At 65.7% G+C, this 56642-nt stretch carries 52 protein-coding genes and 2 pseudogenes (1 of these 54 running past the window's edge); 28 read left to right on the forward strand and 26 right to left on the reverse strand.

From position 1 onward, the window contains the following. Positions 1 to 168: 168 nt before the first annotated feature. Positions 169 to 759 carry a hypothetical protein gene (locus IEY63_RS17095; RefSeq protein ID WP_189070208.1) on the forward strand — a complete coding sequence of 197 codons (591 nt, stop codon included), beginning with the start codon at positions 169 to 171 and terminating at the stop codon, positions 757 to 759. Positions 760 to 813: 54 nt separating this feature from the next. Here IEY63_RS17095 and dnaE read toward each other — a convergent pair whose 3' ends face one another. Then, positions 814 to 3975 (reverse strand): DNA polymerase III subunit alpha, encoded by a 3162-nt coding sequence (dnaE, locus tag IEY63_RS17100; RefSeq protein ID WP_189070209.1) that lies wholly within the window; start codon positions 3973 to 3975, stop codon positions 814 to 816. A 29-nt stretch (positions 3976 to 4004) separates the two neighbouring features. On the opposite strand from dnaE, the gene IEY63_RS17105 reads away from it, so the two are divergent. Then, complete coding sequence (locus tag IEY63_RS17105) at positions 4005 to 4232, forward strand: hypothetical protein (protein WP_189070210.1); 228 nt, start codon at positions 4005 to 4007, stop codon at positions 4230 to 4232. On the opposite strand, the gene IEY63_RS17110 is transcribed toward IEY63_RS17105, so the two are convergent. The 3 genes from IEY63_RS17110 to lexA form a co-directional block, all read right to left on the reverse strand. After that, a complete protein-coding gene (locus IEY63_RS17110) occupies positions 4223 to 4465 on the reverse strand; it encodes a DUF6504 family protein (protein WP_189070211.1) in 243 nt (80 codons plus the stop codon). The two genes, IEY63_RS17105 and IEY63_RS17110, sit on opposite strands and share 10 nt — an antisense overlap. After that, positions 4462 to 5634: a DNA polymerase Y subunit UmuC family protein gene (locus tag IEY63_RS17115; RefSeq protein WP_189070212.1), complete on the reverse strand. Its 1173-nt coding sequence runs from the start codon at positions 5632 to 5634 to the stop codon at positions 4462 to 4464. Before IEY63_RS17115 ends, IEY63_RS17110 begins: the two co-directional genes overlap by 4 nt. A gap of 86 nt (positions 5635 to 5720) precedes the next feature. Beyond that, positions 5721 to 6359: a transcriptional repressor LexA gene (gene lexA, locus IEY63_RS17120; protein ID WP_189070213.1), complete on the reverse strand. Its 639-nt coding sequence runs from the start codon at positions 6357 to 6359 to the stop codon at positions 5721 to 5723. Between the two features lie 674 nt (positions 6360 to 7033). Between lexA and IEY63_RS17125 the strand changes: the two genes are divergently transcribed. Genes IEY63_RS17125 through IEY63_RS22515 form a run of 3 tightly spaced genes read left to right on the forward strand, consistent with a single transcriptional unit; the run spans position 7034 to position 9636 of the window. Continuing rightward, the gene (locus tag IEY63_RS17125; RefSeq protein WP_189070214.1) at positions 7034 to 9157 is read left to right on the forward strand and encodes a hypothetical protein; all 2124 of its coding nucleotides are present in this window, start codon (positions 7034 to 7036) and stop codon (positions 9155 to 9157) included. A gap of 53 nt (positions 9158 to 9210) precedes the next feature. Next, a complete protein-coding gene (locus IEY63_RS17130; RefSeq protein ID WP_189070215.1) occupies positions 9211 to 9492 on the forward strand; it encodes a hypothetical protein in 282 nt (93 codons plus the stop codon). Between the two features lie 18 nt (positions 9493 to 9510). Further along, complete coding sequence (locus IEY63_RS22515) at positions 9511 to 9636, forward strand: hypothetical protein (RefSeq protein ID WP_268239674.1); 126 nt, start codon at positions 9511 to 9513, stop codon at positions 9634 to 9636. A 224-nt stretch (positions 9637 to 9860) separates the two neighbouring features. On the opposite strand, the gene rhaS is transcribed toward IEY63_RS22515, so the two are convergent. The 5 genes from rhaS to IEY63_RS17155 form a co-directional block, all read right to left on the reverse strand. Further along, entirely contained in the window at positions 9861 to 10856 is a 996-nt protein-coding gene (rhaS, locus tag IEY63_RS17135; protein ID WP_189070216.1) for a rhamnose ABC transporter substrate-binding protein, read from the reverse strand. Between the two features lie 66 nt (positions 10857 to 10922). Beyond that, positions 10923 to 11924 (reverse strand): ABC transporter permease, encoded by a 1002-nt coding sequence (locus tag IEY63_RS17140; RefSeq protein WP_189070217.1) that lies wholly within the window; start codon positions 11922 to 11924, stop codon positions 10923 to 10925. Next, entirely contained in the window at positions 11921 to 12946 is a 1026-nt protein-coding gene (locus tag IEY63_RS17145; protein WP_189070218.1) for an ABC transporter permease, read from the reverse strand. Before IEY63_RS17145 ends, IEY63_RS17140 begins: the two co-directional genes overlap by 4 nt. Next, the gene (locus IEY63_RS17150) at positions 12946 to 14460 is read right to left on the reverse strand and encodes a sugar ABC transporter ATP-binding protein (RefSeq protein ID WP_229784780.1); all 1515 of its coding nucleotides are present in this window, start codon (positions 14458 to 14460) and stop codon (positions 12946 to 12948) included. Before IEY63_RS17150 ends, IEY63_RS17145 begins: the two co-directional genes overlap by 1 nt. Further along, positions 14453 to 14794 (reverse strand): L-rhamnose mutarotase, encoded by a 342-nt coding sequence (locus tag IEY63_RS17155; RefSeq protein WP_229784781.1) that lies wholly within the window; start codon positions 14792 to 14794, stop codon positions 14453 to 14455. Before IEY63_RS17155 ends, IEY63_RS17150 begins: the two co-directional genes overlap by 8 nt. A 131-nt stretch (positions 14795 to 14925) precedes the next feature. On the opposite strand from IEY63_RS17155, the gene IEY63_RS17160 reads away from it, so the two are divergent. The 7 genes from IEY63_RS17160 (at position 14926) to IEY63_RS17190 (ending at position 23432) form a co-directional block, all read left to right on the forward strand. Beyond that, positions 14926 to 15705 (forward strand): DeoR/GlpR family DNA-binding transcription regulator, encoded by a 780-nt coding sequence (locus IEY63_RS17160; protein ID WP_229784782.1) that lies wholly within the window; start codon positions 14926 to 14928, stop codon positions 15703 to 15705. Next, a complete protein-coding gene (gene rhaI / locus IEY63_RS17165) occupies positions 15702 to 16889 on the forward strand; it encodes an L-rhamnose isomerase (protein ID WP_189070222.1) in 1188 nt (395 codons plus the stop codon). Before IEY63_RS17160 ends, rhaI begins: the two co-directional genes overlap by 4 nt. A gap of 73 nt (positions 16890 to 16962) precedes the next feature. Beyond that, positions 16963 to 19047, forward strand: coding sequence for a bifunctional aldolase/short-chain dehydrogenase (locus tag IEY63_RS17170; RefSeq protein WP_189070223.1), 2085 nt, complete (start codon positions 16963 to 16965; stop codon positions 19045 to 19047). Continuing rightward, on the forward strand, positions 19037 to 20512 hold the full coding sequence (locus IEY63_RS17175) for a rhamnulokinase (protein ID WP_189070224.1): 1476 nt from the start codon (positions 19037 to 19039) through the stop codon (positions 20510 to 20512). Before IEY63_RS17170 ends, IEY63_RS17175 begins: the two co-directional genes overlap by 11 nt. 72 nt (positions 20513 to 20584) lie before the next feature. Further along, complete coding sequence (locus IEY63_RS17180) at positions 20585 to 21328, forward strand: (Fe-S)-binding protein (protein WP_189070225.1); 744 nt, start codon at positions 20585 to 20587, stop codon at positions 21326 to 21328. Continuing rightward, entirely contained in the window at positions 21325 to 22809 is a 1485-nt protein-coding gene (locus IEY63_RS17185; protein ID WP_189070226.1) for a LutB/LldF family L-lactate oxidation iron-sulfur protein, read from the forward strand. Before IEY63_RS17180 ends, IEY63_RS17185 begins: the two co-directional genes overlap by 4 nt. Further along, positions 22806 to 23432 (forward strand): LutC/YkgG family protein, encoded by a 627-nt coding sequence (locus tag IEY63_RS17190; RefSeq protein WP_189070227.1) that lies wholly within the window; start codon positions 22806 to 22808, stop codon positions 23430 to 23432. Before IEY63_RS17185 ends, IEY63_RS17190 begins: the two co-directional genes overlap by 4 nt. A gap of 321 nt (positions 23433 to 23753) precedes the next feature. Here IEY63_RS17190 and IEY63_RS17195 read toward each other — a convergent pair whose 3' ends face one another. Next, positions 23754 to 24620, reverse strand: coding sequence for a helix-turn-helix domain-containing protein (locus IEY63_RS17195; RefSeq protein ID WP_189070228.1), 867 nt, complete (start codon positions 24618 to 24620; stop codon positions 23754 to 23756). A 440-nt stretch (positions 24621 to 25060) separates the two neighbouring features. Here IEY63_RS17195 and IEY63_RS17200 point away from each other — a divergent pair, with 440 nt between their 5' ends. The 4 genes from IEY63_RS17200 to IEY63_RS17215 all read left to right on the forward strand — a co-directional run bounded on the left by IEY63_RS17200 (position 25061) and on the right by IEY63_RS17215 (position 30463). After that, positions 25061 to 26311 carry an ABC transporter substrate-binding protein gene (locus tag IEY63_RS17200; RefSeq protein WP_229784783.1) on the forward strand — a complete coding sequence of 417 codons (1251 nt, stop codon included), beginning with the start codon at positions 25061 to 25063 and terminating at the stop codon, positions 26309 to 26311. Between the two features lie 105 nt (positions 26312 to 26416). Beyond that, complete coding sequence (locus IEY63_RS17205) at positions 26417 to 27334, forward strand: carbohydrate ABC transporter permease (RefSeq protein WP_189070230.1); 918 nt, start codon at positions 26417 to 26419, stop codon at positions 27332 to 27334. Beyond that, positions 27331 to 28161: a carbohydrate ABC transporter permease gene (locus tag IEY63_RS17210; RefSeq protein WP_189070231.1), complete on the forward strand. Its 831-nt coding sequence runs from the start codon at positions 27331 to 27333 to the stop codon at positions 28159 to 28161. The genes IEY63_RS17205 and IEY63_RS17210 overlap by 4 nt, the downstream gene beginning before the upstream one ends. Positions 28162 to 28204: 43 nt before the next feature. Further along, positions 28205 to 30463, forward strand: a complete 2259-nt coding sequence (locus tag IEY63_RS17215; protein ID WP_229784784.1) for an alpha-L-rhamnosidase — start codon at positions 28205 to 28207, stop codon at positions 30461 to 30463. A gap of 395 nt (positions 30464 to 30858) precedes the next feature. On the opposite strand, the pseudogene IEY63_RS17225 reads toward IEY63_RS17215, so the two are convergent. The 7 genes and pseudogenes from IEY63_RS17225 to IEY63_RS17255 all read right to left on the reverse strand — a co-directional run. Continuing rightward, a pseudogene (locus IEY63_RS17225) lies at positions 30859 to 31757 on the reverse strand (transposase); the annotation flags it as partial. A 117-nt stretch (positions 31758 to 31874) separates the two neighbouring features. Continuing rightward, positions 31875 to 32885 (reverse strand): transposase family protein, encoded by a 1011-nt coding sequence (locus IEY63_RS17230; RefSeq protein ID WP_189070234.1) that lies wholly within the window; start codon positions 32883 to 32885, stop codon positions 31875 to 31877. A 403-nt stretch (positions 32886 to 33288) separates the two neighbouring features. After that, entirely contained in the window at positions 33289 to 33852 is a 564-nt protein-coding gene (locus tag IEY63_RS17235; protein WP_189070235.1) for a hypothetical protein, read from the reverse strand. Between the two features lie 3 nt (positions 33853 to 33855). After that, the gene (locus IEY63_RS17240) at positions 33856 to 34251 is read right to left on the reverse strand and encodes a hypothetical protein (RefSeq protein ID WP_189070236.1); all 396 of its coding nucleotides are present in this window, start codon (positions 34249 to 34251) and stop codon (positions 33856 to 33858) included. A 60-nt stretch (positions 34252 to 34311) separates the two neighbouring features. After that, on the reverse strand, positions 34312 to 35718 hold the full coding sequence (locus IEY63_RS17245) for a YopA family protein (protein WP_189070237.1): 1407 nt from the start codon (positions 35716 to 35718) through the stop codon (positions 34312 to 34314). A gap of 22 nt (positions 35719 to 35740) precedes the next feature. Further along, positions 35741 to 36292 (reverse strand): hypothetical protein, encoded by a 552-nt coding sequence (locus tag IEY63_RS17250; protein WP_189070238.1) that lies wholly within the window; start codon positions 36290 to 36292, stop codon positions 35741 to 35743. Continuing rightward, positions 36292 to 36543, reverse strand: a complete 252-nt coding sequence (locus IEY63_RS17255; RefSeq protein ID WP_189070239.1) for a hypothetical protein — start codon at positions 36541 to 36543, stop codon at positions 36292 to 36294. The genes IEY63_RS17250 and IEY63_RS17255 overlap by 1 nt, the downstream gene beginning before the upstream one ends. 80 nt (positions 36544 to 36623) lie before the next feature. On the opposite strand from IEY63_RS17255, the gene IEY63_RS17260 reads away from it, so the two are divergent. Next, positions 36624 to 36917, forward strand: coding sequence for a PadR family transcriptional regulator (locus IEY63_RS17260; protein WP_188844764.1), 294 nt, complete (start codon positions 36624 to 36626; stop codon positions 36915 to 36917). Next, a complete protein-coding gene (locus tag IEY63_RS17265) occupies positions 36914 to 37510 on the forward strand; it encodes a hypothetical protein (protein ID WP_189070240.1) in 597 nt (198 codons plus the stop codon). Before IEY63_RS17260 ends, IEY63_RS17265 begins: the two co-directional genes overlap by 4 nt. 232 nt (positions 37511 to 37742) lie before the next feature. Here the strand turns inward: IEY63_RS17265 and IEY63_RS17270 are convergent, their stop codons facing one another. The 3 genes from IEY63_RS17270 to IEY63_RS17280 form a co-directional block, all read right to left on the reverse strand. Continuing rightward, positions 37743 to 37922, reverse strand: a complete 180-nt coding sequence (locus IEY63_RS17270; RefSeq protein WP_189070241.1) for a hypothetical protein — start codon at positions 37920 to 37922, stop codon at positions 37743 to 37745. A 168-nt stretch (positions 37923 to 38090) separates the two neighbouring features. Then, positions 38091 to 39287 carry an S-layer homology domain-containing protein gene (locus IEY63_RS17275; RefSeq protein WP_189070242.1) on the reverse strand — a complete coding sequence of 399 codons (1197 nt, stop codon included), beginning with the start codon at positions 39285 to 39287 and terminating at the stop codon, positions 38091 to 38093. A gap of 47 nt (positions 39288 to 39334) precedes the next feature. Then, positions 39335 to 40006, reverse strand: a complete 672-nt coding sequence (locus tag IEY63_RS17280) for a DsbA family protein (RefSeq protein ID WP_189070243.1) — start codon at positions 40004 to 40006, stop codon at positions 39335 to 39337. A gap of 121 nt (positions 40007 to 40127) precedes the next feature. Here IEY63_RS17280 and IEY63_RS17285 point away from each other — a divergent pair, with 121 nt between their 5' ends. The 7 genes from IEY63_RS17285 (at position 40128) to IEY63_RS17315 (ending at position 46276) form a co-directional block, all read left to right on the forward strand. Further along, entirely contained in the window at positions 40128 to 40919 is a 792-nt protein-coding gene (locus tag IEY63_RS17285) for a hypothetical protein (RefSeq protein WP_189070244.1), read from the forward strand. Between the two features lie 144 nt (positions 40920 to 41063). Beyond that, positions 41064 to 41723, forward strand: coding sequence for a hypothetical protein (locus tag IEY63_RS17290; RefSeq protein ID WP_189070245.1), 660 nt, complete (start codon positions 41064 to 41066; stop codon positions 41721 to 41723). A 115-nt stretch (positions 41724 to 41838) separates the two neighbouring features. Then, positions 41839 to 42615: a hypothetical protein gene (locus IEY63_RS17295; protein WP_189070246.1), complete on the forward strand. Its 777-nt coding sequence runs from the start codon at positions 41839 to 41841 to the stop codon at positions 42613 to 42615. 195 nt (positions 42616 to 42810) lie between these two features. Then, positions 42811 to 43653, forward strand: coding sequence for a hypothetical protein (locus IEY63_RS17300; protein ID WP_189070247.1), 843 nt, complete (start codon positions 42811 to 42813; stop codon positions 43651 to 43653). 312 nt (positions 43654 to 43965) lie between these two features. Beyond that, positions 43966 to 44631 (forward strand): hypothetical protein, encoded by a 666-nt coding sequence (locus IEY63_RS17305; RefSeq protein ID WP_189070248.1) that lies wholly within the window; start codon positions 43966 to 43968, stop codon positions 44629 to 44631. A gap of 78 nt (positions 44632 to 44709) precedes the next feature. After that, positions 44710 to 45543, forward strand: coding sequence for a hypothetical protein (locus IEY63_RS17310; RefSeq protein WP_189070249.1), 834 nt, complete (start codon positions 44710 to 44712; stop codon positions 45541 to 45543). Between the two features lie 268 nt (positions 45544 to 45811). Then, complete coding sequence (locus IEY63_RS17315) at positions 45812 to 46276, forward strand: hypothetical protein (RefSeq protein ID WP_189070250.1); 465 nt, start codon at positions 45812 to 45814, stop codon at positions 46274 to 46276. A gap of 77 nt (positions 46277 to 46353) precedes the next feature. Here the strand turns inward: IEY63_RS17315 and IEY63_RS17320 are convergent, their stop codons facing one another. After that, a complete protein-coding gene (locus IEY63_RS17320; protein WP_189070251.1) occupies positions 46354 to 46839 on the reverse strand; it encodes a hypothetical protein in 486 nt (161 codons plus the stop codon). Between the two features lie 112 nt (positions 46840 to 46951). Between IEY63_RS17320 and IEY63_RS17325 the strand changes: the two genes are divergently transcribed. Continuing rightward, entirely contained in the window at positions 46952 to 47227 is a 276-nt protein-coding gene (locus tag IEY63_RS17325) for a P-loop NTPase fold protein (RefSeq protein WP_189070252.1), read from the forward strand. A gap of 4 nt (positions 47228 to 47231) precedes the next feature. Here the strand turns inward: IEY63_RS17325 and IEY63_RS17330 are convergent, their stop codons facing one another. Continuing rightward, entirely contained in the window at positions 47232 to 48983 is a 1752-nt protein-coding gene (locus IEY63_RS17330) for an ATP-binding protein (protein WP_189070253.1), read from the reverse strand. 625 nt (positions 48984 to 49608) lie between these two features. Here IEY63_RS17330 and IEY63_RS17335 point away from each other — a divergent pair. Continuing rightward, positions 49609 to 50408: pseudogene (locus IEY63_RS17335) on the forward strand (IS5 family transposase). Between the two features lie 124 nt (positions 50409 to 50532). Here IEY63_RS17335 and IEY63_RS17340 read toward each other — a convergent pair. The 3 genes from IEY63_RS17340 to IEY63_RS17350 all read right to left on the reverse strand — a co-directional run bounded on the left by IEY63_RS17340 (position 50533) and on the right by IEY63_RS17350 (position 54629). Beyond that, positions 50533 to 51237, reverse strand: a complete 705-nt coding sequence (locus IEY63_RS17340; RefSeq protein ID WP_189070254.1) for a hypothetical protein — start codon at positions 51235 to 51237, stop codon at positions 50533 to 50535. A 1429-nt stretch (positions 51238 to 52666) separates the two neighbouring features. Beyond that, on the reverse strand, positions 52667 to 53494 hold the full coding sequence (locus tag IEY63_RS17345) for a ParB/RepB/Spo0J family partition protein (RefSeq protein WP_189070255.1): 828 nt from the start codon (positions 53492 to 53494) through the stop codon (positions 52667 to 52669). A gap of 118 nt (positions 53495 to 53612) precedes the next feature. Further along, complete coding sequence (locus IEY63_RS17350; protein ID WP_308425236.1) at positions 53613 to 54629, reverse strand: AAA family ATPase; 1017 nt, start codon at positions 54627 to 54629, stop codon at positions 53613 to 53615. A gap of 308 nt (positions 54630 to 54937) precedes the next feature. On the opposite strand from IEY63_RS17350, the gene IEY63_RS17355 reads away from it, so the two are divergent. Next, positions 54938 to 56194: a hypothetical protein gene (locus IEY63_RS17355; protein WP_189070256.1), complete on the forward strand. Its 1257-nt coding sequence runs from the start codon at positions 54938 to 54940 to the stop codon at positions 56192 to 56194. A gap of 404 nt (positions 56195 to 56598) precedes the next feature. Here IEY63_RS17355 and IEY63_RS17360 read toward each other — a convergent pair whose 3' ends face one another. Beyond that, on the reverse strand, positions 56599 to 56642 hold the 3' end of the coding sequence (locus tag IEY63_RS17360; protein WP_189070257.1) for a hypothetical protein. 715 nt of this gene lie beyond the right edge of the window; only the last 44 of its 759 coding nucleotides appear in the window; its start codon lies off the right edge, out of view; it ends in the stop codon at positions 56599 to 56601.

The raw sequence follows: 56642 nt of genomic DNA on the forward strand, positions 1-56642 counted from the left end.
ACCGATCATACGTTCAGGAATGTTGCGTCCAGCACAGCCTCAACCTGAAGATGTCCGGTACAGAGGGGGCGGAGCTACGAATTGTGCTGCTTGATTGATGATCGGACGTGCAGAGAGCAGATCACGCGCCTTTTATACGCTTTGAGGGATCAACGCGTGAGCTATAGGGTGTACGAGGATCATGAAGAAACGTGGAATAACGACTGGAAGCTCTATTTTCACGAGCTCAATGCCTTCCACGTTGACCTTTTGTTTAAGCATGGCCTGATTAAAGTGGTTTTTAAGAGCAATCACAACCGGATATTTTCCCACCCTTATCTCTATCCGGTCCTTATTACCCCGGAGGGAGGCAGGAATATGAATCCCGCTTCCTTTTCCCTCTTTAGGGATGAGGCCATCCGGTTATTAACGCTGCTTCGCCCGCATATTGCCTTTTCCTGTAGCTATTATAACCAATTCGGATACAATGCCGCCTTGAGCGATGTGATCACCCCATCAAAGTACTATGACACCCTCTTCGCCCAAAAAGATTGCTTTAAAGGCGAAGATGTCATGATCAAAGAGTTTTACGATTTTCAATACGTTGACGATTACGTTTGGATCTCAAGCCCACGGAGATTAGGAGACGAAGCGCCATACAATTTTCCTGACATTGATGGACGGAACGTCACCGATCACAGCTTGCAGGCCGTCCTTGACCAAGCACAAGCTCGGCATGAGCAGGCTTTTCGCACGACCATCCGACTTCCAGCGTTGTAGTTCTCACCCCGTTGCCCTCCCTTTCGTCTGCAGTGCCGCCAGGCGGGCCGCAGATCAATCGGCCGCCTGCGCTGCACCACCGGGCCGGAGGGGCAGTTCCGCGAGCCCTTCGACCCGGACCGTCACCGCGCGCCCCTGGCGCGTGACCTGTCCCCGGACGATCAACGCCCGGGCGTCGCGCAGCAGGGCGCGGTGCGCCTCCCAGAGGTCCGGGCTGATGATCGCCTGCACCCGTCCAGTCGGATCCTCGAGGACGTAGAACGCGAAGCCTTTCGCGGTGGGCGGCCGCTGTTTCGCCACGATCACGCCTGCGGCCCAGCAGGTGGCCCCGTGCCGCAGGTGAGCCAGGGTCTCACAGCCCAGATCACGCAGCCGAGCGCGGTGGGCGTCCAGCGGATGACGTCCAGTCGGCGTCGTCCCAGTGAGCTTTGTATCCAGCGCCGCCTGCACGTCGATGGGCAGCTCAGGCACATCGGGCAGGGCAGCCTCCGGCGCGAGCAGCGCCCGCGTCCCGGGCGGCCGGGCGTGGGCGACCGTCTGCAGCACGAAGTACGCCTCCCGCCGGTTCTTCTGCCGGTCAATCGCGTCGAACGCCCCTGCTTTCACGAGCACGTCAAGGGCGTCCCGCTTGATCTGCACGCGGTCGTAGAAGTCTTCGACGCCCTGGAATTTGCCATTCGTCAGGCGGTCCTGCACGATCTGCCGGGCGGTGTCCGCACTGATGCCCTCCACGGCCGTCAGGGGGACACGGACCGTGTGGACGGACTCGGCCCGGTACGACACACCTGAGCGATTCACGCACGCCCCAGCCAATCGAACCCCTCTGCGTGCGGCCTCAGCCGCGATGGTACTCGCGGGCCACATCCCCGGCGCTTCGGTGAGGAATGCCGCGAAGTAGGCGGCCGGGTAATGGCGGCGCATGTACGCACTCGCGTAACTGTGCTGCGCGAAGGCGTGGGCGTGACTTTCCGCGAACCCGTACCCCCGGAAGGCCGCGCACTGCTCGAACACCGCGTCCGCCTCCCAGGGAAAGGCACCGACCGTGGCGGCCGCTCCGTTCACAAACGTGGCCTTGAGCTGCGCGAGTTCCGCTTCGTCCTCCACCTTGCTGAGGCGACTCCGGAACCGGTCTGCATCTGGCCAGTCCATGCCCGCGTACTGCACCGCGATGCGCAGGATCTGTTCCTGGAACATCAACGTGCCGTGGGTCGGGACAAGAATCGACTTCAGGGGTTCGGGCAGTTCAGGAACAGGTTCCTCTCCCCTGGCGCGGCGCACATACGGGTGCACGGTGCCGCTCTGGATGGGCCCGGGGCGGATCAGGGCGATCTGGTGCGCGAGTTGCGTCATGTCCCGGGGTTGCAGGCGGGCGGTCATCTGCACCTGCGCGGGGCTCTCGATCTGAAAGAGGGCCATGGTGTCGCCCGTGCTGATCTCCCGCCAGACACTGGGATCATCCGGGAGCTGGCCGTACTCGACCCACTCACCGGTTAACCGCAGCACTTCCTCCCGAGCGCGCTCCAGAGCGGCGAGCATCCGCAACCCCAGCAGGTCCAGTTTGATCAACCCCAGGCGCTCAACATCGTCCTTGTCGAAGGTCAGCATGCGAATGCCCCCGGAGCTGCGCATGAGGGGGCTATAGTGGGTCAGCGCCTCACTGCTCAGCACCACGCCGCCGGAGTGCGGGGCAAGGTGCCGAGTAAATCGGGCTTCCACCTGTTCCAGCAGCGTCAGGAGCGCGTCTTTCACAGGCGCGTCGCCCAGGACCTCCGTGAACACTGCCTCCGCTTCTCGCGCCCGGTGTGGCCGGAGGTGTCCGTAATCCCGCCCCAACGAGCGACTGAGCCGGTCGCGCAGTTCAGGTGGGAGCCCCAGTGCTCGCCCCAGGTCCTGAATGGCACTCTTCAGGCGGTACGTGATGCGGTTGGCCACCATGGCTTCGCCGGTGCCGGACAGGCCCCAGCGCTCCTCGACCCAGGAGAGCACCTGATCGCGCCTGGAACTGGCGATGTCGATGTCCACGTCCGGCATGGACGTTCTCCCGGTGTGCAGGAAGCGCTCGAACAACAGGTTGTGCGCCAGGGGATCGCTCAGGGTGATGCCCAGCGCGTAGCACAGCACGCTGCCCGTAGCGCTGCCGCGTCCTGCTGCGAGGATGCCGTGCGCGCGGCAGTAGTCGGTCACCTCGGCCGCGGTCAGGAAGAAGCCAGCCAGGTCGAGCTCGGCTACGGTTTGAAGCTCAGCCTGCACGCGGGCCTGGGCGGCGGGCCGTTGATCGGGGAGATAGCGCTCCGGCAGCGCTTGATACACCCGTTCCTCCAGCGCCTCCTGTGCGGTCTGAAAGGGGTTCAGGCTGGGTTCCGGCACGCTCAGCCGCTCCGGCAGCAGGTGCAGCGCGCACTGGGCCGCGAGGGTCTGGGCGTTCAGCAGCGCGTCCCCGAACGGCAGGAGCCCCGCCCAGCCGTCCGGTGTACCCACGTGCCGGTCCGTATTGCGCGGCCGGTCCGGGTGGGGCGTCTGCACGTCGATGCCCAGCCGGGCGCAGGTCAGCGCATCCAGGAGCGGGTACTCGCCCGGCGTGGCCATGCTCACTTCCGGGGCGGCCACGACGGGGAGTTCCAGGTCGCGGGCCAGGCCGCGCAGGTAGGACAGGCGCCGCTGCTCGCTGGGGGCCTGCCCGTGGAAGAGTTGCACGTACAGCGCCGACGGGAAGATCGCCCGCAGCAGGCGCAGGTACATGGCCGCCCGCGCGAGGTCGCGCTGCTCGCCCAGCACCGTGGGGAAGCCCTGCCGCCCACCGGTCAGGCAGACGACGTGCTCCTGCACACCCCCACCCGCCTGCCGAAGCACGTCCAGGGGCAGGCCGTCTGGGTGATGGAGATTCACGGCCGTGATCAGCTCGCAGAGGGTGGTGTACCCCTCCCGGGTGCGGGCCAGGAGGACCACGGGGAACATCTGGGTGGGCGTGGATGCCCGGGGCGGACTGGGGAACAGGACGGGCAGCGTCACGCCGATGACTGCTGAGAGGCCCTGCTGCCCGGCTTCGTCGCACAGATCCACGGCGCCGGCCACACTGCACCAGTCCGCCAGGCCAACCGCCGTGAACCCGGCCGCCTTCGCCACCTGCACGAGGCGCCGGGGGCTCACGGTGCTGCGCCCCTCGCTGAAGAAGGATTGACACGCCAGCAGTGACGTCAAGCTCCGGGGCGTGGTCATATACACCTGTGACGCGCGAGAAGTTGCTGATGGAACTCAAGCGGGCATTCGGCGTGCAGCGGGACGCCGTAAGCTGGGCCGAGCAGGACCGGCAACCCGTAGCCGTGGTCGGCCGCCTGCACTTCCGGGGGACAGGGGCACGGCTGGAGGTTTGGACCGGCCTCGCCTGGACGCCCGTGCGGCACCTGGCGGAACTGAGCGAAGTCCTCGCCGATGCTAGCGCCCTGCGTCACGCACCCGTCCTCGATCAGTCCTGAAGGCGCGCCAGCCACCAGCGTCCCCCCTGTCCGTCCTCGTGATGCAGTTCGGCCGTGAGTGATCCCGCCTGCACGAGATAGCAGGTCCTGGGCCGCTCGCCCAACCACCAGCGGCCGCCGTATCGCCAGCGGTCGAGCACCGCCTGCACCGGGTAGGCCTGACCCTGCCAGATCAGGCGGATCGGCTGAGCGTCCCGCATCTCGACCTGCACCTCGCTCTGGTACGCCTTCATGGATCACGTCCTTCAAAGAAGGCCAAGACACGCTGCACAGCCCGATCCCTCTGCACGGCAGGCTTCAGGCTCCACGACCACCGCGGCGTGAGGTCCCGATGCCTCACCTGCCCGGTGAGCCAGTCCACCCAGGCGTATTGCGCATCTGTGGCATACGCCCACGGGTCCAGCCACTCCACTCGCACCAGCGCCTCTGGGAAGCGGGCCAGGACTGTTTTCGTGACCTCCAGATCCGCGAGGCCCGCCCAGAGACCCACCATGCGCCCCGGTTGCGCCAGCCCACCCAGCTGCACGGTCAGCCGGTCGATCCCCAAAGGGAGCGCGGCTGCGTCCTGCAGGGCCAGGCCGGCGACGCGGGTCAGGGCGAGGTCGTCCAGGGGCCACTTGAGCTGCCGGGTACCCGACAGACGACCGCCGATGGTATCCGCGTGAACGGTCAGGGTCGCGGCCAGACGGCCCCGGAGTTCCGCGATCAGGCCCGGCAGCACGTCGCGCAGGGCGGCGTCCACTTGGGCCGGTTCGGTCAGGGGCAGGTCAAACGCCAGGGACGCTTCCAGCACCTGTCCGGGGCGGTACTTCTCCACGGCCGTGGTGCGTTCCCCTTTCAGGAAGCGGTTGAGGCGCTTGCCGACATCGACGCCCAGGAAGGCTTCGCGCTGCGCGGGGCTCCACACCATGAGGCCGCCGAGGTCACGCAGACCCAGGAAGTGCAGCTTCTCCAGAGAGGCGAGTGGAACGCCCAACGCGGTGAGGTGCGTCAGAGGTGTGAGCTTCAGAAAGGCCTGCTCGGCCGAGTTGCCATCGTGGGCTTCCTTGACTTCACCGGGCGGCACTCTCAAGGCCGCCAGGTGCGCCAGTTCCCGGGAAGGCGCGAGCCCAACGGGCGCGTGCAGCGCCGCCGCGAGGTCCCGCGCGCCGGAGGGGGTCAGGGTCAGGAACGCGACCCCGCCCGTCCGGCCGTCCACCCGGTCACTAAAGCGGGCGTACAGCTGCTCCAGGAGTTCCGCCCAGATCGCCTGGGCTTCGGGTGCCGGCACCACTTCCACATGCAGATCGGGGCAGCGGGACAGAGCGGCCGTCTCGCGCAGGCCGACTGTCACGCCCGCCTGGGCCGCGAGCGGACAGACTTGGAGGACGCGCCTCGCCTCGGTCAGAACGGCCAGGGGCACGCCCGGATGCTGTCGCCTCACGTGTTCCAGCGGCCAGGGGGCGAGGAGGACGCAGGCGGTGAGGCTCGGCGTGCGTCCACCCATGGTCAGGCCCTCCGCGTCAGGGGCCGGGGTCCGGCAAGACCCAGGCGGGCGACCATCCGCCCCTGGATCTGCACATCGGCGGCCGGGTACGTGCGCCGGGGGTGGTCGGGGTTCTCGCTGATCAGGACGACCTCGTCGCCGAACACGTAGACGCGCTTGAGCGTGGCGGCGTTGTCACCGGGAATGAGGACGACGGCCACGTCTCCGTCGAGGACCTCTGGGGCCGGTCTCACCAGCACGTAGTCGCCGTCCATGACGCCAATGCCGGTCATGCTGTCGCCCCGCACCTGCAGGAGAAAATCCCCATCTTTCACACCGAGGAGGTGGTCGAGGCTGGGGGTGACGTGATCGGGGGTCTGGTCTGCGAGGATCGGCGCACCGGCAGCGATCTGGCCGTAGATGGGGATGCCGTCCTGGATGGCGTTCCTGGCCTGCTCGGTGAGGATCAGGCGGCCCCGGGCGCCGGTGCGTTCGATCATGCCCAGTTCGACGAGGGCTTTAAGGTGGAAGCTGATGGTGGCTTCGGTGAGCTGGGCGGCGCGGGCGAGTTCGGCGGCGCTGGGGGGGCCGCCGGTGTCGCGGGTGAGCTGCGCGGTGAGGCGCAGGAGGGTCAGGCGCAGTGGGGTCAGGCGGGGGGGCATCAGGGTTCACTCCGACTATCGAAGAATGCTTTGATAGTTTCGTGTATCGTGACCGATGACAGGATTCCGCGTCAACCCCTGGATGGTGGAACGTTAAGCAACTCACACGATGGGAATTCGCTGCCAGATACTTCAACGAGTCAGGGTGCTCGAACGCGCAACAACAAGCTCGACGCGATCCTTCAGTCATTCGTATCGAAGTGAAGTAAGAGTGTCATGTTGCTGTCAATGAATACTGGGTTACTTTGTGTAGGCGCATCTGAAGCATTGCTGCTGCCGCATACTGACCCAAAGTCGAGTATGATCCGAAACGGACGCCTTTGAGCTTCGCATCCCCTGCATGTCCTGAACGCCCAGGTCAATACTCAGCACTATCAACTGAGTTCATAGAGACTTTTGCAGACACGCAGGTTAAACTGACACTCCAAGAGCCAAGCAAGAGCGCGTTCATTACAGGGCTCTGGATTGCTTCATTGTAGATACCACCCCGAGTGAACGCGCCCATATAGAAGTTGAATCCGGCTCGATCATGTCTTCCATGAGACGATGATACTCTCATTGATGCATGATCCCATGACCAGAATCAACGAGGGAGAAATATTGATCATTTAAAATGATACTTCGAAATGCGATCAGCGATAACACACAATGATTGACAGAATGATGGAGAGAGCATGAACGGTATCCTCGATCTGAGAGACGCCCCCGAATTCCATAAGATCCTTCTTGATTTCGCGCATCGACTTGAACCCGAGAGCAACGGAAGAGATGTCGTCCTTGCATCGGTGTTTACGACGCTGCGTTATCGTGATGGTCGCGACTTCCGCTACTCGCTGGATCCGGCCAACTTTCAAGTTGAAGAATACGACTCACTCGTTCGTGCCGTCTCCCCAATTAATCAGTCAAGCCAAGCTCGTCGGTTGGCGTACCGCGTTCGAGATATTGAAGGGTTCTGGCATAGCCCAATTGGCACGACAGGTATCTGGAAAGACATCCTCGGCCTTGAAGAACGCGACATTCCTGAAGCGGAAAAAACGATTCTTGAATCGATCTACCAGGTGAAACAGCATGCCCTGCTGCAACAGCATGGTGATGACTTCCGTGCGTACGGTGCCGCCAACGGGCTCCCCGAAGGCATGATGACCAGTGCCTACCTGAACCGCCTCGACACGCGGGACCCCATCCGTGAGCACCTGCGCGCGCTCCTGAACGGCCGGGTACCGTTCACAAGGCACGCCCTCAAGCTGCTGCGCGCTCACGCAAAGGGCTGGACAGCACACCAGACCGAACATGATCAGGACCTCACCTCCCCAAAGGGCGCGCACGTGGACGTGACCCCACGGCACCCCCACACGCCCATATGGGTCACCACGCCCGCTCACCCACCGAGGCGCCGGGAACTCTCAGCGGAACTCGTTGAGAGCTTGCGGCCACAACGGACTGAGATCATGAATGCGTTGCCGGCAGCCCTGCAGCCTGAAGCCCATGAGCTCTTCTCCAGTCTTTCCGTCGAACCCCGTTGCTCACCCACCTTGCTGGCGACCCTTCGGGACATAACCGGTGAAGAGCTCAACGAGCGTGAGTTGGCTGCACGAAAGAGCGCCATGAAACGCGACGAGGTGTGGGTTACCACCATGGTGGAGCATTGGGACCTGCTCGCATTGTCCTTGAATGAACTGCAGCCGCTCAGAAAGACTCGGCTGAAAGAGCATCTCACTCGGCAGCGCCTCCTCCCGACCGAATGGAGTCTGCTGAGGGAGGCGTGGAAGGCTGCCACTGCCACACTGGACCAGGACACGCTTGCGGCGCAGGCCCTACCGCTCTCCATTGCGGACCAGCGGTACTGGCACACCCGCCGATTCCGGTTACAACTTCACTTGACGGCTGACCAGGCTGATCTGGTCGGTCGACTGGAAGAGAAAACGTTACTGAACATGGACCTGCCAGCCCTGCGCACGGCGCACAGCTTGGATAAGGATTCCATGCTCACGGATATCCAGATCCACGAGCTTCGGCAGCGCCACCACCTGATCGACGCTGTGCCGCCGGAGTATCGAGATGCGTTCAGGCGCGCCGTTGCGGACAACAACTTTCAACCACAGATGAGGCAAGTCCTGGCACGCTTGGCCAGTCGACTCAATCTGGAATTGGAGACGTTGCAGGCACCGACGCTGCCAGAAGACATGCGCTCTGCCCTCTTTCACTTGTGGGCCTACATCGCACCGCAGGTACCTGAAATGGCCGGCGCTCTCTACACGGCACTGAAGAAGGGTCGCTATACGTTGAAGGAGGCCGATACGCTCAAGGCACTCGCGACGACGCCCCTTCCAAATGATGTGCTCCCGGAAGAGGCTCGCGCGCTCCTCTTGCATTTCGCGCATGTTTGGTCGCACAACGCGCTAGAACTGAGAGAAGCGGTTGAGCATAAAAGATACACACCGCTGACGTACGCTCAGTTGGTTCGTCATGTCAGAGACGTTGAAATTATGGTTCAGAACGCACGCACTCGCCAGCAGGACGAAGAGCGGCAGGCGGCGCTCACGAGGCAACAGGACAGAGAGGTCGCCTTCAGGTCCGCCGTGGATCTCTGCAAGCAACTCATGGCGCGGTGGAAGGCCTGGAGCCCAGCGGATGCTCAGGCGATGCTGGCGGTCCAACCTGCCGAACTCCTGACGTGCCTGCCACACGTCTGCGGAGAATTTCAAATCAATAACAAACGGATTTCTCTGAAGATTGAGAAGGCCGTAAGGGACTGGATGTCTGCTCGGTCAGCGGGGGTGACTGGAGCACCGTCGTAGGTCTTCGGCATTGTGGTCACGATGGACGGACGGCGGGAACCGTAGCTTGAGGCATGAGCGAGTCGCCCCTGCAGCCGGTGCTGCTGGTGATCGTGCCGCCGGACTGGGAGGCTGATCCGGCGGCGCTCGCCGAGTTGCGCCGGTGCCTGGCGGATGAGTTCGGCGCGCGGCTGAGCCTGCGTCAGGGTACGGTGCCGATGCGGGGGCCGCTGCACCTGTACTGCGGGGTGTGGCCGGACGGCCTGATGTGGTCCGCCCGGCGGGAGGTCACGCCCCGGCTCGCGCAGGCCTTCTTCAGCCTGGACTGGCTGGACCTGGATGACGCGGCCATCTGAGGCGCTACGCTCAGCCGCGTGAACGAGGCCGAGATGGACGTCGTGCTGGACGTGGACGGTCAGATGGCCTTGATGCGCCCGCCGGACTCCAGTGAGGCACCCTGGTCGCTGGCCTCACTGCCGTGCGGCGTGTCGCACACCTGACCTTGATCTTCGCAGAATGACCACGCGGAGGCAGGATGGAGGGGCGCACGCCTGGCGCCCAGTGCCCCGCGAGTGAGGGTCGTTGTGCCGCTTCGGTCTGGGAGACGTGGGAAAGCCCTGCGTTGCCGCAGGGCTGGAAGTCCGCCTTCACCTGGGCGGGTTTTGCTGTTGGGTGCCTCAGCCTGTGCCGGGTGGCCTTACCGTAGCGTCACTGAACAGCCAGGTCAGAAGTTGAACTTGTCGATGTTGCTCTTGTCGAAGACGGTGAGTGGCCCGAGGATCACCACGCCGTCTTTGCCGATGGTGCGCTGGCCGAGTTTCCCGGCGCTGAACTTCTCGCCTTCCTTGCCGGTGATCTGCCCGCTGACGAGTGCCGCGGCGGCGTACGACGCGAGGTAGCCGAGGTCCTCGGGGTTCCACAGGGCGAAGCCCTGCACGGTGCCGTTCTTCACGAATTCACGCATCTGGTTGGGCGTGCCCAGGCCGGTCAGGGCGACCTTGCCTTTGTAGGGGCTGCCGGAGAGGTAGCGGGCGGCGGCGCTGATGCCGACCGTGGTGGGCGAGATGACGCCCTTGAGGTTCGGGTAGGCCTGCATCAGGCCCTGCATCTCGGTGAAGGATTTCTGGTCGTCGTCGTTGCCGTAGGCGATCTTGACGAGTTTCATGTCCTTGTACTGCGGCTTGGTGAGTTCGTCCCGCATCACCTTGATCCAGGCGTTCTGGTTGGTGGCGTTGGGCGTGGCGGAGAGGATGGCGATCTCGCCTTTGTTGCCGATCTGCTTGGCGAGCAGTTTGACCTCGTCACGGGCGATGGTGTCGGCGCTGGCCTGGCTGACGAAGACGTTGCGGCCGTCCTTGGCGACGTCACTGTCGTAGGTGACGACCTTGACGCCCTGGCCCATGGCGCGCTTGAGGTAGGGCACGAGGGCGTTGGCGTCGCTGGCGGACACGACAATGGCCTTCTGGCGCTGGGCGAGCAGGGTGTTGATGTAGCTCACCTGGCTGCTCGCGCCGGCGTCGGAGGGCCCGACCTGCTTGCCGACCCCGGCGAACTCCTTGATGGCCGCCTGGCCGCCCTTCCAGGCGGTGGTGAAGTAGGGGTTGTTCACCTGTTTGGGCAGGAAGGCGATGGTGATGCCTTTTTGCAGGGCGGGTTGCGCCAGGGCGGCGGCGCCGAGGGCGAGGGTCAGGGCGGCGAGCAGAGCAGTGCGGTGTTTCATGGGTTCCTCCAGGAACGGTCGGGGATGCGGGGGAAGGGGGGCGGGGCCAGCCCGGGGGTCAGGTGATCACTGGGCGCCTCCCTTGGCGGCGCGGCCGCGGCGGCCGTACGCGGCTTTGAGCTGCGCGGAGAGGTTGGGGCCGAGCACGGAGAGAATCAGGAGCAGGCCGGTGACGATGGTCAGGATTTCGTTGGGGACGTCCGCGAGGGTCAGGGCGTTCTGGATGATGCCGATCAGGAACACGGCGGCGATCACCCCAATGACGCTGCCGCGCCCGCCGAAGATGCTCACGCCGCCGAGCAGCACGGCCGCGATCACCGAGAGCTCCAGCCCATTGGCGTTGTCCGCGCGGGCGCTGGAGAAGCGGAAGGTGTACACCACGGCCGCGAAGGCGCTCATCAGGCCGGAGAGGGTGAAGAGCAGCAGTTTGGTCCGCTCGACGCGCAGCCCGGCGAAGCGCGCCGCGACCTCGTTGGACCCGATGGCGTACAGCGAGCGGCCGAACGGGGTCGCGTGGAGCACCACGGCCGTCAGGGCCGCGAGGAGCACGAAGGCCACGATCGGGATCGGAATCTGCGTGCCGGGCACCAGGCCGAAGCCCAGGTTGGTCCAGAAGGGCGGGAAGTCCGCCACGGCGCGGTCACCCAGCAGGGCGTACGCCAGCCCGCGGTACAGGGCGAGCGTGCCGATGGTGACCGCCAGGGAGGGCAGGCCCAGGCGGGTGACCAGCCAGCCGTTGAAGAAGCCCGCCAGCGTGCCCAGGCCCAGGGTCAGGACGATGGCCAGCGGCATCGGGACGTGCGCGGCCCACAGCACGCCCAGCAGGGCGCTGCACATGCCGGCGATGGACGCCACGGACAGGTCGATCTCTGCCGCGATGACGATCAGGGTCATGGTGAGGGCGATCAGGGCAATCTCGACCAGGTTCGAGGAGAGGTTGGAGAGGTTCGCGGCGGTCAGGAACGCGTCCGAGAGGGTGGAGCCGAGCAGCAGGGCCAGGGCGACCAGGGCGAGGATGGTGGCCTCCCAGCCGAGAAGGCTGCGCTTGGGCCGGTTCGGGACGCTCATCGGTGGCTCCTTTCCTGCATGGCCCGCGCGGCGCGCCGGGCGAGAATGATGTCGATGCTGATGGCCAGCAGCAGCAAGGCACCCTGGATGGCCTGCTGCCAGAACGCCGGGGCGCGCAGGGCGACGAGGGCGCTGCCGATCACGCCGAGCAGCAGCGCGCCGATCCCGGCGCCGGCGATGGTGCCCACGCCGCCGGTGATGGCCACGCCGCCCACCACGGCCGCGGCGATGACCTGCAGTTCGAGGCCGGTGCCGGCGGCCGCGTCGACCGTGCCGAAGCGGGCGAGGTACAGCACCCCGGCCAGGCCGGCGATCGCGCCGGAGAGCATGAATCCGGTCAGGACGCGGCGGTTGACGTTGATGCCGGCCAGGGTGGCGGCTTCGGCGTTGGAGCCCACCGCGTAGTACTCCCGGCCGGAGCGGTAGGAGCGCAGGTAAATTCCGAAGCCGACCATCACTGCGAGGACCAGCAGCACGAGCGTGGGGACACCCAGGACGCTGCCGCTGGCGAAGGTGCTGAAGGCGGCGGGTAGGTTGCTGGCGGTGATCTGCCCGCCGTGCACGACGGCATAGTCGACGCCGCGGAAGACGTACAGGGTGCCGAGGGTCGCGACCAGGGCCGGGACCTTGCCGTAGGCGACGAGGAGGCCATTGACGGCGCCCAGCACCGCGCCGATGCCCAGACCGGCCAGGAAGGCCAGCCAGATGGGCATGCCGGGGTTCGCGACGAACAGCGAGCCCGACAGGAAAGCGGTGAGGCCCAGGACGCTGCTGACGCTCAGGTCGACGTGCTTCATCAGCAGGACGAGGGTCTGCCCGACGACGACCAGCGCGATGATGGCGACGTTCAGGGCCAGGTCCCGCACACTCTGGGCGCTCAGGAAGCGGGGGTTGAGGGCGGTGGTGACGGCCACCAGGGCCAGCAGGATCACGAGCAGGCTGGCCTCGCGCGCCTTGAACAGGCGGCTCAGGAGGTGCGGCGGGGCGGGCAGGGGCGCGCCGGGTGTGGAGAGTTCAGTCATCAGGCCACGCTCCCTCTGGCGGCCTGCTGGCCGGTGGCGAGGTACATCACCGTTTCTTCCGTGGCGTCTGTGCGGGAGAGTTCGCCCACCAGTTCGCCTTCACGCATGACCAGGATGCGGTCGGCCATGCCGAGCACTTCCGGCAGGTCCGAGCTGATCATCACGACCGCCAGGCCCTCGGCGGCCAGTTCGGCCAGGGTGCGGTGCACCTCCGCCTTGGCACCCACGTCGACGCCGCGCGTGGGTTCATCCACGATGAGCACGGCCGGGCCGGTGGCCAGCCATTTGGCGAGGACCACCTTCTGCTGGTTGCCGCCCGAGAGGGTGCTGACCGGGTCGGTCAGGCGGTGAGCTTTGAGGCGCAGTTTGCTGGTCCAGGTGCTGGCCGTCTGGTACTCCGCCGCGCGGTCCATCAGCAGGCCCCGGCGCAGCTGCGGCAGGATCGCCAGGGTGGCGTTGCGCTCGATGGACATGTCCATCACGAGGCCCTGCTGGCGGCGGTCTTCCGGGACGAGGCCGATCCCGGCGGTCATGGCGGCGGCCGTGCTGCCGCTGGGGATAGGCTGGCCCCGCACCTGCACGTCTCCCCCATCGCGCGGGTCGATGCCGAAGATGGCGCGCGCGACTTCACTGCGTCCCGCGCCGACCAGCCCGGCGAGGCCCACGATCTCACCGCGCCGCACCTGGAAGCTCACGTTCCGGAACACCCCGCGGCGGGTGAGGTTCCGCACGTCCAGGACGACGTCACCGGGGGTCACGGCCTGCTTGGGGTAGAGCTCGCTGACGTCGCGGCCGACCATGCCGCGCACGACGCGGTCGATGGTGTAGGTGCCCGTGGGGCCGCTGCTCACCCACTGCCCGTCGCGCATGATCGTGAAGCGCTGGCATTCCGCGAACGCTTCTTCCAGGCGGTGCGTGATGAACAGCACGGCCGCGCCGCGGGCGCGTAGCGTCCGGACCACGCGGAAGAGGCGTTCGGTTTCCTGTCCGGTGAGGGCGGCGGTGGGTTCGTCCATGATCAGCACGCGCGCCTGGAAGGACAGCGCCTTGGCGATCTCGACGATCTGCTGGTCGGCGATGGACAGGCCGCGCACGGGCCGGGTCGGGTCGAGCGGGACGCCCAGGTCGGTGAGGATCGCGCCCACCTGGGCGTCCATGGCGTGGCGGTCGATGCGGCCGCCTTTCAGGGGCTGGCGGCCCATCAGGACGTTCTCGGCGACCGTGAGGTCCGGGAAGAGGGTGGGTTCCTGGTAGATGATGGCGATCCCCGCGTCCCGGGCTTCGGCGGGCGTGTGGAAAGTGCGGGGCTGCCCGTCGACGCGCAGGTCGCCGCCGTCGGCGCGGTGGACGCCGGCGAGGATCTTGACGAGGGTGCTCTTGCCGGCGCCGTTCTCGCCGAGCAGGGCGTGCGCTTCGCCGCCGAACAGTTCGAGGCTGACGTCCACGAGCGCCTGAACGGGCCCGAAGGCTTTGCTGGCGTGGTGCAGGGCGAGGATGGGGGCCGCGTCAGTCAAGGTGAAACACCTCCTGGAGTTGCAGGAAGCCCGTGTCGGGCGCGCGGCCATCCAGAGCCTCGAAGTAGGGGGCCATGTCGGCCTGCCAGCGGGCGTTGACGTCGCGGGTCTGCATGCCGCTCACGGCGGCGTGGAGGTCGGGCGTTTCGAAGTAGCCGACCAGCAGGCCGTCGTCGCGCAGGAACAGGGAGTAGTTGTGCCAGCCGGTGTCGCGCAGCGCGGCGAGCATGTCGGGCCAGACGGCCTGGTGACGCTTTCGGTATTCCTCGAGGCGCTCGGGGCGGACCTGGAGGAGGAAGCAGACGCGGTGGTGCGTGGGGGAAACAACAGACACGGGGGCTCCAGGGGACCTGCGTCCCAGATCGAGAAGAGTGAAATTTGGTGCCGTCATGTAACACCCTCGCGCAAAAAAATGCAAGGGCTTGTCATTTTGTGTTCGAATGGTGTTAGATTCGGAGTATGGTCATGGACAGTCTCAAGGTGGGCAGCGAACGCCAGCACCTGATCCTCCGGCGAGCCCTCGCCGAACGCGTCGTCAAGGTCAAAGACCTCGCCGCCGAACTCGGCGTACACGAAATGACCATCCGCCGTGACATCGACCAGCTGGCCGAACAGGGCCTGCTGCAGCGCATCCACGGCGGCGCCCGCATCCTGGAGAAGACCAGCGAGGAAGTCGCCCACCAGCTGCGCGCCACCAAGCACACCGAAGCCAAAGACGCCCTCGCCCGCGCCGCACTGGAGCTCATCGAGGACGGCGACGTGGTCGCCCTGGACGCCAGCACCACCGCCCTGGCCCTCGCGCGCATCCTCCACGCCCGCAACGTCAGCGCCATCGTCAGCGGCCTCGACGCCGCGAACGTTCTGGCCGCGAGCGGCGTGCCCTTCCTGATGGTCGGCGGGAACTTCCACGCGCCCGCCCGCTCCTTCGTCGGCGCGTTCTTCATGGACACCATGACCCGCCTGCACCCGGACAAGGTGGTGTTCTCCGCCAAGGCCTTCTCCCCGGACGCGGGCTTCACCGACCCGCACCTGCCGGAAGTGGGCGCCAAGCAGACCCTCGTCCGCGCGGGCGGCACCGTCATCGCCCTGATCGACGCCTCGAAATTCGAACGCCGGGCGCTCGCCACCATCGCCACGCTCGACCAGGTGGACGTCCTGATCACGAACCAGGCGCCGTCCGAACGGGTCCGCAGCGCGGTCGAGACCGCCGACACCACCCTCATCGTCACCCTGGAGGATCAATGAATCAGGAGCTGTTCCAGGCGCTCAGCGCGCAACGCATCGAGACCCCCAGCTGGGGCTACGGCAACAGCGGCACCCGCTTCAAGACCTTCTCCGCGCCCGGCGCCGCGCGCGACGTGTTTGAAAAAATCGAGGACGCCGCCGAAGTGCACCGCCTCACCGGCATCGCGCCCAGCGTGGCCCTCCACATCCCCTGGGACGAGGTGAGTGACTACGCGCACCTGCGCCGCTTCGCCGCGGAGCGCGGCGTGACGCTCGGCGCCATCAACCCCAACGTGTTCCAGGACGACGCGTACAAGCTCGGCTCCATCGCCCACCCGGACGAGCGGGTGCGGGCCGAGGCTGTAGGGCACCTCCTGGCCTGCGTGGACGTCATGACGCAGACCGGGTCACGCGACCTGAGCCTGTGGTTCGCGGACGGCACCAACTACGCCGGTCAGGACGACCTGCGCGCCCGCAAACGCCGCGTCCGCCAGGCCCTGGCGCAGGTGCACGACGCGCTGCCCGAGGGCAGCCGCATGCTCGTCGAGTACAAGCTGTTCGAACCGGCCTTCTACGCCACCGACCTGTTCGACTGGGGCGCCGCGTACGCCCACTGCCTCGCCATCGGCGACAAGGCGCAGGTGCTCGTCGACCTCGGCCACCACGCGCAGAGCGTGAACATCGAGCAGATCGTCGCGTTCCTCCTCGACGAGGGGCGCCTGGGCGGCTTCCACTTCAACGCCCGCCGCTACGCGGACGACGACCTGATCGTCGGCACCACTAACCCCTTCGAGCTCTTCTGCATCTACGCGGAACTCGCCGCAGCCGAACAGGCCAGTGACGACCTGACCCGCACCACCGCCCGGCAGGTCGCGTACATGATCGACCAGAGCCACAACATCGAACCCAAGGTCGAGGCCATGATCCACAGCGTCGTGAACTGCCAGGAAGCGTACGCCAAGGCCCTCCTGATCGACCGCGAGCGCCTCACGGCCGCCCAGCAGCAGGGTGACGTCCTCGAAGCGCAGCGCACCCTGATGGACGCCTTCCGCACGGACGTCCGCCCCCTGCTGGCCGAGTGGCGCCGCGAGAGCGGCCTGCCCGAAGACCCCATTCAGGCCCACCGGGCCAGCGGCTACCAGCAGACCATCGCCCGGGCGCGCGGCACGGCCGCCGCCGGCGGCGGCTTCCCCGTCAAGAGTTAAGTCACCCTGCCCCCTGCATGACCCGCCGCCCGGCCGGGTCCGGCCTCTCACACCCCCAACCCCGGAGGACCCCATGACCGCCACCCAGCCCAAAACCATTATCGTCAACCGCTGGAACGACGCCGAAGCCCCCACCAGCGACGGCCTGGCCGCCCTGACGTACCGCTCGAACCTGCTCGGCGCGGACCGCACGCTGGTCAACATCTACGGCGGGAACACCAGCACCAAGAGCGTCGAGAAAGACCACCTGGGCCGGGACGTGACCGTGCTGTGGGTCAAAGGCAGCGGCAGTGACATCGCCAGCATCACCGAGCGGGGCTTTGCGGGCCTGAAACTGGATGAAGTCCTGCCCCTCTTTGACCGCCCCGAGATGTCCGACGAGGAAATGACCGCCTACCTCGAGCGGACCACCTTCGAGCCTGGCCGGCCCCGTCAGAGCATCGAGACGCTGCTGCACGCCTTCGTGCCGGCCAAGCACGTCGACCACACGCACCCGGACGCCATCATCGCCATCGCCTGCACGCCCACCGGGCCCGACATCATGCGCGAGATCTACGGTGGCCGGGCCGCGTGGGTGGACTACATCCGCCCCGGCTTCACCCTCAGCCAGCAGATCGGCGCGGCCGTCCGTGACAACCCTGGCCTGGAAGCCGTCGTGATGGGCAAGCACGGCCTCGTCACCTGGGGGGACACCGCCAAGGAGAGCTACGAGACGACCCTGCGGATCATCGGGGAAGCGCAGGCGTACCTTGACGCGCACGCAGAAGCCCAGCCGTTCGGCGGTGCCCGCGTGCAGAGCCTCACGGACGAGGATGCGAACGCACTGCTCGCGGAAGTGCTGCCGGTCCTGCGCGGCGCCATGAAGGGCGCCCGCCCCGTGATCCTGAACGTGGACCGCAGCCCCGAGGTGCTCGAATTCGTGAACTCCAACGCGGCGGCCCAGCTGTCCCAGGTGGGTGCCGCCTGCCCGGACCACCTCGTGCACACCAAACGCACCCCGCTTTTCCTGAACTGGACGCCCGACCAGGGCCAGGCGGCGCTGCTGGACGCCGCCCGCAGCGGCGTCGAGAGCTTCAAAGCCGAGTACGCCGCGTACTTCGAGGAGAACAAGGGCGAAGGGGACGTGATGTTCACCCCCAGCCCCCGGGTGGTGCTGATCCCCGGCCTGGGTATGGTCAACAGCGGACCCGACGCGCAGGGTGCGGACGTCTCCCGTCAGCTGTACCTGCGCGCCATTCAGGTGATGAAAAGCGCGAGCAGCCTGGGCGGCTTCGTCAGTCTCACCGCCGCCGAGTCGTACGCGGTGGAGTACTGGCCGCTGGAACTGTACAAGCTCGCGCAGAAACCCGCCCCGAAAACCCTCGAAGGGCACGTGGCGCTCGTGACCGGCGCGGCCAGCGGCATCGGGCGCGCCATTGCCCGGCGCCTGGCGGGTGACGGCGCGCACGTCGTCATCGCGGACCTCAACGCCGAGGGGGGGCAGCAGGTCGCGCAGGAGATCACCAGGGAACGCGGGTACCGGCGCGCCGCGAGCACCGGCATGAACGTCACCAGCGAAGAGCAGGTGCAGGCCGCCTACCAGACGACCGTGCTGGCGTACGGCGGCGTGGACATCGTCGTGAACAACGCCGGCATCGCGTCCAGCGCCCCCATCGAGGAGACCAGCCTGGACATGTGGAACAAGAACCAGAGCATCCTCTCGACCGGGTACTTCCTGGTGGCCAGAGAGGCGTTCAAGGTCCTCAAGGCGCAGAACACCGGCGGGAACCTCGTGTTCATCGGCAGCAAGAACAGCCTCGCGGCAGGCAAGAACGCCGCGGCGTACAGCACTGCGAAAGCCGCGGAAGTGCACCTGGCCCGCTGCCTGGCCGAGGAGGGCGGCGCCCACGGCATCCGCGTGAACAGCGTCCTCCCGGATAGCGTGCTGTCCGGGTCGGCCATCTGGGACGGCAAGTGGCGCGCCGAGCGGGCCGCGACGTACGGCATCCGCGAGGACCAGCTCGAGGACTTCTACCGGCAGCGCAACACCCTCAAGGTGAACGTCCTCCCGGAGGACATTGCCGAAGCGACGTACTTCTTCACCACGCCCGCGGCCGCGAAAACCACCGGCGGCATCCTCACGGTCGACGGCGGGGTACCCACCGCGTATGTCCGCTGACGTGAAACGCCACGTGGCCATCGACCTCGGCGCGTCCAGCGGCCGGGTGGCGCTGGGCACCGTGCGGCACGGCCGGCTGTCCGTGGAGGTCCTGCACCGCTTCCAGAACGGCGGCGTGCCCGTGCAGGGCGGCCTGTACTGGGACGTGCTGGGCCTGTGGCGCGAGATCTTGCACGGCCTGCGGCTCGCCGCGCAGCACGGGCACATCGACAGCGTCGGTGTGGACTCCTGGGCGGTGGACTACGCGCTGCTCGACGAGCACGACCTGCTGATGGACGGCGTGCACCACTACCGCGATCCCCGGACGGACGGCGTCATGCAGCACTGCCTGAACGTCCTGCCCCGAAGCGCGGTGTACGAGGCCACCGGCATTCAGTTCCTGCCGTTCAACACCGCGTATCAGCTGGTCGCGCACGAACGTCAGGCGCCCGGCATTCTCAGCCGCGCCTGTCAGGTGCTGATGGTGCCGGACCTGCTGCACTTCTGGCTGAGTGGGCGGCGCGTGTCCGAACTGACGAACGCCAGCACCACGCAGCTGTACGACCCGCGGCAGGACACCTGGTCGGCGCCAGTCCTTCACGCGTTCGGCCTGCCAGCGGCGCTGTTCCCGGACGTCGTGCCGGCGGGCACCGTCCTGGGGCCCGTCACGCCGGCCATCGCGCAGGAGACCGGCCTGGCAGGCACGGTCGTCATCGCGCCCGCCACGCATGACACCGCGAGCGCGGTGGCGGCGGTGCCCGCCCGCGGGTCAGGCTGGGCGTACCTGTCGAGCGGCACGTGGTCCCTGGTCGGAATCGAGACCCTCAGCCCCGTGGTGACCCCCCAGGCCCTGCGCCACAACCTCACGAACGAAGCGGGCGTGAACGGCACCACCCGGCTGCTGAAGAACGTCATGGGCCTGTGGATCGTGCAGGAATGCCGCCGCGCGTGGGGCAACCCGGACTTCGCGCAGCTGTACGCCGACGCCGAGAAGGTGCCCGGCACCGGTCCCCTGATCGACCCGGACGACCCGCGGTTCCTGCACGCCGGCCTGGACATGCCCGAACGCATCCAGGCGTTCTGCGCGCAGACCGGTCAGGCAGTGCCGACCACGCCGGCCGAACTGGTCCGCTGCGTGCTCGACAGCCTCGCCCTGCGCAGCGCGGAAGTGATCCGCCAGCTGGAGGAGGTGACCGGGCGCGCCATCACGGTCCTGCACGTCGTGGGCGGCGGCGCGCAGCTGCGGTTCCTCAATCAGCTGCTGGCGGACGTGACCGGCTGCACCGTCATTGCCGGACCCGTGGAGGCCACCCTGATCGGCAACCTGCTGGTGCAGGCGGAAGCGTCCGGGAGTATTCCGCCCGGCAGCCTGCGGGACGTCGTCCTGGCCTCCGAGGTGCTCGACACCTTCGAACCGCGCTCAGCCGTTTCCCCCCAGCGCCTGGCGTTCTTCGCCGCGCTGGGCTCCACCCCCGTGCCCTCCTGAATCGGCAGGCGTGCGGCCCCCGCCGCCCGAAGAGGGCGCGTCCGAGTGCCGCCCGCCGCCGGAGGTGTTTCAGTGAAGATCGACCTGTTTATCACGTGTCTCAACGACGCGATGTTTCCCCGCACCGGCGAGGCGACCGCGCGGCTCCTCGAACGCCTCGGGCACGAGGTGCGTTTCAACGAGCGGCAAACCTGCTGCGGGCAGATGCACTTCAATTCCGGCTACCAGCACGACGCGCTGCGGCTCGTCCGGCATTTCGTGGACACCTTCCGGGACGCGGACGTGGTGGTCGCGCCCAGCGGCTCCTGCGTCGGCATGGTCCGTGACCTGTACCCCAGGGCAGCCGAGTGGGCCCACGACGACGCCCTGCTGGCGGAGGTTCAGGCACTCACGCCCCGGGTGTTCGAACTCAGCGAGTTTCTCGTGCACCACCAGGGCCTCGAGGACGTCGGCGCGTACTACCCGCACCGGGTCACGTACCACCAGACCTGCCACGCCATGCGGGTCCTGCGGGTCGGGGACGCGCCCCTGCGCCTCCTGCAGCGCGTCCGGGGGCTGAACCTCGTGGCCTTACCGGCGGTGGACCAGTGCTGCGGGTTCGGCGGGACGTTCAGCGTCAAGAATCCGGAGACGAGCACCGCCATGCTGGCCGACAAGGTGCAGCACGTCATGAGCACGAACGCCGAAGCGTGCACGGCCGGGGACAACAGCTGCCTGATGCACATCGGTGGGGGACTCAGCCGCCTGCAGAGCGGCACCCGCACCGTGCACCTCGCCGAGATCCTGGCCAGCACGGAACACGAGGTGTTCGCGTGAGTGCCGGCGGCATCAAGCCCGCCCGGCCCTTCCCGGCGGCGGCCCGGGACACCCTGGGGAACGCCCAGATGCGCCGCAACCTCCGGCACGCGACCACCACCATCCGCGAGAAGCGCCAGCGCGCCGTGGACGAACTGCCGAACTGGGAGGCGCTGCGGGACGAGGCGGCCGCGCTGAAAGATCACGTGATGGCGCACCTCAGCGAGTACCTGCTGGAACTCGAAGCGTCCGTGCAGGCCCGGGGCGGCCAGGTGCACTGGGCCCGGACCGCGCAGGAAGCCCGGTCGATCGTGGCGGCGCTCGCTCAGCGTCACGGCGCGCAGGAGGTCATCAAGGTCAAGTCCATCAGCACCGATGAAATCGAGCTGAACGCCGGCCTGGCCGCACACGGCATCCACGCGATCGAGACCGACCTGGCTGAGCTGATCGTGCAGCTGGCCGAGGACCAGCCCAGCCACATCCTGGTGCCGGCCATTCACCGCAACCGCGCGGAAATCCGGGAGCTCTTCCAGCGCAAACTGGGCGCCGAACTTCTCACGGACGACCCGAAAGCCCTGGCCGACGCCGCCCGGACGTACCTGCGGGAGAAGTTCCTCTCGACCACAGTGGCGGTGTCCGGCGCGAACTTCGCCGTGGCCGAAACCGGCACGGTCTGCGTCGTGGAGTCCGAGGGGAACGGCCGGATGTGCCTGACCATGCCGGACGTCCTGATCAGCGTGATGGGCATCGAGAAGGTCCTCCCGACCTGGCAGGACCTGGCGGTGTTCCTGCGCGTGCTGCCCCGGAGCAGCACCGCCGAGCGCATGAACCCGTACACGTCGTTCTGGTCGGGCGTCACCCCCGGGGACGGCCCGCAGGAATTTCACCTCGTGCTGCTCGACAACGGCCGCACCGACGTCCTGGCCGATGACGTGGGCCGGCAGACGCTGCGCTGCATTCGCTGCTCGGCCTGCCTCAACGTCTGCCCCGTGTACGAGCGGACCGGTGGGCACGCGTACGGGAGCGTCTACCCGGGGCCGATCGGCGCGATCCTGACCCCCCAGCTGCTCCAGCTGGAGGATGAGAATGCCAACACCCTGCCGTGGGCGAGCAGCCTGTGCGGCGCGTGCTACGACGCCTGCCCCGTCAAGATCAACATTCCGGAGGTGCTGCTGTACCTGCGCGGGCAGATCAGTGACGCTCAACCACCGAGTGTGCAGGCAGCGGCCTTCAAGGTGGCCGCCTGGGTGATGAGTGAACCGCACCGGTTTGAAGGGGCCATCAAACTCGCCCGGACGGGCCAGGGGCCCCTGGTCAAACACGGCGCCATTCACGCCCTGCCCGGCCTGCTGGCGGGCTGGACGGCGTCCCGTGACCTCCCGGCGTTCCCCAGGCAGACCTTCCGGGAGTGGTGGCGCCAGCGTCCCGCGGCGCAGGAGCACGGTCCAGACAGACCGGAGGACACGAGCGAGACGGCCGGAAACGCCTGGGAGCCCCTATGAGTGCAGAAGCGAGACTAGAGATCCTCACGCGCGTGAACCGCGCGCAGCCGGCCGAGCCGACCCGGTTTCAGCGGCCCGCGCGGCCGGTCTCCGGCCGTGATGAGCACGACGTGGTCGAGCAGTTTGCCGAATACGCCGCCGAATACCGCGCGAACGTGATCCGGACGTCCCGCTCGGCCCTGCCCGCGGTCCTCGGCGATCTGCTCCAAGGGCAGGTTCAGGTCGCAGTCCCGAAGGACCTCGCCGCGGACTGGTTACCTGCGGCCCTGGCGGTGCACCGTGATGATCCGGACCTCACCGACCTGACCGTGATCACGGCCGTCGTCACCGGGGCTGCCGTCGCGATCGCGGAAACCGGCACGGTCGTGCTGGACCACGGGCCAGGGCAGGGTCGGCGCGCCCTGACGTTGGTGCCCGATCATCACATCTGCGTCGTGTTCGAGCATCAGGTGGTCGAGAGCGTGCTGGAAGCAGTGCAGCGGCTTCACCCCAGTGCGCGCCGGGGCCAGCCCCTGACGTGGATCAGCGGCCCCAGCGCCACGTCGGACATCGAACTCAGCCGCGTGGAAGGCGTGCACGGCCCGAGAACGCTCGATATCGTCCTGGTCGCCGGTCCACCCTGATCTGACCACAACGGAGGCGCGGCACCTGAAGGCAGGTGCCGCGCCCCTCTTGCGGACGCGTTTACGAGCTTCAGGCCAGCGGCAACGGGCCGAGGTCAAGCGTGGCCCACAGACCAGACCGTTTGAACACAGGCGCACCGCTCCACACGCCGGTCCTGGCGCTCGGTGAACCCACCTGCGCTGCGGCGACCTGGCCCAGAGGGAATGTGGAGAAGGGAGAGCCTGTGTTCCCTGTCCTGCCGCGGTCGGGGCGCGGCTCATCTGCTCGGTGGACTGCGTCGCTTTTCAGGTCACCCGCTGGACAGGACGGGATGGTGGCCGTCAGGCCAGTTCCGTGATCGAGCCGGAGCGCCGGGTGACGGTCAGGTTGCGGTAGCCCTTGGGCGTCATGCCGGTGCGCAGCTTGAACCGCCGGCTGAAGTACAGCGCGTCGTCGAAGCCCACTTCAGCGGCGACACTCTGAATGGATTGGGGCGTGGTTTCGAGGAGGTCCTTGGCGCGCTCCAGCCGGAGGAATTCGCTGAATTCCTGGAGGGTCTGGCCGACCTGTTCCTGGAAGAGATGCGAGAAGCGCGAGACGGACAGTCCGCTGAGCGCGGCCAGGTGTTCCCGGGTGTGCCGGGCGGCAGGATCGGCCCGGAGTGCAGCCAGGACTGTCTCGATGCGTGGATCGAGGCCCCGGGTGGAGAGCCGGGGATGTTGCGCGTTGAGGAGCAGCAGGGCGCGTTCGAGGGCGTTCATGGCGAACGCTTCGCGGTTGGGCAGGTCACCCCGGGCGTACGTGTTGACCTGCTTGAGTTCGTGCGCGATGCGGCGGCGGGCGGCTCTGTCCGTCACGCGCAGGTGCAGGAGGCCGGGGGACAGGACCGGCCAGTTCAGCCAGTCGAGCCATTCGGGTCGGGGGCGGAAGTGCGCCCACGTGACCTCCCAGCGTTCGAGGGACCGCTCGACGCCGTAGTCGTGCCGCGTGCCGGGCCGGAAGAGGACGCAGTCGCCGGCTTCGGTGATCAGTTCACCGCCGGCGTGACCGATGCGGCCACGGCCGCTGATCGTGAATTTCAGCAGCCAGTCATTGGTGCCGTGCTCCCGCCAGGCGTAGTACCCGCTCGTTTTGAGTTCGTGGTTGGGCGCGACGTTCAGGAAGGGCGGGAACGGAGGTTGCGGGGACTCCTGACGCTCGCCAGACATAGCACAATCGTACATATTTCCAGCACTTCAGGCAATGGTGTGCGGCGGGGCGTCGCCGTATCCTGTGACAGAACAGCACAGAGCAATGCCTTCCTCCCGGGAAGGACCCGAGTCCTCCGCCACTCGACTCACCCCAACACTGGCCGTTGGGATGGGAACGGTCTGTCGCGCCGTCCTGCACAGCGACCCTGGCCAGCCGGCGCCGCTCCTCACCCTCCACTCCGGTCCACCCGTCCAATGGGGTCCATGCGTACCAGACTCGTCATGTCTGCCGCGTGGCCGCAGAGGTCAAACCCGTCTGCCGCACTGGGCACACCAGCGGATCCGGGCCCGTTCCGTCCAGCGCAACCTGTCTCACCCAAGGGGGAAGTATGTCCGCACACACCACCACACGTCCCGCACCCGCATTCGCTCGTCTGATCGGTCTCAGCCTGGCGCTGATGACCCTCTCCAGCGCTCACGTGACCGCCACGGTGGCGGCCAATCCCGTCACCATCTCCGTGCTGGCCGGCGGCAACGATCCGGCCAAGACCAAGTTCGCCACGGCGCTGGCCACCGCCTTCATGAAAGCGAACCCGTCGGTCACCGTCAAGGTCGAAACCCGACCGGGCGGCACCGAAGGCGACAACCTGATCAAAACCCGCCTCGCCACGAGGTCCATGAACGACGTCTTCATCTACAACTCCGGCTCCCTGCTCCAGGCGCTGCAGCCTGACAACCAGCTGGTCGACCAGTCCGGCCAGCCCTGGGCGAAACGCGTCACCCCGGAATTCCGGCAGGCAGCCGGCACCGCCAGAGGCCTGTACGGCGCGCCCGTGTCCAGTTCCTTCTACGGCGGCATCATGTACAACAAGAAGGTCTACGCGAAGCTGGGCCTGCGGGTCCCCAAGACCTGGAATGAGTTCATCAGCAACAACCAGAAGGTCAAAGCCGCGGGGCTCACGCCCGTGCTCGTGTCCTACGGCGACACGTGGACCAGTCAGCTGCTCGTCCTGGCCGATTTCGCCAACGTCAGCAGGCAGGCGCCGGACTGGGCAGCCAAGTACACCGCCAACCAGGCGAAATACGTCAATCCCCCAGCGCTGGCCGGCTTCACGCACACCGCGGAGATCTACAGCAAGCAGCTGATGAACAAGGACTACGCCTCGCTCACGTTCGTCAACGCGCTCAAGGCCCTGGCGACGGGCCAGGCGGCACACTACCCGATGCTCACGGTCGTGATCGGCAACGTGATGCAGTCCAACCCCGCGCAGGTGAACGACATCGGCTACTTCGCGGTGCCCAGTGACTCCGGCACCCCACGCGCGACCGTGTGGGAAGCCGACGCCGCGTACATCCCGAAATCCACGACGGGAGAGAAACTCAAAGCCGCTGAAGCGTTCGTGGCCTTCATCAACTCCCGTACCGGCTGTGACATTCAGAACTCGTCCGGCACGGTCGCCGGCCCCTACTCCATCTCCACCTGCAAAGTCCCGGCGAACGCCCCGGCGCTTGTCAAGGATGAACTGAAATACCAGGCGAGCAAGCAGACCGGGCTGGCCCTGGAATACGTGTCCCCCATCAAAGGCCCGAACCTCGAAAAGATCCTGATTCAGGTCGGGTCCGGCATCTCGACCGCTCAGGTGGGCGCCGGACTGTACGACCAGGACGTGGTGCAGCAGGCCCAGCAGCTCGGCCTGCCCGGCTGGTAAACGCCGCGTTTTCGAAGTGCTGTGCGGATCAGTGCGCGGCCAAGGGTCGGTCACCAGTGCCGACCCCTTGCCGTTGAGTGCCCGGGCGCCGGGCGAAGGAAGATCATGACCACGTCAAAGCCTGTTCACCGCGTCAAACCAGCCGCTCCAACCCAGAGGAGCCCCCGCACCTGGTCGACGTATCCCCTCTGGTTCTTTGTGCCGGTGCTGGTGCTCTTCGTCGTCTTTTTTGCCGTGCCGACCTTCTCGTCCTTCTATTTCTCCCTGACCCGGTGGTCGCTGTTCGATTCCACCTTCATCGGCTTCGGGAACTTCGTGCAGTTCTTCAAAAATCCACAGCTGTACACCAGCTTCATTCACACGCTGATCTATGCTGCCGTCACGTCCGGCTCGAAGATCGTGCTGGGCTTCCTCCTTGCGCTGCTGCTCACCTCCCCCGTGATCGGCAAGGGGTACCTGCGGGCGGTGGTGTTCTTCCCCGTGCTGCTCTCCACCATCGGCGTGGGCATCCTGTTCAAGTCGCTGCTCGACCCGTTCCACGGCATCGTCAACGCCGCGCTGGGCGTCCTGCATCTCCCTCAGCCCGGGTGGTTCACCGACCCCGCGCTGGCGCTCCTGACCGTGGCGGGCGTGGATATCTGGAAGGGCGTCGGGATTGCCACGCTCATTTTCATGGCGGGCATCGTCGCCATTCCCGGCGAGTACTTCGAAGCGGCGCGCATCGACGGGGCAACGCCAGCGCAGCAGGTGCGGCTCATCACCATGCCCCTGGCCCGCAACGCGACGGTCACAGTCATCATCCTGTCGCTCATCGGCGGACTGCGGTCGTTCGACATCATCTGGGCCACGACCGGCGGCGGTCCTGGCTTTACGAGTGACGTCCTGGCGTCCGTGATCTACAAGCAGTACCAGGCGGGCTTCTACGGACTCTCCACGGCGGGCAACGTGGTGCTGTTCACGCTGGTGACCGTCCTGATGGTGCCCCTCTCATACCTGCTCAACCGCAAGCAGGTGGAGGTATGAACGCCCAGCGGCGGGCGTGGCTGGTCGGGATCATCGCGATTGCCGTCTCCGCAGTGGTCTTCCTCGTTCCCTTCGCGTTCGTGATCCTGCAGGCGGCCAAGAGCCCCGCCGAAGCGTCGAACCTCACGTTCACCTGGCCGTCCACGTGGCAGTTCGGGCAGAACTTCATCGACACCCTGGCGTACGGCGATCACGTCATCCTCCGGGCCCTGCTCAACAGCACCGTCCTGACGTTCGGGTCCGTCACGCTGATGGTCATCATGTCCGCCATGGCGGGCTTCGTCCTGGCCCGGCGCCACAGCCGGTGGGGCGCCGTGGTGAACTTCTTCGTGCTGGCCGGTCTCATCGTGCCGCCCGCCGTCGTGCCGACCATCTGGGTGCTGCAGGGCCTCAAGATCTTCGGCACCATGCCCGGCCTCATCCTCGTCGAGACGACCTTCGGGCTGCCCTTCTGCATCATGCTGTTCCGGGCGTTCGTCAACAACATCCCGCGCGAACTGGACGAGGCCGCCATCCTGGACGGCGCGGGCCCCGTGCGGCTGTTCACGCACGTGGTGCTGCCCCTCCTGCGTCCCGTGATCGTCACGGTGATCGTCGTGCAGTCCGTCTTCGTGTTCAACGATTTCGCGTTTCCGCTGTACTTCCTGCCCGGCAACGACAACGTGACCGCGCAACTGGCGCTGTACACCTTCTCGGGGCAGGCACTGAGCTTCTACAACCTGCTGTTCATGGCCATCCTCGTGGTGACCATCCCCCCCCTGGTGGGCTACATCTTCTTCAACCGGCACATCATCGGCGGCATGACCGACGGGGCCGTCAAGGGCTGAGCGCTCTCGCTGCCCCTTTCCACCACACGACACGGTGATTCTCATGAACTGGAATGCACGCATGATCGCGGCCGACACAGACGGTGCAGGCGCGCCACTCTTCCGCAAGCAACTCGACCTCGCGCAGGGCCACGGTAACGTGGTGGGCGCCACCCTGACGGTCTCCGCACTCGGCATCATCGAGCCCTGGATCAACGGCCAGCGCGTCTCGGACGACCTGCTCACGCCAGGCTGGAGCAGCTACGAGTGGCGGCTGCGCTACGCCACGTACGACGTCCTCCACCTCATCCAGCCCACCACCGTGATCGGCCTGGCCCTGGGCAACGGCTGGTACCGCGGCCGACTCGGCTGGACCGGGCAGTCCGGGCTGTACGGGTCGGAGCTGGCGGCGTTCGCTCAACTCGACATCACCTTCGCGGACGGCGCCACCCAGACCGTCGGCACGGACGGCACGTGGACCGCCGGCCCGAGTGCCACCACCGCCAACGACCTGTATGACGGGCAGACCATTGACGCCCGGCGGGAGCGCGCCGGCTGGGCTCAAGCTGATTTCCCAGAAGACGGCTGGGGCAGCGTTCACTGTGTCGAGTACGATCTCAGCCGCCTCGCCCCGTACGAGAGTCCGCAGGTCCGGCCGTGGACGGTCCTCGATCCGCAGCGCATCTTCACCACGCCCGCGGGCAAGACCATCGTCGATTTCGGCCAGAACCTCGTCGGCTGGATCCGCCTTCAGGTCAAGGGTCCAGAAGGCACCACCATCACGGTCCGTCACGCGGAAGTCCTCGAACACGGCGAACTCGGCGTGCGTCCTCTGCGTTCCGCCCGGGCGACCGACACGTACGTCCTCAGCGGCGGCCAGGACACCTTCGAGCCGAGGTTCACGTTCCACGGCTTCCGCTACGCTGAGATCACGGGCTGGCCCGGCACGCTGTTCCAGGAGGACCTGCAAGCGGTCGCGATCAGTTCGGACCTCCAGGCCACGGGATCGTTCCACACGTCCAACGCGCTGCTCAACCGGTTCCACGAGAACGTCCGCTGGGGCATGCGGGGCAATTTCGTGGATGTCCCCACCGATTGCCCCCAGCGGGACGAGCGGCTCGGCTGGACTGGGGACATCGCGGCCTTCGCGCCGACCGCCGCGTTCCTGTATGACGTCGAAGCCTTCCTGGCCGAATGGCTCAGGAATCTCGCCCTGGAACAGGCGCACCAGGGCGGCGTCATCAGTTACGTCATCCCGGACGCCCTGAAATACCTCGGCAACCCGGTCAACCGCCAGCCCGTTGAGAGCACCGCGGTGTGGAGTGACGCTGGCGTCTGGGTGCCCTGGGCCGTGTACCAGGCGTACGGCGACCCGGGCATTCTGGACGCTCAATTCGACTCCATGGCGGCGCACGTCCGGCGCGTCCGGTCGCTGCTCTCCCCCACCGGGCTGTGGGACACCGGGTTTCAGTTCGGAGACTGGCTCGATCCGGACGCGTCCCCGCACGACCCGGCCGCGGCCAAGGCGGACCCGGGGGTCGTGGCGACCGCCTGCGCGTACCGGTCCGCGTCTCTCGTTTCGCAATCCGCGGCTGTCCTGCACCGGGAGGCCGAAGCAGCGGAATTCAGCACGCTCGCCGAGCAGTTGCGGTTGGCGTTCAATACGCACTACGTCGAGCAGGGGCGAATCCACAGTGACTGCCCCACGGTGTACGCGCTCGCGATCGTGTTCGGGCTGCTGGACCAGAATGATGAGAACGCCGCTGGAGCGCGCCTGGCCCAGCTCAGCGAACAGGCCGGGTACCGCATCTCGACGGGCTTCGCTGGCACGCCCTTCGTGACTGACGCCCTCACCCTGACGGGTCACCTGGACACCGCCTACCGCCTGCTGCTGGAGGAGGCCTGCCCCTCCTGGCTGTATCCGGTGACCATGGGCGCCACCACGGTCTGGGAACGGTGGGATTCCATGCTGCCCGACGGGACGATCAATCCGGGCGAGATGACGTCCTTCAATCATTACGCGCTGGGCGCCGTGGCCGACTGGCTCCACCGCGTCGTGGGCGGAATCTCACCACTGACCCCCGGGTACGGTGAGGTACTGATCGCCCCTCAACCCGGGGGCGGCCTGACCCACGCGCGCGCCAGCATCCAGACCCGGCACGGCCGTGTGGCGGTCGAGTGGACGCTCGACGAACGCGGCCTCACCATGCAGACGGACATTCCAGACCACGTGCGCGCCGTGATGCGGCTGCCCGGTCAGGGGGATCAGCCGTTACGGTCCGGGCGCACCATCACCCGCGTCACGGGTCTCGTCCCGGCCTAATCCGGGGGGCGCGCATGACCAAGTGCGCCTCCCCAACTGATCACGTCAACGAGGCAGGCAGCTCTCCAACTGCCTGTCTCGAACCGTTGAGTGAGACGCTACGCAGCTTCAGGGTGAACTGGGGAACGGATGTAGCGTGCCGCCCCCACTTGCGCGGCCCTGCCGGACGCCAGTGAGGAATCCTGGGCGCTGGCGTCACATCTGCGCGCCGTGCAGCCAGGCAACCGGGTGGATGTGACGGTCGAAGGCGGGGATGTGGAACCGGTGTTTCTGCCCCGCCAGCGTCGCCTGCGGGGCTGCGCAGCCCAACGAGGCATCTCCGTGCGGGATAGCGCCGAAGCATCCAGGGCAGTGTTCAACCCAGGGTGAGCAGGCTCCTGAGGTGCGGCAGGGTCGTTCCGGTAAAACTTGCGGCAGACACGGAATTCCTTCAGCTTGCAGACCACGTTCTCCACCGTGATGCGCACCTTGGAAATCTGATGGTTGAGCTCCCGGTCCTCCGGGCTCAGCGTTCCGCCTTTGGGACGCATCCGAGGAACGATCACCTCGTGCCCGGGGCACTGCTTGTCCAGACCCGTATAACCTCGGTCTCCCCAGGTACGGCTCCCTTGAGGCAGGCGACCGAGTAACCTCGACTGTTTGAGGACATTCATGTCATGGGTGCGCCCGCGGGCGGGCGCACTGAGGTGCACGACCAGCCCACTGCCACCTGCGTTTTCAGTGTATGGGTGCCCTTCTTGACGCTGAAAAACTTTTTCTGGTCCTTGGACCGCCCGACGGCTTTCTTCCCTGGACCGCCGCCCTTCTTCTTGGGTTGCCCTCGGGGCTGTTCGGTGCCGTCAATGATGAGGTCTGCGATCTCCGGGAACACTTCAAGCACGTCTTCCAGGGTGCACAGCTGACGACGCGGGGCGGCGTCGGGCGTGACCTTGCGGCTGTCCAGCGTCCGGGCACGGAAGGGAGCAGGCAGCGCCTGCTCCAGGAGGGGCAGGCGCGCATGGATGTTCCGGCACACGTTGGCGGCGTCCATCTCGAACAACACGCCCAACAGATGCATGGGAAGGTATTGCCGGAGATACATCAGGGTGAGCAGCAGACGGTGGGGAACATCGAGCTTGAACTGTCGGCCCGCCCCGATGCGGTGCCTTCGTCCCTCCCGCAGCAGGGACGTGCGGTGTGTCCGGGTCCACAAGGGCTCGAGGTGTTCAGCGAGGAGCATGAATTCGGTGGGGTTCAGGCCGCAGAGCGACTCAAAAGACCGGGAACGCCGCATGAGGCGCGGCACCTGAAGCATGCCCCCACTCTGCCCAACTCATTTCAACTGCGTAATGAGTCTTGAAGACCTGTTGCGCAGTAGTCAAAGGATCAGTGGGGAGACGGTCCACGACTCCCTGCTGATCTGTCCCTGTGCTCAGAGAGTGCAGAGGTGGTGTTGACGTTGCCATCGGAGATTGACGAGTCCAGCGACACACCCCCACATCACGCCGTGCCGTGAGGTCTGGTTCCCGAAAAACTCCTTGCAGACGCGAAATTTCTTGATCCGATTGATGGCATTCTCAGCGGTGATCCGCACCTTGGAGATCAGCCGATTCAGCTCACGTTGCTCCTCACTCAACTCGCCGTTCTTCGGCCGCTTGGCGGGCACGATGGTTTCCCACGCCAGATAGACCTGCTCCATCCCGGTATAGCCACGGTCTCCCCACACCCGGACATGCCTGGGCAGTCGGTTCGTCAGTCGCGAACGTCGTAGCACCTTCATATCGTGGGTGCGACCGCCAGCGGTCGCACTGAGGTGCATGATCTGTCCCTCGGGCGTCACCGCCACCTGGGTTTTCAGGGTATGTGTCCTTTTCTTGACGCTGTAAAAGCGCTTCTTGTCCTTGGGGCGCCCGACCGCCTTCTTGCCGGGTTTCTCTCCCTTCTTCACTTTCGGCTGCCCGCGAGGCTGCTCAGTCCCATCCACGATCACGTCAGTCAGCTCGGGGAAAATCTCCAGAAACTCCTCCAGCGAGCGTATTTTCCTCGGCTTCTTGCTCGTCCTTCCAGCAGCCTCATCCGGCTCGGCCTGGAGCGTCCGGGGACGGAGGGGAGCAGGCAACGCCTGCTCCAAGACCGGGAGCAGGGCATGGATGTTCCGGCAGATGTTCGCTGCGTCCAGATCGAACAGGATGCCCAGAACGTGCATGGTGAAGTACTGTCGCAGATAGCGCAGCGTGACCAGCAGTCGCTGGCTGAGGTCGAGCTTGAAGGTGTTGCCCGCTCCGATGCGCCGGACCCGTCCGGCGCGGGAAAGGGAGCGGTGATGGCTCCGTTCCCACAACGGCTCCAGTTCCATCAGAAGCTGGTCGAACTCGGCGGGACTTAACCCCACCAGCCGCTCAAAGGACCGCCCCCTGGACTTCAGCTTCTCAAGCCGTAACACCTTTGAACCTACCTGCTCCCACCTCTACTGCGCAACAGGTCTTGAACTTCAGTTGTGCTGAACTGGCGCCCGCTGAGCACCAAAAAGTTATTCATCTTCAATTCAACTGGGGGCTGGCGGGACGTAAAGGCGGCATAACGTCCACCTAGGGTCCTCCTATCTGCGTCGATCGTCGCCCTCCTGCACCATGTTCTGGAACCGATTACCTGACATACCGTGTAGCGCTTCCGGTAACTATTCAAGACCCCCCATTACAAGGACTATGACGACACCAGCATACAGATCCGCTTCTCGAAGGTTGTTGCTTTTTGGGCCCAAAATACGGGTAGGCGACGCATCACGGTTCGCGTGCGTAAACCGTCAGAAAGCGGCATCCATTCCTTCCAAAGGCTCATGGCTTGGCTCAGCCGAGAAGTGGGAGTACCCGGGCAGTAGGCGTCAGGCCCAGCCGGGTCCACGCGACGGGCCGTAGGGCGTCTTGCACGGCGGAGCGGGTGCGGCGGGGCGCGAAGCCCGTGAGGAGGGTCGTCGCGGCCACGGCGAAGAGCGTGACGGGCGTGGCGCCCGGCAGGGTGCTCAGGATGCCCACGGCGACCTGCGTGACGGCCAGGGCCAGGGGCAGCGCCCGCCGGAACGGGACCGTCAGGGCCAGGGCCGCACTCCACGCGGCGGCGCCCAGGAGCGCGGCGGTGCCGTTGCCGGAGAATGCCGCCAGCAGGAGGAGCAGCAGGGCCGGGCTGAGCCGGGCGCGATCGAGGCGCTGATGGGCCGGGGCGCACCAGGCGAGCAAGACCCCTACTACGGCGGCGAGCGCGGAGAGGGCCAGCACCACCGTGGCCGGCGAGGGGCACACGAGGGACGCGAACGGGACGAGGCTGGAAAGCAGCACCGTGACCGGCAGCGCGATCAGGTACCCGGTCACCGCTTCCAGCGGCCGCCGGAACAGGCGGAGAGTCGCGCGGGTCATGGCTCAGCCGCTCCGCACGGCGGTCTGCTGCAGCTGCGCGAGGACGGCACTGAAGGTGCCGGCGCGGGCGTGCCCGAGCCCCTGTCCGGTGTTGGCTTCGAGGGTGGCCTCCACCTGGTGGCCCAGTGGGTGCCGGTCCAGGATGATCACGTCCCCACCCCGCAGGTCGAGGACCGGATCAGGGGCGAGTGGGAGTGGAGGCCAGCCCAGCGCGGCGGCGATCTTCCCGAGGGTCGCCTGCGCACCCCCCTGGTGGAGGACGGTGACCCCGGCGGGATCGGTGTCGGTGCGGGAGACGCCGATCCAGGCGCCGGCAAGCGTCCAGCCGAGCGTGAGGCGAACCCGCGGCGGACGGGCTGGTGCGCCGTGGAGCGATCGGGGACCCAAGTGAGGTGTCATGCCCGCAGGGTGAGGGCGCGAGGGTGTCGGCAGGGCATCACCCGGGTGCGCTGCTGGGGCCTACCCTTCCTCCGGCGTGTCTGCGGTGATGGTCCAGGGAAGGGGTTGCTCGTCGTGTTGGAACCGCGGTGCATATGTGCCCTGTACCTCCAAGAGGCGGAGGACACAGAGCTCCACGTAGGTCAGCGCGAGGTCGACCAGGTCAGAGGAGGCTCTCTCCGTGAGCGCTTGCAGTTTCGCCGCGCTGCTGGGGTGCACGTAGCTGTTCCGGACGGCCACGATCGCGCGGGGGCCATGGGCGGGCTCCACTTCGGGTCGCGCTGGCCGCTCCGCCTGATCAGGGCAGGTGGGTCGCCCCGACGGTCCGCTCTTGGGAGCGTGGTGTGCCTCTCGCGCCTGCTTGTGCAGCGCGGCGCGCTGATCTTCCGCCTGAAGAAAAGCGCTGAGCTCCTGCGTCTGCGCGGGCAGATTCGCGTCAATCCCGAAGGCCTGGAGGAGCTCCGTGAGGTGAACGGCCGCGTTGCCGGATTTGAACTGCCTCTTGCTTTTCAGCTTGCGAACTTCTGTCAACTCCGTCCAGGACAGTGTTTCCAGGGCGACCTGGGCGGAGATCAGTTGACTGACCACATTGCCTTCACTGGGCGCGTCAATGTAGAGCCCCATAACGGTGCGCAGAGACGTCGTCCAGGTGGCGTCGCGGAGGAGTGGATACAGCCCCTCGCACACCTGCTGGAGGCCATCCTCGTTGTGACGGTGGTACCAGTTCGTGGACGGGCGGTACCGGGAGATTCTGGTGACCTCTGCAGCGATCCAGGGACCTTGTTCGGTGGTCGCGTGGCGCCACGTTCCAGCGCCCACCCAACGGCCCTGGGCAAAGCTGAAGCCCCAGCCCAGTGCATCGAACGCATGGTCCAGATCGGGGTCATCGGTCTGGAAGGGTGCGCCGTCACTTCGCTGCACCCGACCGACCGCGGTGACCGCGAACATATGCCCTTCCGCCTCCGCGTCGTCGAGGACCTTAGTTGGGACGTGATCCAGCGTGAAAAGGAACGGACCCATCGTCAATATCAGGCGAGCACGTCTAATTCCTTTGGGCTCCTTCACCCACTGCCCAAGCCAGGTGGGGCCATTCACGACCCAGAAATCAAGCGTAGATACCGTGGCGGCTCCACGGACAAGCCGTGTCAGCAGGTACGCTCTGGCCTCCGCACTCCAGCGGATGGGCAGAGCGTCGGTCGCCTCGAAGCCTGGAATGGTCAGCTGGCCGTGAGCGTCCCCTTGTGGATCAGTGGGGATGGGTTGCCCCGTGGCGGTGAGCGCCGGATCCGGCCAGAGCTTCAACTGCACGGACAAGCCTTCCGGCGCGCCACCAAACAGTGAGCCTTCGCCTTCAAAGATCACGATTGGGTCTTTGAGCGATGTGGGCAGTGAAATATCCAGTGCAGGCGGCGCGTCAAACCAGGACATCCCCCCATTGTGCCCGGTGGCGCTACGTGCCGCTGCCAAAGAGGGGAATGACCCCACGGCAGTCGGGGAAGCGCGTGCAGCCCCAGATGCGGGTTCCCCGGCGTGGTCCGGTGCGGACGTCCCGGATGGTCATGCGCGCCCCGCAGCGGGGGCAGGCGGGACTGTTCACGCTCGCCGCCGCCCGCCGCGTCGCCGCCTGCGCCAGGTCCTGCGCGCGGGTGAGCAGCGCCATCGTGTCCGGCGCCGTGTGCAGTAGACGCACGCGCACGCCCCGCGTGTGCAGCAGGTCCCGGATCTCCCCCACCCGCTGCGCCAGTTCCGGCTTCCGGGCCTGCTGCGCGTCATCCAGGAGGCGGCGCACCAGGTCGCTGCTCGTCACGAGTTCCACGTGCGTGTGCGCCGGCACCGCCCGCAACGCCTCCCGCACGGCGATCAGGTGCGCCTCGTGCGGCGTGGTGCGCTCCAGTTGCCCGTCCTGCTCCCACGTGGCCCGGTCCCCCACGGCGAGCACTAGGCCGAACCCGCCCGGGCTGGGCGTGCCGGTCGCGTGCCCAGCTACGAACGCCGTGTGCATCAGGCCTGCAAGGCGGAGGGCGGAGCGAGGAGGCCCTGGAGTTCCTCGCAGCGCTCGACGGCCGTCTCCAGCAGGCCCCGCTGGGACCAGGTGAGCGCCTCAGGCTGCGCCATGAGGACCTGAAGGGCGCCCCGGAGCTGGCGGGTGGCGTCCAGGACCTCCGGTTCGGGCGGCAGGCCGCTCAGGCCCTCGAGGACGCGGGTGGCGGCCAGCTCGGCGCGGCGGATGAAGGTGGGGGTGAGGGGCTGCATGCCGCGCAGGGTGGTCGCGCGCGGGTCCACGTGTCAACTAATATTCATCCCCCTACCTTTTTTAAAGTGCATAATGACGTATGCCCCTTCGACTCACGCAGGCGCTGGCGAACGTCCTGTACGTCCTCCAGCACGACCCCCCACCGCACTACCCCTACCACCTGGCCAAGCGCACCGCCGTCACGCAGGGGGCCATCTACAACCTGCTCGACCGCCTCGAGGAGCACGGCCTCGTCACCAGCGACCTGGAGGACATCGACCCCAAGGTCGCCGGCCGCCCCGCCCGACGCCATTTCGCCCTCACGGCCGCTGGCCGTGAACGCGCCACGACGCTCACCCAGGCGCGTCCTCCCCTCCTCCCGAGGGTGCCGTGACCCTGCCTGACGACGCCCGCGCGGAGCTGTGCCGCACGCAGATCGAGTTTGCCGTGCTCCGCCTGCCCGAGTACGCCCGGCAGCGCCTCAGCGATGACTGGTCCAGCCAGCTGGCGATCCTCCTGATCGAGGATCTCGACGAGGCCGAGCGGTACGTCGCCGAGATCCAGGCTGATCTGCCCAGCGTGGTGCGCCGCACCACCTGGCGTGACCCCGCCACGCAGCGCGCACTACGCACCGCCCTGACCGTGATCATCACGCCGCTCCTCGCCGCAGTGCTGGCTGCGCTGGCCGGGCGCCTCTCCGTCATCATCCAGGCTGGGGGCATTCCGGCCGACCTGCAGGCCGATGCGGTCGGCCACGCCACGTGGCTGACCCAACGCGTGTGGGAGGCGTGCATGCCCGCCCTCCTGATCGCGCTGGCTGCGGCAGTGTGGGTCAATCCCGCCCAACACCGGCTGATCCTGTGCGGCGGCCTCGCCACTGCACTCGCCATCACCGGCTGGTCCTGCGGGTTCGGCGTCCCCCTGTGGGCCCTGGTGCCCAGCGCAGCCCTCGCCATCGGCCGAGCGCTCACGACCACACCGCGCTGATCCTCACCACACTGAGCCCCCCAGGTCATCCCTGGGGGGCAACGCAGGGGGGCGAGCCCCATGAAGTCGCACCACCCCGTCTGGCCTGAGTGCCGTCCAGGCCGTGTTCGTCTTGATTCAGGTGGGGTGGACCAGCGGCCACGCCGCCCGTTCCCCAAAGGTGAACAGGCGCGCCCTCACGGAGCGCGCCCAGGACCTAGATGTTCGCAGTCACCAGGGATGACTCCGTGCTTCAGGCCTGCGCCTCCACGCGGATGCCCAACCGCTGGGCGAGGGGAAGCAGGGCCTGAACGTCCGTGCGGACTGAGTCCTGCACCTTCACCACATCAGGCGACAGGTTCTTGAGCGCGGCCTTGAATTCCTCCGGCGTGGTGGAGGAATTGATCGTCAGGACGGAAAAGTCATCGGACATCTGATAAGGCATAGGGCTCCTCACGGCACGATCAGGCTGGACTCAATGGCCGGGCTGCTCACGACACGCCGAATGTCGTTGGCCACGGGCATCCTGGTCCAGACGTCCTGTGTGTGGTCGTGGCACAAGGACAGGTGGTGGCGAACGAGAGACAGCGTCTCCACGGGCTCAGAAGGTGAGTTTCGCGCCCAGGCGCACCCCGCCGCCCAGGCCGCCCGCGCTGCCGTCCGCGAGGCCCGTCCCGGCGCCCTTGCGGCTCAGGTAGTACCGGCCGTCCAGTTCCACGAACACCTTCAGCGTGTCCGTGAACGCGTAGTTCACGCCGCCCAGCGCGCTCACGAACCCGTCCGCCGCGCTCGCCCCCGACTGCCGGTCCGGGCTGACCAGCACGCCCCCACCCAGCCCCACGTACGGCTGGAACAGCGCGTCCGCCCCGCCGAACGGGCGCGTGACGTTCGCCTGCGCGCTGTACAGCCGCGCCGACGAGTTGAAGTCCGCCGCAGCCTGCACGCCGAACCCACCGGCCACCTGCTGCAGGCCCAGCACGGCGCTGTACCCCACCCCGTCCACCAGGCTCTTCTGCACCCCGCCCCCCACGTACGCGTTCGCGGGCGCGTCAGGGCGGAACGTCACGTTGGGCAGGTCCCCCGGCTTGGGCTCCGCCGCCTTCGCCGAGACTGCGGCGGCGGCCTGATCCTGCGCCGCTTTGGCCTGCAGCGCCGCCTTCTCCGCCTCCAGGGCCGCCACGCGCGCCTCCAGCGCCTGCACCTGCTCGGCACTTGCCGCGCCGGCCTGCACCGCCGCGAGGTCCGTCTTCGTGGCGGCCTGCGCGGCCACCGCGTCCACGTCGGACTTCGTGGCCGCCACCCCCACCACCTGCTGCAGCGTGCCCTCTACGACCCCCAGGCGGGCCTTGACGTCATCCACGTCCGTCACCACGTCGGTGAGGCGGGTGTTGATGGTGACGATCTGCGCGGCGAGTTCCGTGATCGCCCTGGCCAGCACGTCCAGGTCCGCGGGCGTCAGTTGCGCCTGCACGCCCGGCAGCTGGAACACGCCCTGGGACAGCAGGCGGGCGAAGATGGCAGCCGCCTCATAGCGGGTGATGGCCTGGTTGCCGCGGAAGGTCCCGTCGGGGTACCCGAGGATCAGGCCCTTCTGGATGAGCAGGGTCACGCCCGCGCGCGCCCAGTGCCCGGCGGGCACGTCCACGATCGCGCCCGGCGTGGCGGGCTTGGCCGGGGAAGCGGTCTGCGCAGCGGGTGAAGCGGGTGAAGGCGCCGGCATTGCGCTCGGTGCGGTGCTCTGGGCGGCGGCGAGGGAGGCGGTGAGGGTCAGGGTCAACAGGGTCAGGTGGGTACGCATGATGGGCTCCTTTGCCGCTCAAGATGAGCGCGCGAGACTGGGGTGAATCAGAGCCGGGGCGGCGTGGTGCGGGCCATCGCCTCGCGGATCTCCGCCACGCCCGCCGGTGTGCGCACGCCGTTCACGAACACCGTCGGGGTGCCCTTCATGCCGGCGGCCTTGTGCTGGTCGAGGTCGAGTTGCACCTGCGTGTCCACCGCGCGGTCGTGCAGGCAGGCGTCGTACGCCTGGAGGTTCAGGCCCGCGTCCCGCGCCACGTCCCGCAGCAGCCCAGGGGTGGCCCACGCGTCCCGCTCGTCGCCCTGCCGGGCGTACAGGGCCGCGTTCACCTTCAGGAACTGGGCGTTGCCCTGCCGGAAGGCGCACTCGGCGCTGCGGGCGGCGTCGCGGCTGTCGGGCGCGAGGAACGGGGAGTGCAGGAACACCACGTGCGCCTGGCCGGTGCGGACGAGCTGCTGCTCGATCAGGGGGAGGTGCGTGCGCTCGAACGCCTGGCAGTTCGGGCACTTGTAGTCACTGAATAGGACGATCTCTGCCCCGACCTTCGGGTTGCCCAGCACGGGGCGGCCGTCGGTGTTGAACACGTGGGTGGCGCGGTCCTCACTGCCGTTCGGGAGGAAGAGGATGGCGGCCAGGGCAGCGACGCTGGTCACGGCGAGCACGAGGCCGAGGGTGCGGCGCTGCTGGGTGGGGTGGTCACGGGGCTCGGCGGGAGTCATGCGCCGGACGGTATCGGCGCGAGACTTCGCTGCGCCGCCTCAGGTGGGCGCCGCTTGTGGTCCAGAAGTGGTCAGAATGCAGGGATGAGCCCCCTGGACGCCCGCAGCCTGGTCACCGCTCGTGTCTGAGGTCGAGCAGCAGCTCCGGGAGGCCATGCAGGCGTGTGGGTGTGCGGATGCGGCCATCTGGACGCTCGCGCAGGCCCAGGTGGGCCACGTCCTGCTGAGCCGCGCGGTGGCCACCGTGTTCAACCTGACGCTCACGGACGCGCGGCAGGCCGTGAGGGACGCCATCGCCCGCCAGGGCGTCCCACCCCTGGAACTAGACCGGCCACAGGGGCCCAGCTGGCCGGACCGGGAGGCGGGCGTGCTGGCCACGCTGGCGCAGGGTCCACTGGGGGGACGACCGCAGGACCAACCCTCGGCGGTCTATCAGGCGTGCTTTCTGCCCAGTTGGGACCTGCCCCTGCTGATCATGGTGCAGCGATCGGCCACGCCACTGCTCACGGCCGTGGCCACGGAACCCTTCTCCGGTCCGGATCCGCAGGGCCGGGTCCGGGTGCTCCGCTGGCCGGTCCCCGTTCGCGTGGACACGGAATTGATGTCCTGGTCCGTCCGGGCGAATCTGGCCGAGGAGGACCTGACGGTCTTGGAGGAAAGGGCCGCGGCGCTCGTGCCAGTGGTCCAGGCCGAGCAGCTGGGCTGCGGTTTGGACGGCACCACGATCCTGGGGTCCATTACCACCGGGGGGCAGGGAACGCCGTTCCGCACCTGGAGTCCACGGGCCGAGCAGGAACCGGCCCATCACGCTTTCCTGAGTGCGCTGGTGGACGTGACGCTGGCCTGTGTGCCCCAGGGGCACGTGCATGAGGCCGCGCAGGCAATGGCCCGGGAGTTGGGTGGCAAACACTGAGGCCATCCAGCAGACACCCGGGGCAGGCGGGTCCATCATGAAGTGTCAGTCTGTAAGGCCCGTGTCGAAGAGTACCTGCTGGGCGTGGAGCGCAGCGCACACCTGACCGGTCCCCTGGGATTGTCTCTCCGTAGACTCGACCCTGTGAACCTCCCAGACATCGGCATGAGTCCCGAACTGGCCCGACTGGACGACGCAGCGTATGCCGTCATCGAACACCACAAGCGCGCCCCAGACCAGCGAATCCAGGGGCTCCAGGACCCAACCTTCCAGTACCAGCTGGAAGCCATGCGCTACCGACTGGCGCTGACCGACCGGGTGGCCGAGTTAGAACGGCAATTGGCAGGTCGGTACTACAAGCACCTTCCGGTGCGTTGGTTCAGTGAACTGAATGCCGAAGAGCTGCTTCGCGTCCTGCCAACCCTCATTGAGGCGACCTTGGGCTGGGGCCACGGCAACGGCTATCTGATGTGGTTCGCGTATGGCTGCCTGGACAGCCTGCCACGGGATCAGGCGCGCGACCTCTACCTCCAGGTCTTTGCCCGATCCATGCGCGTGTATGGCATGACCGCTGCATTACCGGACGAACGATTGATCTACGCGGCAGAAACGTTCGTCACGAGTCAGCAGATCTACCACTCGAAGACCGGACATGAGTATCAGGCTGCCCTGCGGGACGTCATTCGGGTCGGAATGGGCGAGCGTTTCGTGTCCCTCTACGATCAGGAATGGGTGAGCATTCGGGCGGATGATGCAGCGGACGCCGTGTCTGATGGGCGCACAGAACGGACCGACCATAGTTGACGGACCACGTGTGACTCGTCGATACAGGTGAGTCAACGTTGTGTAGCCCAGATCCAGTCCATCTCTTGGAGCGGCTGCAGGTGTGACGCGAGGATTCGAGGGGCATACTCCGGGCATGAGTTCCGATCCCGCTTCGGTGTGGTGTCCTGCACCCGCATGGGCCAATCAAACCAGAATCTTTGAACCGGAGGAGGCTCGGTTGCAGCACCTGGCGGACACGTCTGCAGACGCCATCCACGCTCACCTGCGCGGCCTCTTCACTGATGTGCGGCCCAATATCGACAGCATGCCGTATTTCGTGGGACGTCAGGCCTTCTCGTGGGCCAGTCGCCAGCCAGAGATGATCTGGGTGGAGACAGAGGTCTGTCAACTCATGCCAAGGACCGATACGCGTCAGGCCGTGGATCGTCGTGTCCTCATCACCCTCCTTTGGGATCCAACCACCCAACAGGGTCGACTTGAACCTGATCTGGAACCCGAAAGTCTCCTCACGCAACTCCACGTGCAGCTCGTTGACAGCCGGACCTTGGTGGATGTGCCCGTGCTCCACGAGCTCTCAGCCGAGGATCAGAGCCTGCTGAACCGTGACTGGATCGAAATTCTCGGTTGCCTCCAGACAGGCGCCGACGAGATGATCGAGGACCAGTCTGAGGCGGGAGGGGACCTCGTGGATGTCGGCTTTCCAGAACGCCTACAGATGACTGGGGCGTATACCATCCACCGGATTGCCCGCCTTGGCGATATGGAATTTCTCTTTAAACTCGGTTTTCAGCAGCAGCCCTGGGTGTCACCTGCAGAACCTGGAGATCGGGACTATGTGATGCAGGATGTCCTGCTGAGAGGGCAGGAGGACCGGTGGTCCTTTGAACTCTGGACCACCAGCGTGCCGTGAGCGCCGGCGTGACCACGCCCATTCGAGAACCGGGATGCCCTCTGTGCAGCACGGACAGCGCCTTCTTGACGTCCCACCGGCGAATGAAGGCAGGAGGCGCTGCAATGTTGAGCACCGTGTCGGTCAGCTGCGTGTTGGGGTCACGCCGCGTGTGCTGTGGAGCGCAGGTCGGTTGGTCACGCCTATGCTCAAGCGGTGACCTCCGGCTTTGACCCGCAGACGTTTCGCCTGCACCGCATCCCCGCGCCGTCCTGGGCCTCCACGGACCAGACCATCAGCCCAGCCCTCCCAGCGACACGCCGCACAGCCGCGGCCGACCAGCACCAGGACATCCTCCTGGCGGCGGAGCGCATCCTCCAGTGGGCCTTGACCGATCCGGAGGCCACCGCGCGCTTTCAGAACCACCACCCCTTTGCATCTGACGCCACCGGTGCCTACTTCATCGGTCGGCAGCTACTGGACCAGGATCCTGAGCACCCAGACCGAATCCTCGTTGAAACGGAGTGCTGCTTGACACACCTGGACTACCAGGGCCTGCCGGCGGTGGACCACCGGTACATCGTCATCCTGAGCTGGGATCCGTCCGCCCGACAGGCAGAAACGGTATTGATTCGGGGCACGCCGCGGCAGAGCCGGCTGGCTGAGCTTCCCTTAAGCCTGATCCGGACCCGCACCGTGGAAGACATCCCGGACGTGACCTGGCTGGAAGACGAAGGACGAGCTCACCTGGTGTCCAGTTGGGCGGACGTGCTGGCGTGTGTTCGGCAGGCGGCGCAGGAGATCGTGGACGACAGCACGGCATCTGGGGCGCTGGATGAGTGGTTCTTTCCTGCGCGGATCGATATGACGGGGGATTACTCCGTCGGTCAGGCCAGATCCCTTGACGCAGGACGGGTGCTGTTGACGTTGCACTTCACCGCTCGTCAACGGATGACCAGCCGGGGCGAGGACGACTACCTCGGCTACGAGCTGGAAGTTAACGTGGGGGACCGTGGACCGCTGGCGTACGTCCTGTGGGGGAGTCAGGTCATTGGTTGAACGCATAACATTCGTGCATGCGGCTTCCTTGGCGACCTGCGCTCTTGAGCTGCGCCGCTCCGGCTCCAGAAGTGGTCAGAATGCGGGGATGAACCATTCGCCTGCCCCCTACCTAGTCACCAATCGTGCCTGAGGTCGAGCAGCAGCGAGGGTCGGCCACGCTTCATCCTATTCATGTCGCCATCCTGCTGGTTAAGAGAGGCATCGAATGTTCATCCGTCCGCCCGTGAGCCTATGAGGATCACCTCTGTTTTTGCCCCTGCCCAACTCGGCACTGATCGTGCCAGCGAATTGGGTAGGCTCCTTGATTCCATGCGGATTGTGGTGACTGGTGCTGAGTGGGATGGCGCCTCTGAAGTTATGGCAAAAACGTCCATCATAGATTTTATTGATAAAAACGACGAATCCCAGTGGATCGAATTAGATTTTATGAGTCATGAAATTCATTATCCCAATCTTGGGAACAGCAACTTCCCCCTTGCTGGCGTGTTTTACCCAGAGCAAGATGCGAGATATAAATGTCGCCAACCTCAAATCCTGGAGATCATGAAGTCAACCTTCCGGGTTTTGCAACCGCTCTTGGTTGCCCAGGATGAGCATGACGAAATCTCAAAGCTGTTCCTGGGGCTTGCCTCCGTTCCGCCGGATACCTCATTTCTGGTCATTGATGTGAGGCTCTTGCCATCAGAATCCGCGAAAACCTTACTCGCTAATCCAGATCTTCACACCCTGCAGTGGCTCACTGAACATGTCGTATGGATCAACGGCCCTTTGGGGCTTGGAGATGAGACCGATCATGTTCAGGATCGGTCCACAGGGCTGAGAACGAACGCGCAAGGAATGACGCTCACCGATCAGGATTTCGCGGAACTCCAGGCGGCACGCGAGAAGCATCAGGAGGCCCTTTCGGCCATTCTCCACGCCATCCAGTGGGATCACCTGCGTCTGATGATGAACGCGCGCGATCTCAACCGCTGACCGGTCGACGTATGGGTGAACCCGGAGCGAGCTCAGATACCTCAGCACGCCGATGCCGTGGGCCCTACGCTGTGCCAGATGCACGCCGCAGATGAACTTGATCTCCTCCGGGCGCAGCTGATGATCTCAGCTGGTCCAACAGTACGGGTGCTTCGGGACGTCCCCATGCACATTCCAGCACCTCTCCCGCACGTCCCTGAACTCCACCTCATCGGTGTCATCGAAGGTGGCTGGACCTCCGTTGAACTGTACTACCGCACGACCCTGCCGGAGGAGGAGCTGGGGGTCCTCCTGATGGACGCGTTCACCGCGCAGGGCTGGCATGACTTCGAGCGTCACTTCCCAACCCTCAATGGTTTTCTCGCCCATGACGAGTGGCCAGAGTGGGACCGCAGAGAGCGGACCGGGCTGGAGATGCTGGGGCACCCGCCCACCGGCTACCTCCTGCAGTGCGAGCTCATGGCACTGGAGCACGAAACGCTGGTCAAGATGGCTTCACCCCATCAATACGGGCACGGTCATGACCTGTGGAAACCAGACCCAATCAAATGGGCGATCCCGATGCCAGCGCTCAAGGTGTGGGAGGACCTCCACGTGGAGGTCCTCAGCCGGCGCCAGCAGGTGAAGCGGCACGACTGCTGGGGTCACGTGTCCGCCCACTTGACTGGGCCTGGAGAGACTGAGGCGCTCCATGAGCATTTTTCGCAGCAGCTGCAGGTCCAGGGCTGGACGCGCCACCACGCCGCCCTGGCCGAGCCGCTCTCCACAAGTACGTGGCAGCGGGTGGACGTGATCAGTGAGGTCCACGGCACGCTCATCCTGCGGCGCTTGAGTGACGGCCACTGGCTGGCACAATTTGAAGCCGTTCGCCAGGTGGAAACCGGGAGCGATGGGGTGTTTTACTCTGGATGAGGCGTCGGCCCTCCTCGGTCGTCTGGCTTCAGAGGCAGGGGTCATCCAGGGCCGGGCCACAAGGACGCACAGGCGTCCGCCAGTGAGATCATCCAACGCGACATCGGATCAAGTGAGCCTCTGGGGTTGCCACGACGATCACTTCTGACAGTGAAGGATGCAGCGAGACGAGCAAAGAGGAGCGTTGGATCGAAAAAGACGGAGAGGAGACCGGCTCTTTCCCTTTACAGAAATTCCTTTGAAGGATCACATCGCGTATAACGTTGTTATGCCGTATGTCAAATTGAGCGAGCAGGTTCAGAAACTCAGCAACCCCCAGCGCAGCGATGCATTCATCAAGCTGTTCCAAGAGGCCGTGCGTTCCGGCAAGATCGACGGTGCTTATCTGCCTGAGCGCTTCACGATGCCCAAACAGTTCACGCGCCGTGGTAGTGACGAGACCTACCAGCGTGACACGCGCGAGATGATCTTCAATCACACCCCTGAATTCGACGAATGGTTTGACGAGACCAACCGTGACCTGGCTGCGACCCGCCGAGGGGGCACCATCAAGCCCACCCTGGAAGCCGTCGAGTCCGGTCTGGTGGACTTCCAGACCATGGTGGAAGAGACCCGCCGGAAGCTGCAGGCCAGCTTCGAGAAGGGTCAGGCGCTCGGCAAGGGCCGCGCGAAGACCGCCAGCAAGGAGACCACCAGCAAGGCCAAAGCCCCGAAACGCACAGCCAAGCGGTAAAGCCCAAGACCACAGGAGCGCCCTTAGGGAGGCGCTCCTGTCCTGTGCTGAGCCATGGCTGCGTGCGCGGAGCCCACTCAGGCGGCCGGACCGTCCTCCACGGCGGCGTTGACCGGCGCGGCGGGCTGGGCAAGGTGGTACACGCGCGCACCCACGCCCCGCGGGCCGAACACTGCGGCCTGCTCGCGCAGCGCTTCGAGGTTCGCCCGGGTGACGTCCCCCGGTAAGCGGAGTCGCTCGGCCAGGTGCGCGGCCGATCCGGGCCCGGCGGCCAGGACGGTGAGGAGCTGGGCCTGAACGGCCGGGTCGAGCAGGTGGGGGCGGATGTCGTCCTCGTCGACGAAGTACCGCAGGTGGCGCCGGGCAGGGTTGGGGACGCTGTAGAGGGTCTGGCCTTCAGTGAGTTGACCGAGGAGGCTGATGGCGGCGGTGCGGCCGAGGTTCAGGGCCGTCATGACGTCCGTGAGGCAGGTGCCGCCGTCCGCGCGGGCCAGGGCCAGGACGGCCGCCTTCTGGTCGTCGGTAAAGCGGTCGGGCGTGCCGTTCAGGAAGGAGCGTCGCATACGGTCAGGATGCGATGCGGGAGACTTAGCCGAAACAAGGTCGACTGGAGTGTCAGGTCAGCGCACGACAAACACGTGCCTGACCAGCACCTCAACCTGCGAGGATGACCGCATGGCCGACACTGAGTCACGAATCGCCCTGGATGCCGATCGGCCGAATGCGGACCGCCGTGACCTGTACAACCGAAAAGCCTTCGTGCAGCGGCTCACGCAGGCCGTCGCGCAGCGGCCCGGTCGCGAGCCCTTCATCATCGGCATTGAGGGCAGCTGGGGTGAAGGGAAGAGTACGGTGCTCGAGTATATGGCGCAGGAGCTGAGCACCCGTCATTCGGACGTGACGCTGGTGCGGTTCAACCCGTGGACGTACCAGCAATTGCGATGCCAGTAGAAGGTCAACGCGACAGGTGATGCATTCGTGCGGTCAAACCCTTCGGCGTCAGGTGACCGTTGAGGAGATCCTGCATGCCCTGCTCAATAGCATCCAACGTGCCGATCATCGGATAGAGGGCCGCTGTTGCTGGACGGATGCCATAGGTCCGGAGAACAGTTCTGGCTTGATCGTGATAGGTGGCGTTGTGATGACACATCAGGCCATACGCCAACTTGACGGCTGAAATGGGCAGACGCCAGACAGGAACAGACCCCGTGCATGTCATCAAGGCCTTTTTCTTCTTCCGCCCCCCACCAGCATCCCCTTGAACGAAGATGAAGTCACGTCGCAGGTCAAAGTCCAGTGCTCTGAGAACGAGGTCGCAGGCATAGACGGGAGGAAGGATCACGTCGTCGAGCAGGTTGTGTTGACCTACTTTGAGGATGGATTTTGTCGCGAAGGCGCAAGCGGTCACGGGCTGTGGGACTAACGCCAGGTACGCGGTGGCTGTCGGATGCCACCGGTGCAGAAGTGTGGCCAATCCTTCTGGCGAGGCGTAGGGGAGCCGTTCAGCGTCCTGAAACGTCTGGCGCAGCGCCTGCTCATGGCGCGCGAGGGAAAAGCCTTCTGGTGCATGCCAGCTCAGGGCAAGTTCCAGAGCCGCGCCAGAGAGCAGGATGCGGAGGTCGAGATAATCGTGTGGAAGCGCGGCGGTGTGCTCCAGGATGACGGCTGCGTCTGCGTATTCTCCTCGCCCCAAATGGGCAGTCGCGCGGGCCCACTGCGCGAATCCCTGGTACCACGTGATACCAACCGGTCGCTCGGCTCCGGCCCCACGGGCATGCTCAAGAACCTGAGCGAAGTGCTGAGCGCGTTCCTCTGCGTCGCGGCCTTCTCGTGGCGTGGCATACGCTTTCATCATGGATTGACAGAGATCCGTGAGCCAGAAGATTGGTGTAGAGCCCCGGTGCGTGGCATATGTCGGCCCGTCCAGGCCGCCAATGCCCCATATCGCTTCTGTTCGCTGGAGAAACTCCATGATCCGATCACGTCGAGCACCCTCTGTTCGTGCAATGATCGCTTCCAGCACAGCAGCACCATCAGCATACGCGCCAAGTCGGAACAGCCCGGAGGCCAATTCCAAGTCGGTATACACGGGGTCATGACGGATCGCTAGACGCTGCTCTTGCCTGACCATTTCGATGGTCGCGACGGCGCGGCCTGCGTTGGACGTGCAACTGATCAGAGCCGTTCGGACACGAGCAATGGTCAGGGGCGCTTTGAGTTGTTCAGCTAAGAAGAGTGCCTGGGAAGCAGTTTCGATGGCCTCTTCTGCCTCGCCTCCAAGTGCGAGCAAGTGCACCAGCGGAATCATAAGTCCCGTCTGTCCTTCCACAACCAGGTCTGTCTGGGGCAAGGCACGTAAGGTCTTGAGACCATACTGAAGGGCTCCACGCATTTCAGCGTGACGCGTCTGCATGTGTGGTCCCCCTTCCTGCAGGATCGTAATGGAGCGCTGATAGACCTCATACCCTTTGACCGTTTCGAGTGCAAGAGGGTCGCCCGATGTGACACACCACCGCGCCAGTGCCGGATAAGCAGGCCGATTGGAACGGTAGGCCAAATGGAGGGCGCGAAGGCGTGCGGGAACCGAATCGATCGTTTCAAGGGCTTCGATGATCGTGTCGACTGGCGTTCCTGCTTCGTGCTGCTCGAGGTACCACGCCTGAAAGAGCTGGGAAGAGGACACGTCCACGGAGTGAATGTCGATCACTTCGGCGCTCCACTTACCGCTGGGCCCTGACTGTCCACTCGCCACAAGGTGGTGAGTCTAGCGGGACCTGCTGATGGGGACTCGCCATGAGCGTGCAAATTGTCTGTCGAAACCACTGGAGCCGCTACGCGATGCTGGACGGCTTGAAGCGTGTGGAAGCAGCTCAACAGATGCAGGGTCGGCATCAGACAGGAAAGGAATTGCCCGGTGTAGACCAGATCGTCCACATAACCGTGTAAGGCGTGACACTCGTCCAGGGTCAGCGTGTGAGGTGGATGCAGAGCATAGGCTTGGCGTAATGCCTTTTGGGCTTGGACGCGGCGGTGTTGTCGCGTAAGAAGCGCAGCGTCGCAGTACAGCTGAACTGCTGGAGGAGGCGTTTTGGGTCGCTTCAAAGGGGCAGCGTGCCGTGCGGAAGAGTAGGGTGCACGAACCCATTTCTTCATCGGGTCGGTGCGTTGGAAGTGGATAACCTTCAGATGCATGGGTTGAGATTAAAAGCGGTTGAGCGGTATACGCCGACTTCAAGACGACAAGCTAGTGAAGACATTCACATCTTGTGCTTTGATGATCTCTTCCGCACCACTTAAGAGCATGAGGATAGAACACGTCTCCTATTCCGATGATGGTCGAGCAGCTCGTACCCAATGGCCTGTGGGCGCTGATTCAACCGGTCATGCCTCCAACACCACGGCGTCTACGCCAGTATGCTCCTCAGTCCTTGGCGGGAATCGTCTATCTCCTCCGTTTGGGCTTTCCTGCCGTCACCGCCCACGCGCTTGGCCAGGGCAGCGGACGGGCCTGCGAGCGACGCTTCGGGGAATGGCAACGTGCCACTGTATGGATGCGCCGGAGGCGCATCCTGCTGAATCACGCCCAGCAGCGGGAATTATTGGACTGGTCTTGCTCCGCGCTGAATTCCATCAGCGTTCTGGCCCCCAGGGGCGGAACGCACACCGGCCCTAATCCCACTGATCGCGGGAAGACCGGCAGCAAGCTCCATCTCCTGATTGGTGGGCAGGGCGTGCCCCTCGCCCTTCCGCTGTCCGGCGCCAACGTTCATGACGCCCGCCATCTGGAGATGTCCGTTGATGCGGTGCCTGGCGTGCGCAGCGGAGCCCTCCCAGGCGACGTCCGGCCAAGCTCTATGCGGACAAGGGCTCTGACTTCCGGCGCTGTCGGCAGGCGCTGAGCCAACGAAAGATTGCTCCCCGCATCGCCCGACGCGGCGTCGAGTTAAGCGCCTCTCTGGGCCGGCATCGGTGGCAGGTCGAGCGAACGCTCAGCTGGTTGGTCGCGGACCGCACACTCGCTGTTCGGCGGGAACGAAGCGGCGCTTTATTCCTCGCCTTGGCCCAGCTGGCGTGTGCGCTGATGGTCTGGGGCCGAACGGGCGGGGCGCTCAGCGCCCCGCAGTCTGCGTGACGTGTGGCTCCTGGGTGTCCAGTTTGCTCAGCAGCTTGACCTGTTACCCTGCGGCGTTCTTCGTGCTCCAGGTCGCTGATGCCGCGCGCCTGCCCTGCCGCGAACAAGCCGTCACCCGCTCGGTTCAGGTGAGGTGTGCCGCGCCTTCTAGGCCGTGCTCGGTCCACCAGACCTCAATCCACGGTTCGCTCCGCTCAAAGGTCGTGAGCAGGAGCCGCTCCCCTCGGCTCTCCCGTGTGTCCCACGCTTCGTCCGGCCAGCCCCAGGCCCAGCCCCCCAGCTGCGCGGTCACTCCGCCTGCCCACAGAGGGTGCGCGGACCGCAAGCGCTGATCCAGTCCATTGAGTGTGGGGTGCCGGTACGCGCCGATATCACTCCTGGCCAGCAGCGCTGCGGGGGTCTCGCCAAGAAGCTCCGCCATCCACTCCTGCAGTGCAGGCGTGCCAGAGCGGAACAGGACATTGATGTGAGGCAATTCGATCCCTGGGTGAGCGTAGAGTGGCGTCCCGCCACTCATGTCGAGGGTTGCCTCAGGATCGTGCAGGAGAAGCGGCTCCAGACTGTGCTCGTAGAGGCTCAGGCAGCCTGGGAGTGGCACGGGCAGCAGCCGCGCATCAATGCTGAGCCAATGGTCGAAAAAGGCGCCGTCTTCCAGGTCGTCCTCATCCGTGACGACCCATTCGGGCGGGAGAGGCACGCTCGGCGTCCCGCCCCAGAGGGCGACTGGCGCGCCCTCCCCGGACGACCGCAAAAACGTGACGGGGCGGGCCAGCCGCTGGGCTTGTCCCATCACATCGAGATGGGCGGGTAGGGCCAGGTCAGCGGACATGCCCTGAGTGTAGAGGAGCTGCCTTGAGCGGAGCGATTTGATGGTGTCGTGACTCACCGCTGCGGCCCTGTACTGTCGCGGTCACTCAGGTGGAGTGCACGCTCGGAAGCCATTTCGTGTCGGCTTTCAATCAAGCGCAACGTCGTCGGCAACCCGGGGCGCGACCAACGGATCCAAACCTGCCTCTCCGTTCCGCGCAACCATGACACCCATCCCCGGATGATCCGGCGCGCAGTGGAATCCCGCGCAGCCAATTCACTGATCTGGGTCAGTCACACCAGCGCTCTGCACAACCAGCCGAGCAGCCGAATTCTACGTACTGCGCCAGTCAGATCGCTTCTGCCGTCTCCTCGCGATAAGGCAGTCGCCATACCTGTCGTCCCGACCAGACCGGACACTATCAGTGCATTACGAGATCCTCGCTGAGATGGTCATGGCGGTTCAGTCAGCACACGGTGGTATCCCCGGCCTATCAGACAGGTCGCGGTATTGCTCACTCTGTACCAGCTCCGGCGGGTGGATTCGTACCCAGCGAGGTATGCAAGCAGAAACTGCGCAAATCTCCGGTGAATGATCAGACCCACCTCGTCCTCCTAAGTTCGTTCGGCGCGAATCGTTTCCAACCTCCGGGCGGCGCGCGGTGTGGGCAGGGTGGTCGTCCAGGCCTTCAAATCCGCCTTCCCAGTGTGCGGCAGGGTCGAGGTAAGCGGGCCAAACGAGGCCTGAGTCTGGAGTCGGCGTGCGTGCGCCCGGGCACTGAGGCGCGGGGCCCTTCAGTGTGGATAGGCCGCCGACCTCATGCGCACCGGCCAAGCCCTGTAGGGGCGGGCTCAGGGCGTGGGCAAGGGGCGCGGCGGTGTGCACGGCGTGGGTGGTCGAGCTGGTGTACAGGTGAGTGAGGCCGCGCGGAGTGCCGCCCAGTTCACCGGGTGCGCTGACCCACTCATCCAGTCGTTCCGCCTGCCGCATACCTAGCGGATGGAGCGGGGATCAGGCCAGCTGCCGTCGCGGCTACCGGTCTCCAGAGAGAGCAGGTTGTTCGCGGATTGTGCGTGCCGCAACAGGAGGATCTTCACTTCCGGAGGTTTCGCGGGTGGCAAGGCGCCACTGAGGCAGCGAGCTGAGTCTGTGCCTGAACACAGCGCACGTCAGCAGCACCAAGCGACCAAGCGGCATGGCACACAGTCGTTCCAGATCCCGTCTGAGTGACAGGGCCTGGGATCTGAGCGGTATGGCCATTGAAATCCGCATCGGGACTCAAACCAGGGATCTGCCTTCCGGTGGTCGAGGCTGACTTGAACGTTGACGAAGCGGACTGAGATGGGTTTCCGCATGCTGCTCCTGCTCCGCCGCGTTGAACTGAACGGCGCATCAGGTGGTAGACCACTAGTGGACGGCCACACCCTCTGGAATACCGGTATTCCAAGAGCTACTTCAGGACCTTCTCCAGTTGATCCAGTAGGGCAGCGACCCGCTGTGCGTCCATAGGGGTCAGATTTTTCTGGTCTGCAACTTTCAGGAGACGCTTCAGACGCTGTTGCACGCCACTGTGTTGAGGAGCAGCCTGCCGCTTCTGCAGCCAAGCCCTGAACTCTTCCCGTGACCGCCACTCGCCGGCGTTCACCTCAAGGAAATCCAGGGCCTCGGCCTGGAGTGCATGCTCGAGGCGTCCGACTGCGACCGCCAGGGAGTATGGCATGCCCCTGCGGACCTTCTCCTGAAGCTCAGCGGACAGGCGGTACACGGAGAGGCGGTTGAGCAGAAACGACTCCCACGACATGCCGGTGACGTCCTCAATCAGCCGCGCGGCCTTGAGGTGAAGCTCAGCGTCAACTTCCTGATCCGAGCGCTTGACGCTCCGCATCTCCTCCAGCACCCGGCGGACTGCGCTGACCATGTCGCCTTTCAGGTCAAGTTCGAGGGCCAGCAGCCGCACCACACCTTCAGTTTGTTCAAAAAGGTTCACGTCGGCGCGCTTGAGGTTCTCGTCGAGCAGCGCCCGCACGACCTGGGCGTCATCGTACTCGCGGACAATCGCTGGGATGGCCTCGCGGCCCAACCGCCGGAACGCTTCGAGCCGCCGGTGGCCGAGCACCACTTCATACGCCCCCGCCTCGAGGGGACGGACGGTGATGGGCTGGTAGAGTTCACGCGCAGCAATACTCTCCATCAGCGCCTTCAGGTGGTTGCCATCAAGGTGATAACGGTATTGGAATGGGCTGCTCTGAATATCCCGGACTGGGATCCAGAAGGCCACGACGTCCTCTGGAGCGTCCAAGACGGTGGCGGGCACCCGGGTCAGGTGCGTGGTTTCCACGGTAATGGGCGTGGAGGACTGGCCGACTGCGGCGCGCCGCTCGGCGAGCTTGCCGCGTTTACTCGACACAGGCGTCCATCTCCTTCAGGACGCGGCGCAGTTCCTGGGCGCTGGTGCTGTTCGGCTCCGCCAGGACCAGTGGAACGCCCAGGCGTGGCGCCTGGTTGAAGCGCTCAGCCTCACTGACGTACGACTCCAGCAGGTACGGGGAGAGGGAGGCGCGGCCCTTGATCGTCTCGCGGATCTCGTTGTGCATGATGGTGCGGGGGTTGCCGTAGTTCATGACCAGCCCCGCCACCCGCAGGTAGGGGTTGAATTCCAGGTACTGCTCGACGAGCACCATCAGGCGTTCGAGGCCGTCGAGGCCCAGATCGGATTTCGCGAAGGGAGATACAACGTAGTGCGCGGCCATCAGGGCGTTGCGGGTGAGTGAGCCCAGGTTGGGGGGCGTGTCGATCCAGATTTCATCAATGTCGGGGTTGACGAGGGTGAGCGCTTCGATCGCTTCGCGCAGGGCGTACTCGATGGGTTTGCTGCGGTGGAAGTTGGCGCGCTCAAGGTCCGCCAGGTCGTTGTGGGCGGGCACGAGGAACACGCGGGAGAGCGCCTCGTGCTCCTCCGCGCCCGGTACGGACTGGAGGAGGTCGGTCCAGAGGGTGTGCCAGCGGTCGCGGTGGCCGGGGACCGTGCGGGGAAGCCGCAGTTCCTCGTTGAGGAGTTGCACGGTGGTGCGGTCCGGGTCGACGGGCATGTTCAGCAGGGTGGCGAGGTGCCCCTGCGGGTCAAGGTCGATCAGCAGCACCCGCTTGCCTTCTCTGGCCCGCAGGACGGCGAGGTTGGTGGTGAAGGTCGATTTACCAGCCCCGCCCTTGGCGTTGGCGACGACGAACACGCGCGGTCCGCTGAGCGCGCCAGTGTACTCCAGCCACTCGCGGCCCCGGACCCGCCACTGGTTGCCGACTTTGTAGCCACGCAGTTCGCCCAGTTCGAGTTTGCGTGTCAGGGTGCGTTCACTGACGCTGAATCCGCTCGCCAGTTCGCGCAGGGTATACATCCGGCCGACCTCGATATCCACGTCGGCATCATGACATCCCGGACACAACTTCGCTACTTGCTGGCGAAGTTGTCAAACTGCTGACCGATACGGTAGGCTGCGCTCATCGTGCTCATGTCACGTTCTCTTCCGTCTGGAACTCGAGGTCTGGCCGAGTACGGTGCCCCTTTCAGCCATCCGCAGCAGCGAACTCAGGGAAAAGAAACTGCCCCGGTCACCCGGGACATTTCAGTAAAGCTGGCAGGCTTTGATACCCGAAGTGTAGCTGAGCGCTCTCAGGACGTCAACGAACGTCCGTGTTGGACCAGCGTAGAGGACGCCAGTTCGCCATGAGCACGAAAACCAGCAGCATCACGCACCCACCCCGGACGAGACTGAACCTCCTCCGCGAGGACTACCTCCACATCGCCGACGGTGACTACTGCGCCGCGCGGCTGCTCAACATTTTCGAACGGTGGCACAACACCAAACTCGACCACCGCACCCAGGCCCGTCACGCCAACGCCGTCGCCCGATCCGGCGGTGAACGCCCCGAGCAGGACGAGGGACTCTGGGTGTACATGAGCAACGAGGACCTCCGAAAGGAACTCATGCTCGAGTACAGCGAGAAGCCCGTCACCCGCGCCCTCACTCTCCTAGAAACTAAGGGCTTTCTCCGCCGCCGCAGCAACCCCATCCGGAAATGGGACCGCAAACCCCAGTACCTGTTCGTGGCGTCCGCCGTGCAGGACGCCATCAATACCTGGGCGGCAACCAGAAGCGAAGAGCCAGAAAACAGCCTTCAGGACGAGTCCGTCATTCCCGCTCAGAGCACTCCGCACTTTGACGGAATGGACTCCGCAGAAGTGCGGACTGCACTCCGTCAGAGTGCGGAGTCGACTCCGCACAACGGCGGGAACGAATCCGCACAACCGCAGAATGGAACCCGCACATTGACTGGATCGACTCCGTCAAACAGCGCCAGCAATACCACAGGTTTCAATTCACAGGTTTCCTCTTCAGGTTTCGAACAGGAGGAGAGCGCGCACCCCTCCTCCTCAACTTTGAAAAGAGAAGAGAAACAAGCCCGGGACACCAACACTGGCGCAACCTCAGCCTCCCTGGTGGCCCGGGTCAGTTCAGAGCACCCGGTGGAACAGGGACCCGGCGCGGCCCGCGCCCTCCTGGAGCAGCATTTAGGCGGCCCGGTGGCCCTCGCCAACCTGCTGATCGAAGTGCCGGCCAGTGGCGTGGACCGCCGGCAGTGGCTGACCATCCCGGAAGACCGCATCCGGACGCTGATGGACGAGGCCCGCTCGCAGGAAGAGCTGATGTACCGCACGTACTTGATCCGCGCGCTCGACGTGGAGATCGGTTCCTCCCTCAGTCTGCCCAACCGGGCGCCGCGGGACACCCCAGTCAAGGAGGCGCGTGGCGCGCTGCTCGATGACCTTCACGAAGGGGATCTGATCCGCTCGCGCAAGACGGGGAACACTTTCCGGGTCGTGTCCGTCACCCGGGACGGGGTTGATGTCGAAATGCCTGGGTTCGACCGCCCCGTATCCATCAGCGTGGCGTCCATTGCTGCCTATGAACGCGTGGACTGAATCCCCTGGTGCGTTGAGCGGAGCAGCACACGCTTCCTGACGTGGATCCCGCCGGCTCAGCAGGTACCGGAACTGCCTCCCTCAGCGCCCTGTTGGCAGTCACGCTGAATCGGTGTCCGCAGGGTCAGGTGCAGCAGAGAGCTCAAGCGATCACCTGGAACCTGACCTTCGGGGCATACGCGGAGGGTGCCTGTCGTGCCCTTGGTGGCCCTCACAGGGGTGGACAGGAGGCTCGCGAACGGTACAGTCATGCCTGATGAATGGAACCGCCCCGCCCGCCACGGGTTCTTCCATTTCTTCCGGATGAGACGCGCCCGAACCCCACCATCTGAAGGGGTTCGGGCGGACCATATACGGCTGAAGCAGCGTGGTCACGACTTGCGCTGTACGTGTGCTGGCCTGCCTCAGTTGAGGGTGGGCGTGTTGTAGGTCGGAGTGACGTCGATGT

The organism is Deinococcus radiotolerans (assembly GCF_014647435.1).
GTDB classification, from domain to species: domain Bacteria; phylum Deinococcota; class Deinococci; order Deinococcales; family Deinococcaceae; genus Deinococcus; species Deinococcus radiotolerans.

What these genes read in the sequence shown, in the direction of transcription:
- dnaE (WP_189070209.1), bottom strand. Translation starts at nt 3,975, where the DNA reads ATGACCACGCCCCGGAGCTTGACGTCACTGCTGGCGTGTCAATCCTTC.
- IEY63_RS17105 (WP_189070210.1), top strand. Translation starts at nt 4,005, where the DNA reads ATGGAACTCAAGCGGGCATTCGGCGTGCAGCGGGACGCCGTAAGCTGG.
- IEY63_RS17110 (WP_189070211.1), bottom strand. Translation starts at nt 4,465, where the DNA reads ATGAAGGCGTACCAGAGCGAGGTGCAGGTCGAGATGCGGGACGCTCAG.
- lexA (WP_189070213.1), bottom strand. Translation starts at nt 6,359, where the DNA reads ATGCCCCCCCGCCTGACCCCACTGCGCCTGACCCTCCTGCGCCTCACC.
- IEY63_RS17125 (WP_189070214.1), top strand. Translation starts at nt 7,034, where the DNA reads ATGAACGGTATCCTCGATCTGAGAGACGCCCCCGAATTCCATAAGATC.
- IEY63_RS17130 (WP_189070215.1), top strand. Translation starts at nt 9,211, where the DNA reads ATGAGCGAGTCGCCCCTGCAGCCGGTGCTGCTGGTGATCGTGCCGCCG.
- rhaS (WP_189070216.1), bottom strand. Translation starts at nt 10,856, where the DNA reads ATGAAACACCGCACTGCTCTGCTCGCCGCCCTGACCCTCGCCCTCGGC.
- IEY63_RS17140 (WP_189070217.1), bottom strand. Translation starts at nt 11,924, where the DNA reads ATGAGCGTCCCGAACCGGCCCAAGCGCAGCCTTCTCGGCTGGGAGGCC.
- IEY63_RS17145 (WP_189070218.1), bottom strand. Translation starts at nt 12,946, where the DNA reads ATGACTGAACTCTCCACACCCGGCGCGCCCCTGCCCGCCCCGCCGCAC.
- IEY63_RS17160 (WP_229784782.1), top strand. Translation starts at nt 14,926, where the DNA reads ATGGACAGTCTCAAGGTGGGCAGCGAACGCCAGCACCTGATCCTCCGG.
- rhaI (WP_189070222.1), top strand. Translation starts at nt 15,702, where the DNA reads ATGAATCAGGAGCTGTTCCAGGCGCTCAGCGCGCAACGCATCGAGACC.
- IEY63_RS17170 (WP_189070223.1), top strand. Translation starts at nt 16,963, where the DNA reads ATGACCGCCACCCAGCCCAAAACCATTATCGTCAACCGCTGGAACGAC.
- IEY63_RS17175 (WP_189070224.1), top strand. Translation starts at nt 19,037, where the DNA reads ATGTCCGCTGACGTGAAACGCCACGTGGCCATCGACCTCGGCGCGTCC.
- IEY63_RS17190 (WP_189070227.1), top strand. Translation starts at nt 22,806, where the DNA reads ATGAGTGCAGAAGCGAGACTAGAGATCCTCACGCGCGTGAACCGCGCG.
- IEY63_RS17195 (WP_189070228.1), bottom strand. Translation starts at nt 24,620, where the DNA reads ATGTCTGGCGAGCGTCAGGAGTCCCCGCAACCTCCGTTCCCGCCCTTC.
- IEY63_RS17200 (WP_229784783.1), top strand. Translation starts at nt 25,061, where the DNA reads ATGACCCTCTCCAGCGCTCACGTGACCGCCACGGTGGCGGCCAATCCC.
- IEY63_RS17205 (WP_189070230.1), top strand. Translation starts at nt 26,417, where the DNA reads ATGACCACGTCAAAGCCTGTTCACCGCGTCAAACCAGCCGCTCCAACC.
- IEY63_RS17210 (WP_189070231.1), top strand. Translation starts at nt 27,331, where the DNA reads ATGAACGCCCAGCGGCGGGCGTGGCTGGTCGGGATCATCGCGATTGCC.
- IEY63_RS17215 (WP_229784784.1), top strand. Translation starts at nt 28,205, where the DNA reads ATGAACTGGAATGCACGCATGATCGCGGCCGACACAGACGGTGCAGGC.
- IEY63_RS17235 (WP_189070235.1), bottom strand. Translation starts at nt 33,852, where the DNA reads ATGACCCGCGCGACTCTCCGCCTGTTCCGGCGGCCGCTGGAAGCGGTG.
- IEY63_RS17240 (WP_189070236.1), bottom strand. Translation starts at nt 34,251, where the DNA reads ATGACACCTCACTTGGGTCCCCGATCGCTCCACGGCGCACCAGCCCGT.
- IEY63_RS17245 (WP_189070237.1), bottom strand. Translation starts at nt 35,718, where the DNA reads ATGTCCTGGTTTGACGCGCCGCCTGCACTGGATATTTCACTGCCCACA.
- IEY63_RS17250 (WP_189070238.1), bottom strand. Translation starts at nt 36,292, where the DNA reads ATGCACACGGCGTTCGTAGCTGGGCACGCGACCGGCACGCCCAGCCCG.
- IEY63_RS17255 (WP_189070239.1), bottom strand. Translation starts at nt 36,543, where the DNA reads ATGCAGCCCCTCACCCCCACCTTCATCCGCCGCGCCGAGCTGGCCGCC.
- IEY63_RS17260 (WP_188844764.1), top strand. Translation starts at nt 36,624, where the DNA reads ATGCCCCTTCGACTCACGCAGGCGCTGGCGAACGTCCTGTACGTCCTC.
- IEY63_RS17270 (WP_189070241.1), bottom strand. Translation starts at nt 37,922, where the DNA reads ATGTCCGATGACTTTTCCGTCCTGACGATCAATTCCTCCACCACGCCG.
- IEY63_RS17275 (WP_189070242.1), bottom strand. Translation starts at nt 39,287, where the DNA reads ATGCGTACCCACCTGACCCTGTTGACCCTGACCCTCACCGCCTCCCTC.
- IEY63_RS17280 (WP_189070243.1), bottom strand. Translation starts at nt 40,006, where the DNA reads ATGACTCCCGCCGAGCCCCGTGACCACCCCACCCAGCAGCGCCGCACC.
- IEY63_RS17295 (WP_189070246.1), top strand. Translation starts at nt 41,839, where the DNA reads ATGAGTTCCGATCCCGCTTCGGTGTGGTGTCCTGCACCCGCATGGGCC.
- IEY63_RS17305 (WP_189070248.1), top strand. Translation starts at nt 43,966, where the DNA reads ATGCGGATTGTGGTGACTGGTGCTGAGTGGGATGGCGCCTCTGAAGTT.
- IEY63_RS17310 (WP_189070249.1), top strand. Translation starts at nt 44,710, where the DNA reads ATGCACGCCGCAGATGAACTTGATCTCCTCCGGGCGCAGCTGATGATC.
- IEY63_RS17315 (WP_189070250.1), top strand. Translation starts at nt 45,812, where the DNA reads ATGCCGTATGTCAAATTGAGCGAGCAGGTTCAGAAACTCAGCAACCCC.
- IEY63_RS17320 (WP_189070251.1), bottom strand. Translation starts at nt 46,839, where the DNA reads ATGCGACGCTCCTTCCTGAACGGCACGCCCGACCGCTTTACCGACGAC.
- IEY63_RS17325 (WP_189070252.1), top strand. Translation starts at nt 46,952, where the DNA reads ATGGCCGACACTGAGTCACGAATCGCCCTGGATGCCGATCGGCCGAAT.
- IEY63_RS17340 (WP_189070254.1), bottom strand. Translation starts at nt 51,237, where the DNA reads ATGTCCGCTGACCTGGCCCTACCCGCCCATCTCGATGTGATGGGACAA.
- IEY63_RS17355 (WP_189070256.1), top strand. Translation starts at nt 54,938, where the DNA reads ATGAGCACGAAAACCAGCAGCATCACGCACCCACCCCGGACGAGACTG.